Source organism: Temperatibacter marinus, from assembly GCF_031598375.1.
In the GTDB taxonomy this organism is placed as follows: domain Bacteria; phylum Pseudomonadota; class Alphaproteobacteria; order Sphingomonadales; family Kordiimonadaceae; genus Temperatibacter; species Temperatibacter marinus.
Window position 1 is genome coordinate 3022748 of record NZ_CP123872.1, and the last position, 57671, is coordinate 3080418.

56 protein-coding genes (2 of these 56 running past the window's edge) are annotated in these 57671 nt (G+C 44.0%); 13 read left to right on the plus strand and 43 right to left on the minus strand.

Translation table 11 applies throughout. The annotated features are described in order from the left end of the window. From QGN29_RS13715 to QGN29_RS13760, 10 genes are all read right to left on the minus strand, one after another. Nucleotides 1-171 carry the start of an XrtA/PEP-CTERM system-associated ATPase gene (locus QGN29_RS13715; RefSeq protein WP_310798439.1) on the minus strand. The gene continues 864 nt to the left of window position 1, outside the view, so only the first 171 of its 1035 coding nucleotides appear in the window; its start codon is at nucleotides 169-171; its stop codon lies off the left edge, out of view. Between the two features lie 24 nt (nucleotides 172-195). Further along, nucleotides 196-1686, minus strand: coding sequence for a porin family protein (locus QGN29_RS13720; protein WP_310798440.1), 1491 nt, complete (start codon nucleotides 1684-1686; stop codon nucleotides 196-198). 12 nt (nucleotides 1687-1698) lie between these two features. Next, nucleotides 1699-2955 (minus strand): XrtA-associated tyrosine autokinase, encoded by a 1257-nt coding sequence (locus QGN29_RS13725; protein ID WP_310798441.1) that lies wholly within the window; start codon nucleotides 2953-2955, stop codon nucleotides 1699-1701. A 36-nt stretch (nucleotides 2956-2991) separates the two neighbouring features. Then, nucleotides 2992-4590 (minus strand): hypothetical protein, encoded by a 1599-nt coding sequence (locus QGN29_RS13730; protein WP_310798443.1) that lies wholly within the window; start codon nucleotides 4588-4590, stop codon nucleotides 2992-2994. Between the two features lie 218 nt (nucleotides 4591-4808). Then, nucleotides 4809-5438 (minus strand): XrtA/PEP-CTERM system exopolysaccharide export protein, encoded by a 630-nt coding sequence (locus tag QGN29_RS13735; protein WP_310798444.1) that lies wholly within the window; start codon nucleotides 5436-5438, stop codon nucleotides 4809-4811. A 259-nt stretch (nucleotides 5439-5697) separates the two neighbouring features. Beyond that, nucleotides 5698-5841, minus strand: a complete 144-nt coding sequence (locus tag QGN29_RS13740) for a hypothetical protein (RefSeq protein ID WP_310798445.1) — start codon at nucleotides 5839-5841, stop codon at nucleotides 5698-5700. Continuing rightward, the gene (locus QGN29_RS13745; RefSeq protein ID WP_310798446.1) at nucleotides 5835-7058 is read right to left on the minus strand and encodes a glycosyltransferase; all 1224 of its coding nucleotides are present in this window, start codon (nucleotides 7056-7058) and stop codon (nucleotides 5835-5837) included. Before QGN29_RS13745 ends, QGN29_RS13740 begins: the two co-directional genes overlap by 7 nt. Nucleotides 7059-7060: 2 nt before the next feature. Continuing rightward, nucleotides 7061-9937, minus strand: coding sequence for a tetratricopeptide repeat protein (locus QGN29_RS13750; protein ID WP_310798447.1), 2877 nt, complete (start codon nucleotides 9935-9937; stop codon nucleotides 7061-7063). A gap of 32 nt (nucleotides 9938-9969) precedes the next feature. Beyond that, a complete protein-coding gene (locus QGN29_RS13755) occupies nucleotides 9970-11370 on the minus strand; it encodes a TIGR03013 family XrtA/PEP-CTERM system glycosyltransferase (RefSeq protein ID WP_310798448.1) in 1401 nt (466 codons plus the stop codon). A 113-nt stretch (nucleotides 11371-11483) separates the two neighbouring features. Continuing rightward, nucleotides 11484-12428, minus strand: coding sequence for a nicotinate-nucleotide--dimethylbenzimidazole phosphoribosyltransferase (locus QGN29_RS13760; protein WP_310798449.1), 945 nt, complete (start codon nucleotides 12426-12428; stop codon nucleotides 11484-11486). A 201-nt stretch (nucleotides 12429-12629) separates the two neighbouring features. Between QGN29_RS13760 and QGN29_RS13765 the strand changes: the two genes are divergently transcribed. Next, entirely contained in the window at nucleotides 12630-14687 is a 2058-nt protein-coding gene (locus tag QGN29_RS13765) for a PEP-CTERM sorting domain-containing protein (protein WP_310798450.1), read from the plus strand. A 349-nt stretch (nucleotides 14688-15036) separates the two neighbouring features. Here the strand turns inward: QGN29_RS13765 and QGN29_RS13770 are convergent, their stop codons facing one another. The 18 genes from QGN29_RS13770 to QGN29_RS13855 form a co-directional block, all read right to left on the minus strand. Beyond that, the gene (locus QGN29_RS13770; RefSeq protein WP_310798451.1) at nucleotides 15037-15951 is read right to left on the minus strand and encodes a hypothetical protein; all 915 of its coding nucleotides are present in this window, start codon (nucleotides 15949-15951) and stop codon (nucleotides 15037-15039) included. Nucleotides 15952-16179: 228 nt separating this feature from the next. Beyond that, a complete protein-coding gene (locus tag QGN29_RS13775; protein ID WP_310798452.1) occupies nucleotides 16180-16581 on the minus strand; it encodes an Mth938-like domain-containing protein in 402 nt (133 codons plus the stop codon). A gap of 9 nt (nucleotides 16582-16590) precedes the next feature. Beyond that, the gene (gene secF / locus QGN29_RS13780) at nucleotides 16591-17559 is read right to left on the minus strand and encodes a protein translocase subunit SecF (protein WP_310798453.1); all 969 of its coding nucleotides are present in this window, start codon (nucleotides 17557-17559) and stop codon (nucleotides 16591-16593) included. Nucleotides 17560-17575: 16 nt separating this feature from the next. Next, nucleotides 17576-19267 (minus strand): protein translocase subunit SecD, encoded by a 1692-nt coding sequence (gene secD, locus QGN29_RS13785; RefSeq protein WP_310798454.1) that lies wholly within the window; start codon nucleotides 19265-19267, stop codon nucleotides 17576-17578. A 91-nt stretch (nucleotides 19268-19358) separates the two neighbouring features. Beyond that, a complete protein-coding gene (gene yajC / locus QGN29_RS13790; RefSeq protein WP_310798455.1) occupies nucleotides 19359-19694 on the minus strand; it encodes a preprotein translocase subunit YajC in 336 nt (111 codons plus the stop codon). A gap of 156 nt (nucleotides 19695-19850) precedes the next feature. Beyond that, nucleotides 19851-20918, minus strand: coding sequence for a LysM peptidoglycan-binding domain-containing protein (locus QGN29_RS13795; protein ID WP_310798456.1), 1068 nt, complete (start codon nucleotides 20916-20918; stop codon nucleotides 19851-19853). An 86-nt stretch (nucleotides 20919-21004) separates the two neighbouring features. After that, the gene (gene surE / locus QGN29_RS13800) at nucleotides 21005-21781 is read right to left on the minus strand and encodes a 5'/3'-nucleotidase SurE (RefSeq protein WP_310798457.1); all 777 of its coding nucleotides are present in this window, start codon (nucleotides 21779-21781) and stop codon (nucleotides 21005-21007) included. Nucleotides 21782-21864: 83 nt separating this feature from the next. Further along, nucleotides 21865-23139, minus strand: coding sequence for a serine--tRNA ligase (gene serS / locus QGN29_RS13805; RefSeq protein ID WP_310798458.1), 1275 nt, complete (start codon nucleotides 23137-23139; stop codon nucleotides 21865-21867). 1 nt (nucleotide 23140) lies between these two features. Beyond that, nucleotides 23141-23974 carry a twin-arginine translocase subunit TatC gene (tatC, locus tag QGN29_RS13810; protein WP_310798459.1) on the minus strand — a complete coding sequence of 278 codons (834 nt, stop codon included), beginning with the start codon at nucleotides 23972-23974 and terminating at the stop codon, nucleotides 23141-23143. After that, nucleotides 23967-24353 (minus strand): Sec-independent protein translocase protein TatB, encoded by a 387-nt coding sequence (gene tatB / locus QGN29_RS13815; RefSeq protein ID WP_310798460.1) that lies wholly within the window; start codon nucleotides 24351-24353, stop codon nucleotides 23967-23969. The genes tatC and tatB overlap by 8 nt, the downstream gene beginning before the upstream one ends. A gap of 40 nt (nucleotides 24354-24393) precedes the next feature. Beyond that, nucleotides 24394-24621 (minus strand): twin-arginine translocase TatA/TatE family subunit, encoded by a 228-nt coding sequence (locus tag QGN29_RS13820; protein ID WP_310798461.1) that lies wholly within the window; start codon nucleotides 24619-24621, stop codon nucleotides 24394-24396. A 16-nt stretch (nucleotides 24622-24637) separates the two neighbouring features. Next, complete coding sequence (scpB, locus tag QGN29_RS13825; protein WP_375164717.1) at nucleotides 24638-25345, minus strand: SMC-Scp complex subunit ScpB; 708 nt, start codon at nucleotides 25343-25345, stop codon at nucleotides 24638-24640. A gap of 78 nt (nucleotides 25346-25423) precedes the next feature. Further along, nucleotides 25424-26218, minus strand: coding sequence for a segregation and condensation protein A (locus QGN29_RS13830; protein ID WP_310798463.1), 795 nt, complete (start codon nucleotides 26216-26218; stop codon nucleotides 25424-25426). After that, the gene (locus QGN29_RS13835; RefSeq protein ID WP_310798464.1) at nucleotides 26219-26860 is read right to left on the minus strand and encodes a site-2 protease family protein; all 642 of its coding nucleotides are present in this window, start codon (nucleotides 26858-26860) and stop codon (nucleotides 26219-26221) included. Nucleotides 26861-26863: 3 nt separating this feature from the next. Then, nucleotides 26864-27892: a beta-N-acetylhexosaminidase gene (nagZ, locus tag QGN29_RS13840; RefSeq protein WP_310798465.1), complete on the minus strand. Its 1029-nt coding sequence runs from the start codon at nucleotides 27890-27892 to the stop codon at nucleotides 26864-26866. A gap of 29 nt (nucleotides 27893-27921) precedes the next feature. After that, a complete protein-coding gene (locus tag QGN29_RS13845) occupies nucleotides 27922-28746 on the minus strand; it encodes an SPOR domain-containing protein (protein WP_310798466.1) in 825 nt (274 codons plus the stop codon). Beyond that, the gene (argS, locus tag QGN29_RS13850; RefSeq protein WP_310798467.1) at nucleotides 28746-30476 is read right to left on the minus strand and encodes an arginine--tRNA ligase; all 1731 of its coding nucleotides are present in this window, start codon (nucleotides 30474-30476) and stop codon (nucleotides 28746-28748) included. Before argS ends, QGN29_RS13845 begins: the two co-directional genes overlap by 1 nt. A gap of 60 nt (nucleotides 30477-30536) precedes the next feature. After that, complete coding sequence (locus QGN29_RS13855; RefSeq protein WP_310798468.1) at nucleotides 30537-31763, minus strand: deoxyguanosinetriphosphate triphosphohydrolase; 1227 nt, start codon at nucleotides 31761-31763, stop codon at nucleotides 30537-30539. Nucleotides 31764-31998: 235 nt separating this feature from the next. Here QGN29_RS13855 and QGN29_RS13860 point away from each other — a divergent pair, with 235 nt between their 5' ends. The 3 genes from QGN29_RS13860 to QGN29_RS13870 all read left to right on the plus strand — a co-directional run bounded on the left by QGN29_RS13860 (nucleotide 31999) and on the right by QGN29_RS13870 (nucleotide 33812). Then, nucleotides 31999-32484, plus strand: a complete 486-nt coding sequence (locus QGN29_RS13860; RefSeq protein ID WP_310798469.1) for a hypothetical protein — start codon at nucleotides 31999-32001, stop codon at nucleotides 32482-32484. Between the two features lie 122 nt (nucleotides 32485-32606). Next, nucleotides 32607-32963 (plus strand): iron-sulfur cluster insertion protein ErpA, encoded by a 357-nt coding sequence (erpA, locus tag QGN29_RS13865; RefSeq protein WP_310798470.1) that lies wholly within the window; start codon nucleotides 32607-32609, stop codon nucleotides 32961-32963. A gap of 54 nt (nucleotides 32964-33017) precedes the next feature. After that, complete coding sequence (locus tag QGN29_RS13870) at nucleotides 33018-33812, plus strand: exodeoxyribonuclease III (RefSeq protein ID WP_310798471.1); 795 nt, start codon at nucleotides 33018-33020, stop codon at nucleotides 33810-33812. Nucleotides 33813-33828: 16 nt separating this feature from the next. On the opposite strand, the gene QGN29_RS14510 is transcribed toward QGN29_RS13870, so the two are convergent. The 5 genes from QGN29_RS14510 to QGN29_RS13890 all read right to left on the minus strand — a co-directional run bounded on the left by QGN29_RS14510 (nucleotide 33829) and on the right by QGN29_RS13890 (nucleotide 38409). Further along, a complete protein-coding gene (locus tag QGN29_RS14510; RefSeq protein ID WP_375164611.1) occupies nucleotides 33829-34035 on the minus strand; it encodes a hypothetical protein in 207 nt (68 codons plus the stop codon). Between the two features lie 144 nt (nucleotides 34036-34179). Then, the gene (locus tag QGN29_RS13875) at nucleotides 34180-35388 is read right to left on the minus strand and encodes a serine hydrolase domain-containing protein (protein ID WP_310798472.1); all 1209 of its coding nucleotides are present in this window, start codon (nucleotides 35386-35388) and stop codon (nucleotides 34180-34182) included. A 149-nt stretch (nucleotides 35389-35537) separates the two neighbouring features. Continuing rightward, nucleotides 35538-36968: an NAD(P)(+) transhydrogenase (Re/Si-specific) subunit beta gene (locus QGN29_RS13880; protein WP_310798473.1), complete on the minus strand. Its 1431-nt coding sequence runs from the start codon at nucleotides 36966-36968 to the stop codon at nucleotides 35538-35540. A 9-nt stretch (nucleotides 36969-36977) separates the two neighbouring features. After that, nucleotides 36978-37274: an NAD(P) transhydrogenase subunit alpha part 2 gene (locus tag QGN29_RS13885; protein WP_310798474.1), complete on the minus strand. Its 297-nt coding sequence runs from the start codon at nucleotides 37272-37274 to the stop codon at nucleotides 36978-36980. A 1-nt stretch (nucleotide 37275) separates the two neighbouring features. Continuing rightward, nucleotides 37276-38409 (minus strand): Re/Si-specific NAD(P)(+) transhydrogenase subunit alpha, encoded by a 1134-nt coding sequence (locus QGN29_RS13890; protein WP_310798475.1) that lies wholly within the window; start codon nucleotides 38407-38409, stop codon nucleotides 37276-37278. Nucleotides 38410-38588: 179 nt separating this feature from the next. On the opposite strand from QGN29_RS13890, the gene murI reads away from it, so the two are divergent. The 4 genes from murI (at nucleotide 38589) to QGN29_RS13910 (ending at nucleotide 43212) form a co-directional block, all read left to right on the plus strand. Next, nucleotides 38589-39422 (plus strand): glutamate racemase, encoded by an 834-nt coding sequence (gene murI, locus QGN29_RS13895; RefSeq protein WP_310798476.1) that lies wholly within the window; start codon nucleotides 38589-38591, stop codon nucleotides 39420-39422. 109 nt (nucleotides 39423-39531) lie between these two features. Then, nucleotides 39532-40548: a fatty acid desaturase family protein gene (locus QGN29_RS13900; RefSeq protein WP_310798477.1), complete on the plus strand. Its 1017-nt coding sequence runs from the start codon at nucleotides 39532-39534 to the stop codon at nucleotides 40546-40548. Between the two features lie 60 nt (nucleotides 40549-40608). Beyond that, the gene (locus QGN29_RS13905) at nucleotides 40609-41925 is read left to right on the plus strand and encodes a DUF418 domain-containing protein (protein ID WP_310798478.1); all 1317 of its coding nucleotides are present in this window, start codon (nucleotides 40609-40611) and stop codon (nucleotides 41923-41925) included. A gap of 21 nt (nucleotides 41926-41946) precedes the next feature. Next, nucleotides 41947-43212: a serine hydrolase domain-containing protein gene (locus tag QGN29_RS13910; RefSeq protein WP_310798479.1), complete on the plus strand. Its 1266-nt coding sequence runs from the start codon at nucleotides 41947-41949 to the stop codon at nucleotides 43210-43212. A 481-nt stretch (nucleotides 43213-43693) separates the two neighbouring features. Here QGN29_RS13910 and QGN29_RS13915 read toward each other — a convergent pair whose 3' ends face one another. The 9 genes from QGN29_RS13915 to QGN29_RS13955 all read right to left on the minus strand — a co-directional run bounded on the left by QGN29_RS13915 (nucleotide 43694) and on the right by QGN29_RS13955 (nucleotide 52409). Further along, nucleotides 43694-44677: a type II secretion system F family protein gene (locus QGN29_RS13915; protein ID WP_310798480.1), complete on the minus strand. Its 984-nt coding sequence runs from the start codon at nucleotides 44675-44677 to the stop codon at nucleotides 43694-43696. Between the two features lie 5 nt (nucleotides 44678-44682). Then, nucleotides 44683-45669: a type II secretion system F family protein gene (locus QGN29_RS13920; protein ID WP_310798481.1), complete on the minus strand. Its 987-nt coding sequence runs from the start codon at nucleotides 45667-45669 to the stop codon at nucleotides 44683-44685. 9 nt (nucleotides 45670-45678) lie between these two features. After that, nucleotides 45679-46974 (minus strand): TadA family conjugal transfer-associated ATPase, encoded by a 1296-nt coding sequence (locus QGN29_RS13925; RefSeq protein ID WP_375164718.1) that lies wholly within the window; start codon nucleotides 46972-46974, stop codon nucleotides 45679-45681. A gap of 424 nt (nucleotides 46975-47398) precedes the next feature. Then, the gene (locus QGN29_RS13930; RefSeq protein WP_310798483.1) at nucleotides 47399-48619 is read right to left on the minus strand and encodes a CpaE/TadZ family protein; all 1221 of its coding nucleotides are present in this window, start codon (nucleotides 48617-48619) and stop codon (nucleotides 47399-47401) included. 11 nt (nucleotides 48620-48630) lie between these two features. Beyond that, nucleotides 48631-49266: a CpaD family pilus assembly lipoprotein gene (locus QGN29_RS13935; RefSeq protein WP_310798484.1), complete on the minus strand. Its 636-nt coding sequence runs from the start codon at nucleotides 49264-49266 to the stop codon at nucleotides 48631-48633. Nucleotides 49267-49277: 11 nt separating this feature from the next. Next, nucleotides 49278-50729, minus strand: a complete 1452-nt coding sequence (locus tag QGN29_RS13940) for a type II and III secretion system protein family protein (RefSeq protein WP_310798485.1) — start codon at nucleotides 50727-50729, stop codon at nucleotides 49278-49280. 1 nt (nucleotide 50730) lies between these two features. Further along, the gene (gene cpaB, locus QGN29_RS13945; protein WP_310798486.1) at nucleotides 50731-51579 is read right to left on the minus strand and encodes a Flp pilus assembly protein CpaB; all 849 of its coding nucleotides are present in this window, start codon (nucleotides 51577-51579) and stop codon (nucleotides 50731-50733) included. Nucleotides 51580-51623: 44 nt separating this feature from the next. Continuing rightward, nucleotides 51624-52136, minus strand: coding sequence for a prepilin peptidase (locus QGN29_RS13950; RefSeq protein WP_310798487.1), 513 nt, complete (start codon nucleotides 52134-52136; stop codon nucleotides 51624-51626). Nucleotides 52137-52223: 87 nt separating this feature from the next. Beyond that, nucleotides 52224-52409 carry a Flp family type IVb pilin gene (locus QGN29_RS13955; RefSeq protein ID WP_310798488.1) on the minus strand — a complete coding sequence of 62 codons (186 nt, stop codon included), beginning with the start codon at nucleotides 52407-52409 and terminating at the stop codon, nucleotides 52224-52226. Nucleotides 52410-53076: 667 nt separating this feature from the next. Between QGN29_RS13955 and QGN29_RS13960 the strand changes: the two genes are divergently transcribed. Genes QGN29_RS13960 through QGN29_RS13975 form a run of 4 tightly spaced genes read left to right on the plus strand, consistent with a single transcriptional unit; the run spans nucleotide 53077 to nucleotide 56665 of the window. Then, nucleotides 53077-54513: a TadE/TadG family type IV pilus assembly protein gene (locus QGN29_RS13960; protein WP_310798489.1), complete on the plus strand. Its 1437-nt coding sequence runs from the start codon at nucleotides 53077-53079 to the stop codon at nucleotides 54511-54513. 8 nt (nucleotides 54514-54521) lie between these two features. Continuing rightward, nucleotides 54522-55079 carry a TadE/TadG family type IV pilus assembly protein gene (locus QGN29_RS13965; RefSeq protein ID WP_310798490.1) on the plus strand — a complete coding sequence of 186 codons (558 nt, stop codon included), beginning with the start codon at nucleotides 54522-54524 and terminating at the stop codon, nucleotides 55077-55079. Continuing rightward, nucleotides 55066-55644 (plus strand): TadE/TadG family type IV pilus assembly protein, encoded by a 579-nt coding sequence (locus QGN29_RS13970; RefSeq protein WP_310798491.1) that lies wholly within the window; start codon nucleotides 55066-55068, stop codon nucleotides 55642-55644. Before QGN29_RS13965 ends, QGN29_RS13970 begins: the two co-directional genes overlap by 14 nt. 34 nt (nucleotides 55645-55678) lie before the next feature. Further along, entirely contained in the window at nucleotides 55679-56665 is a 987-nt protein-coding gene (locus QGN29_RS13975) for an alpha/beta fold hydrolase (protein ID WP_310798492.1), read from the plus strand. 14 nt (nucleotides 56666-56679) lie between these two features. On the opposite strand, the gene QGN29_RS13980 is transcribed toward QGN29_RS13975, so the two are convergent. After that, nucleotides 56680-57381, minus strand: coding sequence for a hypothetical protein (locus QGN29_RS13980; RefSeq protein ID WP_310798493.1), 702 nt, complete (start codon nucleotides 57379-57381; stop codon nucleotides 56680-56682). 227 nt (nucleotides 57382-57608) lie between these two features. Here QGN29_RS13980 and trxB point away from each other — a divergent pair, with 227 nt between their 5' ends. Continuing rightward, nucleotides 57609-57671: the start of a thioredoxin-disulfide reductase gene (gene trxB / locus QGN29_RS13985; RefSeq protein WP_310798494.1), read on the plus strand. The gene runs 891 nt beyond the window's last position; the window shows 63 of its 954 coding nt (coding positions 1-63); the start codon lies at nucleotides 57609-57611; its stop codon lies off the right edge, out of view.

Below are 57671 nucleotides of genomic sequence, written 5' to 3' on the forward strand. Positions count from 1 at the left end.
GGTTTTTCCTGTACCAATATCACCTGTAACAATTATAAAACCTTCCCCTTGAGAGAGCCCATAGGTCAAATAAGCCATGGCTTTCTTATGTGACCTAGAAGAATAATAAAATCTAGGATCAGGGGTTAGCTGAAAAGGACGGCCGCTTAAATTATAAAAGTCTTCATACATTAGATAAAGTCTCTGCCTTACTGTCTAAAATGTTCCGCGGAGGTAGAAGGTAATCGCATTCTCTGACAAATTCCCTGTAGGATCTGTAGAGGACCGCCTCGTATAAGCATATGATAAAGCTGCCTTAAAATACTTAGACAATGTCTTCTGCCAATCTACCGCCCCTGTTTTATACTCATCAATACGGTTACCACCGTCTATGAAATTCTTCCTATAGCTTACAGTTGCTGAAATCGTGGTCAACCTATTTATCTGCCTCTCCCAACCAGCACTGCCCCCCCAAGACCAAGAGTTCGGAATGTCTGCATCAAACACTCGTCTTTCTCTATTACCTGTAAAGTAGAAAGAATCACGTTTTTTGTTCCAAGTCAATGTTCCATTCCAGATATATTGCTCATAATCGATATCTGAGAGCGAAAAGGAAATATCTGAATCATCAACAGGTAGCCCAGTACCATCATCAATACCAAATTCTTGTTCAAAATTAGTTTGTTGCAATCGATCCGCAAGGCCTAAAGCATTGGACGTAAAATCAACGCTATGGGTCAATCTAAAGTTCACGCGCGATGTAATCTGATAATAAACAGAGAGTGTATCATAGTTACGTGAGCCAAGATCCTCTCTGTTAAAGGATAAATTCAATTTTGGTCCAGGTTTTAGAGAGACACCATAGCTCCAAAACCGATTATCAAGATCAAGCTTATCAGTTTGTGCATTATTCCCTCTTATACCATATCCGAAATCAAAAGAAATGAACCGGTTTGGCTTAAACTCACCTTCAGCCGCATACCGCCATTCCGAAAAATCTTCCTCGATCAGGCTTTTTTCTACACGCTGATAATTGCCAGATACTTTCCATTCAAAATTATGAAACCGCTTTCCCGAAGAAAGTGTCCCTGTCAAATTATGAGAGATTGTGTCAGAAAAATTAACAGTCAGTGTCTCATCATCCAAATCGTCTGCAGGACTATAGACCTGACCAAAACGATAGCCCATTTCTAAGTTAGCAAGATCAAAAACCCGCGATCGCCATTGAGCAGAAGTATTATAATTTTGAATCGTTCTTCTGTTATTTGACCGGTTCGCATCCGAATTTGAATATCCACCCTGACGATCAATAAATTCTTGTTGAATGCCTGCTCTTGCAGAAATATTTAACTTTCGGTCAAAAAGATAGGTATCAAAAGTACCAAAAAGATTATGCCGGATATCCGTTGATTTATCATCTAGGAAATAAAAATAATCCATCCAATAGTCTATAGCGAACTCTGTTTTTGCAAATTTTAGTCTGACGTCAAACCCTGGAGAAGCATTCAAGACAATCCCGCCCTCTTTCGTTTCCCCATCAATTGCAAGATTTAAATTGTCAGAATATGTTGCCTTCCACTCCCCTCTGACATCGATCTCTATGATAGATTGAGCTGCGATTGGACGTGACAAAAGAATAACAAAAGCCAGCAAAAATCCGCTGACTTTGACTAAGATCCCCTTATCTGATTGTGACATAGCTGCCATAAAGCTCACTAACTATCGTCGTCCATATCCATAGTAAGTAGCAAACTTCTTATTGCTGCTTCCCATTCTGGTTTTATTAAGCAAGAGATTGATATCTTTACATTTATTAATCAATGTCAAGCCTTCCTTGATCATGATTTCGCTGGTTTCTTCAGCAGCAATTACATAAACAGTTTGCCCCACATACATGCTCATCACAGACGGTACAGAACTTGCCAAGGACGGCGGTGCATCGAAAATAATCAATCGATCCGGATAGCGCGTCGATAGCTCTTCAACAATATTTTTCATGCGCTCAGACGCCAGAAGCTCTGTGGTTCTGTTATGCTGTCGCCCCGCAGGCATAATCACCAGATTGTCCACATTGGTACGTAGCAAACAATCGCCAACATTAAGGCTTTCATCAGCTACAACATCCATAAAACCTTTACCGCCGCGCATGCCCAAACGATTAAGAATTTCTGGTTTATTAAAGTCTGCATCTATCAACAGGACTGTCGTGTCTTGTTCCGTCGCAATCGACAATGCCAGATTAATGGAACAGAATGTCTTCCCTTCGTTCGGGTTAGAACTGGTCACCATGAGAACATTGCCGTTTTCTATCTTTTGATCTTCTGTACCAAAAGCATTCAACAAAAGAGTTCGTTTGATAATACGGAATTCTTCACTCATTAAATTAGTGGGCATATCTGGTGTAATGAAGCCGCGTTCACGGAGGAGCGTTAGGTCAATTTCCGAGACCTTACCTGCAGATGGCCTGGCTTTTGGCTTGACAGCAGGCGCCTTAGTCTGCGCAACATTCGGCTTGAGCATTGAGGCTGACAAGTCTGTCGGATCCGGCTTTCTAGATCGTGCTTTGGTCTTATGGGCAGATAGCCGCTCAATTACATCATCTGGATCGTCCTTCTTAGTTTTCGGTTTCTTTTTAGAAAGACCCGAAACTTTTGACTTCACACCAACGCTATCGACAGACGTTTCTTTGTTTGATTTTGATTTCTTACCTAGTCCCCGGATCCCCTTCGTCAGAGCAGATTCAACCGGATCGTTAAGAGACCGTTTCACCGTCTCAACGACATCTTCAGAAGTATCAGAGGATGATGACTTCTTGGCCTTTTTTTTGCCAATAGCCTTAAACCGATCGAGACCTTTGTCCTGATCGGTTTCTCCCCCCCCTTTTGCAAGCCTTTCCGCTTCCAACTGGGCTTTTTCTTTTGCTTTTGCTAAGGCCTTTTCTTTAGCCTCTTTAGCAGCCCGTTCAATGAGGTCCATTTATTTGCTCCATACCATAGACCGGTTAGCCATCTATTATCCCAGTAATGAATCCATTGCCAAGAGCAGAACATACATCGCAAAGAGCGCTGATCCTAATCCCGCAAACAACAACATTTCTTTTCGTCTTTTTGACATGGCCTTTTCATCAAGCATCACTGTAACATTACCGATGACCGGCAAATCAAAGTGATCCCTTAATTGTTCAACAGACAAAACAACAGGTCTAATCTGTGACAGAATAAGCGCCACGCCAATTCCTACCATAATACCCCCAACGAGCGTTAACGTCATAAAAATAAGGCGCGGAGGCCCTGACGGCGAGCTCGGTGTAAAACCAGGTGTTACTACGCGGGTATTTATTGATGCACCAGACACTTTCTCTATCGTTTCTGCATCCCTGCGCTTTTCAAGCATTTCTTCAAGCTGGTCTCTGTAATTTCGCGCCACTTGGCGCTTCTCATTAAAGGAAGCTTGGACGCTCGGTTCTACTTTGACATATTCATCATAACGCTCAATATCGGTTTTAGATTCATTATAATTTTCTTCAGCCGTAACGAGCAGCTCTCTAAAATCTGTAATCTTAAGCCCGAGGTCCCCATAGGTCCCATTTGGGTCCACTCTTACATATTCATTTTCTTCGTTTGTTTTCTTTACTTCCGCGATCCGGCTGTTTCGTTGTTCGTTTTCAGTTTTCAATTCAGCCTTCACTAAATCAATTTGTCGCGTGAAAAAGATGATAGAAGGGTGCTTATCCTTTAGCCCTTTTGTTCTGGCCTCATCCATCTTCTTCTGAAGCTCTTCTAGCCGTTCTTCAATCCGCTGAATTTGAGTCTTCCCATCACCTGAAACTTGATCTTTATACACATAGAGAAATTTCGGGGTGATTTTCAATTGGTCTTGAATATTCTTAATCTTACTATTCAACTCACGCACTTCACGCTCTGCACGTTTAAAGTCATTTCGAGCCTTTTCTAATTTGTCAAGATTTTGTCCTGCTAAAATAGAGGCATTCACAGCCTGAAACTTACTTTGCTCATTCTCAGCTAAAGCTACCTTTTTCTTAAGCTGATTAATCTCCCTATCAAGGAAGTCAATGGTATCTTCAACTGTATCTGACTCTGATGCAGATTGCGCGCGTTCAGAGAGATTATTCATCAGCTGATTGACCACAAATGTTGTTAACTCTCGACGCTGCGTTTCTGAAAGGCGCTCATCATCAGTTTCATACTCTATAAGAAACATATTATTTGGTCGCTGAAGAATAGAGATATCACTCTTCATATCATTCACAGCTTCTCGCAATTGATCATCTGTCACTAAATGCTCTGAGAGAACACTACCACGTATAATAAATTGAAGGTTTTTCTCATCCAACATGAGGCTACGGATCATATCAATATTTTTACTGGTGTTATTTTTGTTAAAAACTTTAAAAAAATCTTTCAACAAATTCTGATGAACAAAGAGCGTACCTTTTCCTGTATAATTATAAGGCATGGTCATTGTTAGGCCCCACCCCAGAACACACACGACCCAAGTAGTGATCAGCATGTACCAGCGCTTCCGCCAAATACCATAGGCAATTGACCGTATCTGCTGAAAAAGTTCATGCAGTCCTAATTGTCCCGCCATGATAAGCTCCTGTCTTCATGTAACTTTTCGTTACTCATCATCTTTACTTTGAGATCATGCCCAGTGTAGCAGACATGATCTCTTTTGTCTTTGCCCGTTTCTAAGGCCGCTTTATAGCCACTCTATTCTAAAGGGCACCAAACTCTGACACCATTCTCTGGCGAAATTATGACCATTCAAACCTTGGATCATATGATCCGCTTCAAAAGCTTGCGCCTCTAGAAGATACTTTCAGGGATAATCAACACATCCCCAGGCAAAATCACAACATTTGCATCAACATCGCCGTCCTTCAAAAGAGAGCTGATCTTAATGCGATATTCCTTCATTTCACCGTTTTCATAGCGCACCAATGTGGCGCGATCACCGGCAGCAAACTCTGTCAATCCTCCCACTTCAATCATGAGATCCAAAAGGGTCATATTCGCACGGTATGCAATAGCCTTAGGCTCAGATGCCTCTCCTACAACACGAACCTGCTGAGCAAAGGGGCCCGTGAAATCTGCGACCATGACGCTTACAATTGGTGTCTGAAGAATTTCAGATAGTTTTTCCTCGATATAGACAGCAATTTCTGTGGACGTTTTGCCGGCAGCAGGGATATCAGGCACAAGCGGCATACTAAACCTACCATCCGGCCTAACGATAATTTCCTTACTTAACTCGGGCTGCTGCCAGACATAAATATCTAACCTGTCTAAAGGACCAACACGATATTCTGGCCCAGGGCCTTCATCAACTTTGACAAAAGGTGCCGAAGGAAGCAGAGGGGCTCTCTTAAAATAGCTACACCCGGAGAGGGCTAATACTATGAGAGACATACCAATAATTTTCATCATTTGTTGCATTCAGTTCACTCCTACAAATGCCAATATCCTGCTTCTTTTAGGCACAAGCCCTTGATATGTTAAAATAGTTCATCACTAAAGTAGTGTTTGCAATATCTATACCTATTTGAAATCTACTGATTTTTCTACATAAATCAAAGGAAAGAGCATTTTTTTTCTTGTTGTCAGACCATTCTTTTTCTTGAGCTTTCCATTTTTTTGCAAAATGACACAAATTATGAGGAATAAATTTCATTTTGCTAATTGAAAAGACAAGGCCTCAAGGATCTATCTCATCCTCATCAGAAAGTGGCTCTTTATAATTTTCCCACCATTCCCCCTGCCCTTCATCTTTCATAAGAGCATAAAAAACTGTGTATAAAATCAATAGGCTACAGATAAGAAAGAATAAAGTTTCTAACATTTCCGGTCATCCTTTTCATCATCTCGATTGGGCGTAAGCTCAGAAAATATACGCCACTGCGCTTTCGATGTCTCCTCCCAAGAATAGGACTCAGCATAGCGCCGCACATCTTCTCTTTTTGGGTAGGCCGCCATCAGTTGGCTATAGCGCTGTGCAATATCTTCCATGGTCTTGGTTTGAACAGAAAGGCCTGCTTCTGGTACATTCACGAACTCTTCGACACCACCCACTGCCCGAGCTAGCACAGGTGTCCCGCAGGCCATAGCCTCAAGTAGAACATTTGGCCAGCCTTCCCTTTCAGACATCAGCATGAGTAAATCTACTCCAGAGTGATAGACTTTTAATCTCTCATGATCAACACGTCCGATAAAATGAACTCGGCCCTCCAGTCCTAGGCTTTCAACCAGAAGCTTTAGGGCCGTTTCTTCAGGGCCAACACCAATAATTAGTAGATGTGCTTTATCCACACGGGCCATCAGCTCAATACAAAGGTCATGCCTCTTTCTAGGGATGAGCCACCCGACAGACACGATGAGCTTGCCATTAAATGAGGGGTCAACACCAATTTCCTTAAGGATGGCTTTCCGGGAAGTTTTGTAATCTAAGGGATAAAAAACCGTTAGGTCGACACCGTTTCTGAGCGTTGAGATCTTTTGATTTTCACCGGTCATGTCAACTAAGTCCTGACGTAGACTTTCACTGACGGTCATCACTCTTCCAGCTGCAGCGCAGGCATCCTTTATCCAATCTCTGTAAGGATCCATCAACCCGATCTCAGTCACATCACTGCCACGAGCAGTCATCGTAAAGGGTTTTCCAAGTTCCTTGGCGATTTTCGCTGCTGCTATGCCATCTGGAAAGAGGTAATGCGCGTCAATGACGTCAAAATCAAAGCCTTCTGCAATCATTTTCTTCGCAGCCCTAAGACCTGCATGATAAAGGGTCGTTGGGGTTATGCGCATTCCTACTTTTGGGACCGTAATATAGCGAGGGTGCCAAATTTCTACACCCTTTCTTACTTCATATTTAGGAGCCCTTGCGTACTGGCCGTAGACGCCAAAAACTTTAGACCTAAAAGGAAACCAGGGCACAGGAGCAATGACTTTAACCTTTACGTCGCAGTCTTTGCGCAAATGCTGCATTCGATTTTCAACAAAAACTCCGAGTGACGGATTAGCCGCGTTTGGAAATAATGTGGAAAAAAGGAGAATTTTCATACCTATTCCAAGATCTCAATCTGTCTTTTCGCGTCGTTAAAGTCAGGAAAGTCTTCGGAAAGCTTAACCGCAGCTTTAAAGGCCTCAAGAGCTTTTGCCCGCAAACTTAACCTTTTATAAGCCAGCCCCAAAAAGTAATGATTTTCTGCAATTCCTGGCGCACGGCTAATGGCCTGTTGGAAATAATCTACCGCAAGCTCTGGCTTTCTCTTTGTTTTTAGTTCAAGGAGCCCGGCTGTTGTAATTACATAAGGATCTGTTGGCTTCATCTTATAGGCATAATCCACCATTGCTGTGGCTTCAATATCATTAGTTTCAATCAATAAGCGCCCTAATCGAGCGGAAATATCAGCATCAACGATACCTAGATTGAAAATTGAACGATAGGTGTTAATCGCACGCTTTATCTGTCCTTGCCTTTTGTAAAGAGAGGCAAGTTTAGTTCTAATTGCTAAATCGAGAGGCGCATCCTCAAGCCATTCTTCTAACAGGCGAGCGGCATCTATATCTTTCTTCAAGGCTAATTTTGCCTCTACCAATTGCTCCAAAGCTTCACGACTAGACGATTCAGCTGCATAGATCCGCTCTAGCTCTAACTCTGCATCTCCAAATTTTAACAAGCGTAAATAAATCTCGCCCTTAATGGCACCAGAGACCTCGGCAGGTCTACTATCATCCTTTAAGAGGGGTAGTAACAATTCAGCACGATCCACACGCCCTGCTTTAACTTCTAACTCAGCTTGATACCAAGGCAAACTCTTAACAGTCAGATTCTGCGCTTTTGCCATGGACTGTACACGTGCATAGCTGCTTCTGGCCCCTGCATACAGTTTCGCCCGCATCAGGGCTCTGCCATAGAGTAACTGAGACTGGATATCTGCTGGACGAAATGAAACAACCCGCGCTAAAAGCTGGGTCGCCATATAGGACCCTCCAGTCTCTAGTAGAACATCAGAGAAGACAATTAGCGCATCAGGATCATTATTAAATTTCCGTGCATTTCGACTAGCTACTTGAGCAGCTTCTTCGTTATTCCCAGCTTTCAAAAGACAATATGCATAATCAGCCATCATTGCCCCTGAATTTTTAATGCCGCGCTGTGCACTTCGATAAAATTTAACAGCCTCTTTCCACCTCCCCTGCTCTTTTAAAGCCCGTGCCAACAAAGCCATTGCTCGGTAATCGCTAGGATCAGCAGCTTCGATTTCGCGTAAGATTGTTTCTGCAGAGCCATAGTCTTCCTTTGCACTCAGCGCAATCGCGATATTTCTTTTGGCCGCTGTGTAGCCTTGATTACGTCTAACAGCCTCTTCAAAAGAAGTAATCGCTGCATCATAGGCTTTCTGGGCAAGATAGACCGTTCCTAATATATTGTGCCCAATAGCCCGCGTAGGAAAATCAACAATCAATTTTGAGGCTGTATCTTTTGCTTCGTCAAACCGTTTTTCTTTAACATAGACAGCAGCTAGAAGGGCAAGATCTCTTGCACTGCCGGTTGCAGAACTCTTTTGCAATGCCGTTATCGCTTGATCGACTCTCCCTGCTGCATATTGAGCCAGCGCTAGCTTGCTCTCAATTGCCCCGATAGGATCTTGCCCGCCAGTATTGACTGCGTCCCCTCCAGCTTCCACAGCGCGTTCAAAATATCGTGTCCCAATTGAAAAATTACCTAGACCAGACTGAACGACGCCTGCCAAATTAAGCGCTACAGGGTCTTTTCCGCCAGTGGTTGTCTTAAGATACGGCGCGAGATATCTCTGTGCTAATTTAAACTTTTGCTGTCTAACAAGGGCTGTGATGAGCGTCTTGCGTACTTGATGACGGTTTGGTTTTGCATTCAAAACCAGCCGCAAATAAGTTTCCGCTACTGGATAATTACCCAGTTCAAACGAAACAAGGCCGCGAACATAGCTTGCAGGTACATATCGCTTCACTAAATCATCCGCTTTACTGAGAAGATCATCAGCCTTTTGAAGATCACCAGCTCTTGAAGCAATAACCGCAGAAAGGTAATATGCCATCTGATTGTCTGTGGATAAACTATAGACGATATCCAAGTCACGCTCTGCCTCAAGAGTTTTATTCTGATTGATGAGAATGGAGGCGCGCTCTAATCGCGCGAGTGTATTTGCTGGAAAAAGCTCGATCGCTTTGTCAAAATTTCCTTTCGCATCAATGAATTTGCCACGGAAACGACGCACTAACCCTAAATTATACTGAACCATCGTTTCATCTGGCGCCTTCGTAAGGGCAAGAACAGCATAACTTTCTGCATCTGCCATCTGACGCACTTGTAGAGCCATCGTCGACAAGCCCAAATAGGCCTCATATTCATCAGGCTTCATTCGAACAGCTTGTCGGAACAACAATTCTGCCTGATCTCTGTTGCGCAAATTCAATGACGCGTCAGCTTTCACAAGCGTTGCTTCATAGAGTTCTGCTTCTAACAAATTTGCCTCTTCGATAATCTCCAAGACTTTAGAATATTGCCGTTGGATCAAATATCCTTTTGCAAACAAGAGAGCTGTACGATCATAGTTCGCCCCTTTAAGTCGCGCCTTATTAATGGCGATAATCACTTCGTCGCCGCGGGTCGCCTTTAGAAACACTTCTGCTGAAGAAATATAATATTCAATATTTTCTGAATTGGTCGCTTCTAAACGACGCAGCATGGCAATAGCATCCGCATAGTTGCCTTCATTTGCAAACGCCATTGACGCCTCAATGGTATCGGCCTGTTGAAGCGTTATAGTAGACAAGCTCATAAGTGATAGAGCTGAAAGCTGACTGTTAGAATAAGCGATCTCAGCAGAGACAGGAGTCAATGATGTAGACAGGGTCATCATTCCCGTCAAGGCAATCTGCTTAAATCCAATCATATGCTTTCCTTTTATCTTTATCATACATAAGTTTACCGCACACCACTTGGAAAGAGAATAACTCTGACCGTCTGCAGGATTATCAACACATCCAAAAAAATTGAATAATTTTTGATATAATAGAGGTCATATTCTAATTTGCGCTTAGCATCTTCCTCTGAAGCCCCATAGGGATAGCGCAACTGAGCCCATCCTGTAATGCCAGGCTTCACAAAATGCCTTTCTTGGTAAAAAGGGATCGACTTATTAAATTGATCAACGAAGAAAGGGCGCTCTGGCCTTGGACCAACAAATGACATATCCCCTCTGAGGACATTTAGGATTTGCGGCAGTTCATCAATGCGTGTCCGCCTAAAAAATCCACCGACTGCCGTCACGCGCGGATCATTCTCTTGTGCCCACTGAGGCCCGTCTTGTTCGGCCGTGACTGTCATCGTTCTAAACTTAAACAAATCAAAGCTTTTTCCGCCGTATCCAACACGCTCTTGTACGTAAAAAAGCGGCCCTTTGCTTGTGACTTTTACGAGTATTGCGGCAATAATCATTAGCGGACTTGCCAGTAAAAGCATGAGAGAAGAGACGGTTATATCTGACAAGCGCTTCAGCCAATACTCAAAGAAACTGCTGCCTTTAAACCCATCAGCAAATATGATCCACTCATCTTTTAAACTGTCAATATCCACATAACCAAATGCCTGCTCATAAAAACTTGTAAGATCTTGAATGGTCATCCCATCCATTTTGCATGCGATCAGGTCTGCCAAGATATTTTCTTTCTGACGTGCTGAAGCAAGTGGAATGATCGTCTCTGCCCCCAGCCCTCTGACAAAACCAGAAAAGTCATCAATTTCTGAATAAAGATGAACAGCTTCATTCTCTGATCGTTGATCAAAGGTTGTCTGTGACAAGCAGACAATGCCAACAACCTCAACGCCAATCTCTTTGGCTTCTTTTGCTGCCGATTGAATTTCAAGGGCTTGTGCATCGTCTCCGATAATGACAATCTTTAATTTCAAACTGGCATTGACAATAAGTCCCATGACCATCCAATGTAAAAATGGCACCAGCACAAGACTTGATAAACTCACATAGACTAATTCTTTTCTAACCATTGAAGTATAATCAATGAAGAATAAGAACCCTGCGACCATTAAAGTTGCCACAAGGAGTACAAGAACAAACCTAATTACGAAATTTCGGAAGCTTCGAACACTATCGGAGGCGTAACAGCCAACAGCCAACATACCAGCAACAACCAGTGAAGAAAAAAACAACTCAATAAGAAGGTCAGCGAGAACAAAAGTCGATGCATTTTGCATAAGCGGGAAGTCAAACCGAACCACAAGGAAAGCTATGGCCGCCAAAAATATAAAATCCGCCCCCATGAGAGCCAATTTCACAGGCGAAATATAGTGACGAAATACCCTAATCACGCAATAATCCCTTCATTGCCTAGCCATCTAAAGAGAAGATGGGCATGCCGACCCCATTAACCCCTTGATATTCTAGCAGTTATTTTCAAGGATGCAAGAAAGGAAATCTTTGACTAACGGGAGAGTGGAAGAGACAAGATTGAGACCGCATCATTCAACATATTTATAGCAAAACCAGCCCCAACACCCATGGCACAGTCATGAGGCATATTTACAATCGGGAGAAGACCGATTTTCCCCATAGCATGAGCATGGGCATCATTGAGCGGCGCACCGAGCTGACAATGATCGATTGAAGACGGATCCATTTTCCATAGCAGAAGAGCAGCCACGGACGGTGCCCACCCATCAAGGATGACAGGCAATTGACGGCTACGCGCTGCCAGGATGGCGCCAACAGAGGCGGCCATCTCTCTGCCACCCCATAAGCGTAAGAGCTCAAGCGGGCCCTCTTCAGAAGACCCATTCAACAGCTGCTGTGCTTTTCCAGCAGCCGTCCTCAAACCTTCTTCTTTTGCAAACTGCCCAGACTCGAGCCCTAAGAGACGGCAAATGATGGCAATAGCATAGGGTTCAGATCCAAAGGCTAACTCTCCCAACCCCAAGAGATCTCCGCCTGATGCAGAAGCTTCCATCCCAAACGCCACAGCCGCCATAACCTCAGCTTCTGTCCAGACAGGCTCAGGGGATGCAGCGGCTTTGTGAGGAATTTCCACTGCCATTTCAAGCACGCGAAGCCCCGTCCCATGAGTCTTGCAAAGTTGATTCACAAAAGACTGACCTTTACTCGCAAAGTCGATATAGAACTTTATGCCTTCAGCTTCCATACCGCCCTCGTAACTTGAGGCTAACAGGCAGATATGACTTTCTGCAAGAGAGGGCTTTGCTTTCCCTTGCCATCCTGCCAGCCAAAGCAGCAAATCTCTGATGCGGCCGCCCGCACCTCCAATGGGCAATGCCTGCATATCATCCTGCAGTATTTTTACACTGCTATGATCCTGATCTGGCAGTTGCGACAGCAGGTTTTTAAGATCATCGAACGGACTATTTGAAGGCATAATTTATCATTTCAATACTAGATTTATCATTTCAAGTGTGGGTTCACAATGCGCTGATATCTACCATATAATTTTCATTAAGCAAGGTTGATATCTTAGCAATCTGCTTTTGATGGGAGCAGTGGCATGATTCTTGTAGGAATCTAAGCGTAAATGGCCTATAGTAAGGCAGAATTAGAACTAGTTTGTATGGTGTTTAAGATGTCAATCGCAAAAAAACCAATTTCATTGTTGTTAATCATAGGGTTAGCTATATCTGGCGCTTATCTATCCTTTGGGATGTACAAAAGATCTGGCATGCCAGATCTGGAGCAACTTTCTAAGTTGCCACGCCCCTCAGACATTGTGCCGCCTCCAGCAACCTATGTTATGCAAGTTGAACCAGATCCAGAAATTCCTGGAATCCGCAGATTGCGCATCATTCGTCCATCCTTTCAAGCTGAAGAAGCGGACAAGACTAGCAATAAAGCTTTTTATCTAACCGGGACTAAAAGTGCCGAACTCATTCGCAATCCGACTGAGGATAGCATCAAGCCATATCCAGAAGTTACTTTGCAAGAAGCAGCCCTTGGCGCACTCTCGGCAGATGAATGGGGTTTCCAAGCTGTTCAGGCGTATATTAATAAATCTTTAGGCGACGAAGCTCGCACAAAACGCCGTATTGATGACCTACTTTCTGCGATTGAATCTCGTGCAAGCCAATATGACTCTGCGACAATATCAGACGCTATTAACCTTGTGATTGAGGCAGGCGCCCGCAGTTATTGGTCAGCCTTTATGGCACCGGTTATTCTTGATGAAAACTTCAAACTTAAAGATGGAGCGATTGGTTGGGACTTTGGTCCACAAACCAAAAATGCCTATGATGATTTCATTCGGGTCTCGCCCAATAGTGACATGGTGCAAGGAAATGCAATGCGCAGCCTTGATCGTCGCAACAATGGCGCAACTATTCTGAATGATGGCATTAAGAATATGGATATGTTCGTTGCGACCGGGCTTGATGACGGTCTTTACCGCGTTGTTATTCTGACAGGGCGTATGCCACAGCAAGAAGAAATACAATATCCTTTTGGTGTTTCGATCCAGCAAAATGGAGCAAAACTAAATTTAATTGACACCAGAGCGACAGAACGCCTAGCCCCTGTCATGAGCTTGGCGACAGACGGACCAGCTCGCATTGAAGATCGCGAAAACATCAATCTTGAGATTGACTCTTCTGAGCAAGGCCGACGTGGGGGTGGCTCAGGTCAGATGATTGTAACACGCGCCGAAGTTCAAAATGGGACTCTCCGCATTGACTTCCGGGCAATGGGTGCTGCGGGAACCTATGTTACCTCTGTAATTATTTATCCTGAACAAGCACCTGAATTTGTCGAACAGCTCACAGATACAATTCAGCAAATTCTGGATCGCATTGAAACAGCGGCAGGTCCCTCTGAATCTGACCAAACTGTCCTTGTCATCGACCCAGCAGAATCTTTTGAAGACAATGGCAGCGGTCTTCCTACTGAAGAATCGAATAATGCGGCACAAGGCGGCGGGGATACAGCTGATCTCGGTGCAGCTGAAGAAGACATCGATACGTCTGAAGATGCGACAGATGGGGCAGACACAGAAACGGATACAGAAACCGATACTGGCTCGACCGACGAGGGCGTAACTGATATCGGGTCCCAAGGTGATCAGGAAGAAGAACCTGTTACAGAAGAGCCTGATCCAACGCCAGACCCTGATCCAACACCGGAGCCAGAGCCAGAGCCAGAGCCAACTCCAGATCCAACAATCAATGCTGATGCAGGGGATCCTTATGCCCCAGTTCTCCTCGGTGAAGATTTTACACTTGATGGCTGCGGCTCAACTTTTCAAGGTGTTTCAGTTTGTAGCCTAACGGACACAGATACAATCGAATTGGTATGGCTTCTAGACGGCGAAGAAATTGGCACAGGCGATACACTCGTGGTCTTAACTGGTGAAGGAACACTCTTTCCAACAGATGGCAGTTTCGAGGTAACTCTTGAAGTCGTCTATACGGGTCAATCAGGGGACGGTGTAACCATTACCCTAGATGATGGAACAACAGTTTTCTTGCCAGGAGATATTTCTCTGACAAGTACGGATACAGCGATCATTCAAATTGTCGCCCCAATTCCAGAACCAGGCACCGTCGGACTAATATTGTCTGCCCTTGCTATGATGGGATATATGCATATCAGGCGACGCAAATTTAAATTGTCGCCCCAAGAAATAGCGCATTAATCAGTCTAGATTTCTGACCAACTCTATGAACTTCATTAGCCCTCGCCTTCTTTGTGCGGGGGCTAATTTTATGAGGAAACTAGAAATTCAGAAATGGGAAAGACAGAGACAGAGACAGAAACAGAGACAGAGGATGTGTGTGTACACCTATACTGACTGAAGACCCTTCCCCTAGATTTCTTTTGATATGCCAGTCAGAGGTTTTATTTAGGACAAATCTCACATTTAAATCTTAGCGCCGGCGGTAATGCCTGCGATTGATTAGAGACCGCTTAAACTAGAAACTTAAATAGAAAAAAGGCTCTACCTTTGTTTAGATAGAGCCTGATAAGAATGGGATACGATCTGATTAAATGCTGGTTGTTCCAGTTTTTTTCTTAGACTTTTCAGTCTTCGCATCAGAATTCTTTTTTTCTTGAAGACGTTTCTTAGAGGCAAGCTCTTGCTCTTGCCTTTCAAGCTCTTCCAAGCGTCTTTCAAGGCGTTGCATTTCACGCTGTATATGTTTCTCTGCTCGTTCAAGAGCGCGCATTTTTTGTTTTTCTGCCTGAAGAAGGCTTCGCTGTACTGATTTAGCGATGGTGCCCTTCAAATTCTTTTCTTCGAACTCTTTTTCCATTTCACGGAAGGCTTTTTCCATTTCTTCTAAGCCTTCAGTAAGCTCATCACCCAGATGCTCTTGCATAATGATGATTTCTGCTTTGCGATTTTTTACTTCTTTGAGAGCATGTTCAATACTCTCTTTAATCACTTTGTTAAATTTACCGCTATGATTACTGCTTGTGAAGCTGTTGGTATGCCCATAGAAGAAATGCTTATCCTTTAACGATTCTTTGAGTGCATCTCTAGCCATTTCCAGTGCCTCATATTCGAAACTGCTTTTTTTATCTTTCTTTTCCAGCTTCTCTAAGCGCTGTTCAATCTCACTCAATTTTTCTTTGATCTGCGCTTTAGCTTTAGCGCGTTCTTTAGGATCCATTTTCATTTGACGTTGAATGAAGAAAGCATTTGATCGTTCATTGCCGTCTTCATCAATATAAATTTCACCCTTGTCATCACTCAGAACTTTAATGCGCATCTTTACATGGGGCTTAATGTCTACAACTTTTAATCCATCACGAACCACAATCACTTCTTTGTCACTGTTTTTTTCGTCGTCAAAAGCATTCATTGCTGTCGCAGCACCAATGCCCGCAGTCATCATGCCGAGGACACCAATAATACCAATGGATGACTTCAGTTTAGATTTAAAAATTGTCTTCATCTTCTTTCCCACTTCACTATTTTTATTTCTCGGTCTCGCTACCGACAGTCGGGCCAATATTTCTCGGTTTTTTTTACTTCAGGTTATTATTGTATTCCTGATGTTGAAAAAATAACAAATTTTTTACTTCCATAAAGTAACTCGCGGTCAATTGATGCACCGATGCGATAAAATGAATAAGGCCACGACAAAGCGTGGCCCTCATAAGATGAGTTGAGTAATCTAGGTCTAGAGAGACATTAACAGTGCGGCCACCCGTCGATTTTCTAACGTCAGTACGTTATAGGTGCGACAAGCCGCGCCCGTGTCCATAAATTCTACGCCGATGCCATTCTTTTCAAAGAGAGCTCTTAAAGAACGAGGCAAAGGGATCATCTTCTCACCTGTCCCAATAAGAACCAGATCAGGTTTAATGTCAGCAGAGAGTATTTTCTCGACATGATTTTCAGTGATATCGGCCATCGTTAAGGCTTCTAACGGGAAAAACCCCGATGCCAATATGATCATATGGCCTTCAGCACGATTGCTTCGCATCTTAAAGTAGCCGGTTCCATATCCTTCTACCAAAAGGACATCGTCCTTATGCTGGGCATTCAAGGCAAAACCACTTCCTTTAATTGGATCAACCATAAGACAATTCTATACGTTTTCGAATGGATTATTTGAAGATTTATCCACTGTCGGATCATCCTCATCATCCATAATCATTGCATTCATGTCTAGATTGAACATCATTAACACTGGACTTGCTATAAAGACAGAACTGTATGTACCAATCACAACACCCCATATCATTGCTGCTGTAAACCCTTGAATTGCTGGTCCTCCTAAGAAGAAGAGTGCAAATAATGCAAGAAGCGTTGTAACCGAGGTCATAATGGTCCGGATCAGCGTTTGATTCAGAGAAAGGTCCAAAATTTCTTCGAGTGATTTCTTTCTATAACGTCTGATATTTTCTCTTACCCGGTCATAAACAACCACAGTATCGTTCAAAGAATATCCAACGATCGTTAAGATCGCAGCAATAATAGAAAGGTTGAACTCTAAACCCGTGATCGAAAAGAACCCAATGGTCAAAATCACATCGTGTACAAGCGCTACAACAGCCCCCAGACCAAACTGCCATTCAAATCTAAGCCATATATATAGTAACACCATAAAGACAGCGACTGTGACAGCGATAGCTCCATCCTGTTTCAATTCTCCAGAGACATTGGGCCCAATAACATTTTCCTGTCGAATAGAAATTCCCGGAATTGCTTCTGCAAGCTTCAATTTTACATTTTCAATGGTTCTTGTTTGTGCAGAATCACCGCCTGGCTGGCTTTCAATACGTATGATGGCTTCTGTGCCTTCGCTTCCAAAGCCTTGAACTGAGACATCCCCTAAATTCATTGCCCCGATAGTAGAGCGGATCTGAGCCATAGGGACCTGATCTTCAGTTCCAACCTCAATAGAGATCCCCCCCTTAAAGTCAATGCCGTAGTTTAGGCCGTTCCCTGCAAACAAACCTATTGAAGCGATAATCATCAAAATTGACACCACCATTGCAATTTTACGCTTTGCAAGAAATTTGATGTCTGTATTCATGAGATATTTGAAAAACATTCTCTCTTCTCCTGCCTTAAAGTGGTAATTGAGTTGGCTGGGTCCGTTTGAGCCAGCTTGCTAAGATTAATCTTGTTAGGACAACAGCGGTAAATATCGAGGTTAGGATCCCAATTGATAAAGTGACCGCGAACCCTTGAACAGGCCCTGTGCCAAGAACATAAAGAATAGCTGCAGCAATAAATGTTGTTATGTTTGCATCCATAATTGTTGAGAGTGCTTGACCATAGCCACTTTCCATCGCTGTATACGGTTTTTTGCCAGTTTTCTGCTCTTCTCTTATCCGTTCAAAAATAAGAACATTAGCATCGACTGCCATACCAATGGTTAATACAATTCCTGCAATCCCTGGAAGAGTGAGTGTTGCTTGGAAAAGGCTTAAGGCCCCTGCAATTAATATCAGATTAATTATCAGTCCAACATTTGCGGCCAAGCCAAAACGACCGTAAGAAATCAGCATAAAGACAATCACTCCGACAAATCCTGCTACAGCGGCAAATTTACCAGCCTGAACAGAGTCTTCACCAAGGCTGGCTGAGACAACGTTTGCCATAGCAATGGTGATATCCACTGGCAGAGAGCCTGCGTTTAAGAGTGTTGCTAGGTCCTGACTTTCTTCTACGGTTCCAACACCTGTAATCCTACCAGACCCGCCAAGAATAGCAGTCTGAATACGCGGAGCAGAAATAATTTCATCGTCAAGTTTTATGGCGAATAACTTTCCGATATTTGATTGTGTGTGACTGCCAAATGCGCGAGCGCCTGCTCCATTAAAACTAAATCCAACAGCTGGGCGGCCATATTCATCAAAGTCTGCTTTCGCACTCTCAAGATCAGTTCCAGAGACAATTGTGTCTGTGTAAACGGCTATCGCTCCACCTTCACGCATCGGGACAACCATAACACCCGCTGGAATGCGGCCAGCCTGAATATCAACTTGTGAGACATTTTCAGCCACAGCATGGAACGTGAGTTTTGCAGCTTTTAAGATTACGCGTTTGAGACGCTCAACATCATTTTCCCCTGGCACCTGAAGGACTATTCGGTTGTCGCCTTGAGGAGCGAGTGTAATTTCTTTCGTGCCTGTTGGATCAATTCTTTTCCGCATCACGTTAATTGTGCGACTGACTGCATCTTGTTGTTGAAGCTTGACACCGACTTCAGTGAGGCTATAGCTCAAACGCCTTCCCTCTTCAACAACATCAACTTCTTCAATTTGATTGCCTAAGCCATCAATATTTCCAGATTGCACGAGCGGCCGAAATATACGTTTTGCCTGAGACATATACTGTTCTTGCAATGTCTCGTCTTTCACATCGCGGACTTCTATGACAAGGGTTTCGCGAACCTTACGCACTGATTTGATAAAACGGCTATTGCGAATATCTGTCTCAACACGGCTACTGTTTCTCTCGGCAGCGATGGCTGATGCAAATTCTTCATCGATTGAGCTTCTATCACTTCTTAGGCGTTTTGCATTGCCAAACATGGCCTGCATTCTCATTTCAACCACATCCGTTTTATCAACTTCCATCAAGAGATAAACACCCCCTTGAAGATCAAGCCCCAAAGCCAACGAATCTTTCGGCATGAAATCAGGCAGACTGGCGCGCTGATTTTCACTCAAGAAATTGGGCAGTGCTGTTGCCAGCCCAAACACCACAACAGCCAAAATCATAAATATTTTGAAACGTGAGAACTCTAACATTATCAAATCCTTCGAGAGGGCATATGCAACCCTAAATATTTAACTACCGACCTCTATCACGGAGATCGGTATTTAATCTTTTCAAGCGCGATTATTCGCTTTTCTCTGGTTCGCCTTTAGTACGAACGTCGGCAAGCGTAGATTTCACGACTTTTACAACAACATCTTTAGAGATTTCCACTTCGATCTCTTCGTCGTCTTTGACCTTCTTAACTTTCCCGACGAGACCGCCAGACGTAACAACCGTGTCACCTCTTTTTACATTAGCAACCATCTCGCGGTGTTGCTTCATGCGCTTATTCTGCGGACGGATCAAAAGGAAATACATGATCAAGAACATAAAAGCGAGTGGCAACAACATATCCATGATACTACCGCCTGGCGCTGCAGAACCTGCAACTTGTGCAAAAGCCGGTGAAGAAAACATAAGCATAATCCCTGTGTTTGGTTAATTTTAAAATCGCGATGACTATACTGTGATCCTCTGTAATTGCAACAGAATAGCCATGTCATTCTCTATGATTTGGGTAATTATTTGATTGAAACAAGGGGGCTGAGAAAATATTACCCTAAAAGCCTGTTCTTATGGCCCTGCTGCAGTCTGAGGCCGTTCAAGATACAAGAGGGGATTTAAGGCTTTGCGGCCCCGTCGAATTTCAAAATGGAGCTGTGGTCTTTGAACTCCCCCACTATCTCCAACCCGGGCAATGACTTGCCCTTTTTTCACCACTTGACCCGGCGTTACTTTCATTCCCTCAGTATGGGCATAGGCTGTCACCCAATTTCCACTATGCTTTACTAATATTAAATTGCCATAGCCAGGCAGAGCATCTGATGCATAGGCAACCACGCCTGTTTCAGCCACCCGAATGGCTGTCCCTTTACTGGCGACCATATTAATCCCATCATTATGGATGCCGCCCTTCTTTGGACCAAATCTCGAAATAATCGTCCCTTTTACAGGCCAGGAAAAATACTTCCCTGTTTTTGGAGGCGGCACTAAATTTCCAGTTTTAGCAACTTTCTTTTTCGCGATCGCTGTTTGGCGTTGATAACTTTGCTTGGGAGCTGCTGATGATGGGGCTCTTTGAGTGATTTTCGCTCCCCCTGGCAGCTTTAAAGACTGTCCCACAGCAAGCGAGTAAGGCGGGCGAATTCGATTTAACCTTATAAGATCACTCAAACGAATACCATAGGCTTGTGCGATAGAATAACTTGTATCCCCTCGCTTCACACGATGGGTGGCTGGAGACGGTAATTTTATTTTTTGACCTAATGCCAGTGCATACGGCGGTTGAATTTTATTCACGCGCGCTAAATCACGAATATTGACAGTATGTCGGCGTGATAGGCCATAAAGTGTATCACCTTTCTTGACTGTGACACTTTGCTGAGTGGCCCGCGCAATATATGCTGGCTTTTTTCTTTGAGCCACTTTGGAAGGGTATCGCTGCGGATAGCGTGCTTCCCGCAACTTCTTTGCTTTCCACTCGGGCCGCATTTTAGGTTTAGGTACGGGAAATGGCGTGTTTCGTAGTTCAAACACAGGCTTAATACGTGCTGGATTTTCATAGCTCGACTGTGACGTGCATGCAGAGAGCATCACCCCTAAAAGAAAACAAAATAATAAATTCCCAACAAGTCGATTCACGACACCCACACTCCATGAACTCGAGGAATCATAACCTGAGGAAGATTCGCCGGTCAAGAAAATTGACAAGGAAAGATAGTTTACAGCTAGAAATCTTGATCCACAGAGGCTTTTTGACGTTTCAAAGCTTCATATTCAGTGAGCTCTAAATGAACAGGAGTGATCGCAATATAATTATCTGTGACTGTTCCAAGATCAGAATCTCCATTATATTCAAGATCACGCCCCCCAAGTCCAAGCCAATAATAACTGAAACCGCGTGGATCTTTGGCTTTATGGATTTTTATTTCTGTGGCTTCTCGATGACCATGGGCAACAAGGCGCATGCCTTTGACCTCGGTAGCCCGACAAGGCGGGAAATTCACGTTATAGAAGGTCCCTTTATCCCAGTCTAGGGGAAGCAACCGTTTGATTACCTTAAGGCAATATTCCTTTGTAGGCTCCCAGCGATGATCGCGCTCTGGGCTGAGCTGCTGGGAGAGAGCAATTGAAGGAATGCCCGCTAAAGTGCCTTCCATAGCGACAGAACAGGTCCCAGAATATGTTATGTCTTCTGCCATATTTGCACCGCGATTAACCCCAGACAAAACCAGGGTAGGACGCTGATCTTTCATCACATGATTAAGAGCCATCATTACACAATCAGTGGGCGTACCAGACACACTGAACTTTTTGTCGCCGTGTTTTCTTAAACGGAGGGGGCGTGAAAGTGTAAGGGAGTGTGAGGCCCCAGACTGTTCTCCATCAGGGGCAACAATCCAGACATCATCTGAGAGCTCATGAGCTACTTCCACCAGAAGAGCCATGCCCTCTGCTGAAATACCATCGTCATTTGATACTAAAATTCTCTCACATGAAATCATCACTTTTATCCTTTAACTAATAAGCCGTTCTCAGTGATTTATCATGCCAAGAACAGCTTATCTTACCCTATTCTTTTGGAGCATTACCCTCCAATGATCTCAATTCCACCCATATAAGGTTTTAACGCCTCAGGAACAATTATAGTTCCGTCTTCTTGTTGATAATTCTCCATTACAGCAATCAGCGTTCTGCCTACAGCAAGGCCAGACCCATTTAAAGTATGGACAAAGCGAGTCTGCTTTTCACCAGCATCTCTGGTTCTCATTTTCATACGACGCGCTTGAAAGTCACCACAGGTCGAACAAGAAGAAATCTCACGGAATCTAGCTTGCCCGGGCAACCAAACCTCAATGTCATATGTCCGGCGAGCACCAAACCCAATATCACCTGTACAGAGTTTCACTGTTCGGAAAGGCAGGTCGAGGCGTTTCAGGACTTCCTCTGCACATTCAGTCATCCGCTCAAGTTCAGCGTCAGATTGATCTGCATCCACCACAGAGACCATCTCAACCTTTTCAAACTGGTGTTGACGAATCATACCCGTTGTATCCCGACCTGCAGACCCTGCTTCGCTGCGGAAGCATTGGCTATAACAGGCAAACCGTTTTGGCAGGGCTTCGGCAGGTAGTATTTCACCTGCATAAATATTTGTAACCGTAACCTCTGATGTTGGGATAAGATAGTGATCTCCTGTTTTATACAGGTCTTCTTCAAATTTTGGCAACTGACCTGTACCAAGAAGCGCCGGAGCTTTTACCATGGCCGGTGTAATCACTTCTGTCATGCCATGTTCAGTGGTATGTAAATCAAGCATAAACTGCGCTAAAGCACGTTCTAGGCGGGCGATTTGACCTGAAAGAATAACAAACCGAGCGCCAGAAATCTTTGCTGCTCGTTCAAAATCCATTCCCCCGAGCGCTTCACCTAAGTCATGGTGTTCTTTAGGGGTATATGAAAATTCTTTCGGTGTGCCCCATGTTCGGACTTCCTTGTTATCTTCCTCATCGGCACCATCTGGAACATCATCGTAAACCATATTCGGCAAGCTCATCAGAAATGTATTTAACTGATTTGTCAGAGCAATTTCTTCTTCTCCAATTTCAGCGATACGAGTCTTTAAACTACCTACTTCCGCTTTTAGGGCTTCGGCCTTCTCTTTATCGCCTTGCCCCATTGCCATACCAATTTCTTTGGATGCAGCATTCCTGCGCGCTTGTCCTTCTTGACTCTCTGTCATAAGGGCGCGTTTTTTTTCATCAATTTCAATAAGTTGAGCTGCATGTGCCTCTACGCCACGGCGGGCGAGAGCAGCATCGAAAGCTTCTGGGTTTTCGCGAATAAATTTAATATCAAACATTTTATAACTCTTCATCTAGTGCAGCTGCACGTTTCTTTTCGCTCATGGCTATCAATAAGATGGATAGCTCATATAAAATAAGAAGCGGGATGCCAAGCCCTATTTGGCTGGCAGGATCTGGCGGCGTCAAAAAAGCAGCCATCGCAAAGATACCAACAATTGTATAGCGGCGCTTTTCCCGGAGTCCCTTGGCTGTAACTATCCCTACTCTTCCCATCAACGTCAAGAGAACGGGAAGGAGAAAAGCAAACCCAAACGCAAAAATTAATTTCATTGCAATGGACAAATATTCACTGATCTTGGCTTCAATCTCAATGCTAATTCCGTCAATGGACCCACCAGTGTCGTAACTGAGCAAAAATTCCCAGGCGAATGGCATCACATAATAATAAGCGAGCGCTGCACCGCCAAAAAATAAAAGCGGTGTCACCAACAAGAAAGGAAGAAAAGCACGCTTTTCATGACTGTATAAGCCAGGCGCAATAAACTTCCATACCTGGATTAGCATGAAAGGAAAGGAAAGAATAAACGCAGCATACATGCCAAGCTTTACTTGGGTCAGGAAAGCTTCCTGAGGGGCTGTAAAGATCATCCGCGCATTATCTTTGCCAAGTTCTCTCATTTTTGAAAAATAAGGGTCGGCTAGGAAAGCAAAAATATGCTCATAGAAATAAACACCGACGATGAACATTAAAACGAAACCAACAATCACCCAGAGCAGGCGTTTTCTAAGTTCAACGAGATGGTCTAGAATAGGCGCTTTACTCTCTGCAAGTTCATCATCAAACTGATCTGAGTTATCAATCAGGTCTGGCTGTTTGTCAGAATCAGTCATTGCCCGATCCTTTTGTATCTTCCTTACTTACAGTCTCATCAATTTCAGAGGACAAGTCAGGCTGACTCTCACCAGCAGCAAACTGATCTGCCGCTTCATCAGCTGTCTCTTTATTCCCCATGATGTGGGCCGTAATATCTTCTGGACTCATATTAGGCGTAATACCCTCAGCATCCCGCTCTTCGCGAAACGGATCAGTTTCACGATCAACTTCATCTGCTAATTCATTCATTGTTGACTTAAACTCGCCTGCCAGACCACGAATTTTCCCAATAAACTGAGAGACTGAACGCATCAACTTAGGCAAATCTTTTGGACCGACGACCAAGAGGGCCACGATTGCAAGAATTACCATTTCAATTGTACCGATATCAAACATCAAGAAGCCTTACCCAAAAAGGGTAGAAGGGCAAAAGTCTTTACTCAGACTTTTCCTTCTCTTTCGCAGTTGTTTCTACAACAGGAGCGTCAGATTGATCATCAACTTGCTTTGGAGTTTCATTCACAGTCTCAGACCCTTCTTTCATCCCCTTGCGAAAGCTAGTGATCCCTCGGGCTACTTCACCCATAAGTCCTGCAATTTTACCGCGGCCAAATAATAAAATGACTAATACTGCAATAATAACGATTTGCCATGTCCCAAGCATAGTCGTGTCCTTTTCTTTATTCTTCTTCAATCAGCAATTCAGGCTGATGCTCATCTTCTAGTTCACTCTCAGTCACATTGCTCTGAGAAACTTTATCCACTTGGGCGATAGCATCTTCCAAATCAATCTGAAGATCATCATCTTCAATTGTGTTCTGTGCTCTACCACCAATTTTGTCAAGCGCTTCGTCTACACTATCCAATAGGCCTGCGGCTTTCAATTCTTGTAGTCCAGGTAAGTCTTTAATATTTTCAAGTCCAAAATGGACCAAAAAATCTTCACTCGTACCATAAGTCACAGGTCTACCTGGTGTTCTTTTGCGCCCCATTGGACGGATCCAGGTGGCTTCCATTAAGACATCAAGTGTCCCTTTAGATATAGAGACGCCGCGAATTTCTTCAATCTCTGAACGAGTAACAGGTTGATGATATGCGATAATCGCTAAAGTCTCTACCGCAGCACGAGAGAGTTTTCGAGGTTCATCAACTTCCCTTCTCAAGAGAAATGATAAATCACTTGAGGTCCTAAACATATATTTATTCGCTACACAGACTAAGGTTACTCCCCGTGTGTCATACTCTTCCATCAAAGCCTCAAGATGAACAGCCACTTCAGCCCCGAAGGGCAAGCGCTCTGCAATGTCATCAATGGACAATGCTTTTTCACTGGCAAATAGAACGGCCTCGACCATTCGCTTATGTGCAATATGCGTTTCGGTTGCCATCTCTTCATCGCTTTTAAGCGGTAAGCTTTCAATTATTTCTGGCTCTTCTGTCATTCTTACTTAATCTTCTTATTCACATCAGTCTGTAGTTTCAGCAGATTTTTGCCTTAAATACAAGGGACCAAAAGTTTCAGCCTGTTGAATTTCTGCCTTGCCTAATTTTGCAAGCTCTAAGGTTGCAGCAAACATACTGGCCAAAGCCGACCGACGCACACGTTTATCACTGAGACCTGCAGGCAAGAAATGAGCGAGTTGAGTCCAGCTAAATGTTTCACCAACCAATTCACTGAGCCGTTCTAGCGCTTCTTCAAGTGGATAGACTGGCCTTTGTTCTATCTTGATCTCAGAGATAGACGTGCGTTGACGGGTTTCTCCGTAATGTTTCAATAACTCATAGAGTGTGAGATCAAATTGCCCCCGCTTTGTCGTCTTCAAGCCTTCTGGCATGCCCCGCACAAAAGTGTCCCGTCCTTGAAGGTCTCGCCCCATCAACCGGGCGCCACTCTCGCGCATGGCTTCTAAACGCTGCAGTCGAAGCTGAAGTCTTAAAGCCATTTCTTCTGCACTAGGTTCGTCCCCAATTTCTTCCTTAGGGAGAAGCAGTCGAGACTTAAGATAGGCAAGCCATGCTGCCATCACTAAATAATCTGCCGCCAGTTCCAGTTTAATTCGTTTCGCTGCTTGAACAAAGGCTAAATATTGCTCAACAAGCTCCAGAATAGAAATTTCGAGAAGGTCCACTTTCTGTGCACGGGCTAGAGTAAGTAAAACATCAAGAGGTCCTTCAAAGGCTTCCATTTGAAGGACCAATTTGTCTGCGTCAAGGTCTGAAGTCTTGGTCTCAATAGGGATATGAAGCTCTGTTTCGGTCATTTATGCCCCTAGCAGTGTCAAGAGTGCAATATAGATACTAATGGCAGGCACAAAGATGATTTCCTTAAAAAATAAAATGACTGCAAGGAAAATAAAGAACCCATAGGGTGCCACAGAAAAATAACTTTCTGCGTGTTTCGGAGGTAAAAATTGTGCAATGAATAAAGCCCCATCATTTGGCGGAATTGGCAACATTTTTAAAACCGCAAAAACACAACAAATCAACATACCATTTTTTAGATTTTCAAAGAGCCATCCCTGCCCTCCAGTCATAGGCAATGTCCATTTCAAAAGGATTCCCATAATAAGAGCCAGCATGAGAAGTGCTAAAAATCCACATAACGCATAGATTTTCATAGCTTGAGGGTGTCGGAAATTCCCTGGGTTAACGTTCAACGCTTTAGGCCAGCCTAAAAGAATAGGAAATTGCATCACAACTGAAAGCAATGGCATGAGGACAGTTCCAAAAGGATCAACGTGCCTCAGGGGGTCAGCGCTCAAGCGCCCCTCTAATCGCGGGGTTACATCACCCATACGATCTGCGACATAGGCCTGAACGATCACGGGCACTGTAATGGCGAATAAAAACGGTAAAGCCATTGTCGTGATCATATTGATCATGGTTGCGACTGAAGCATCCATCGATTAATCATCCTTCAATTGAAAAGAATTGAGCAGCAGATCATATTCATCTTCCAATGCAGCTCTATCATAGGTTTGCGGTTCAAGAACCGCTTTCAAAATATGAGTTACCTTTGCTTCGAGTTGATCGCTGCGATGATCATCAATGACAGGACTGATTTCTGCCATTTCTTTGAAATCTCCACCGCAGTGAAGCACAAGGTCACACCCAGCCTTCAAGCTTTTCTCTGCGCGAGACTTCATGCTGCCACTTAGGGCATGCATCCCAATATCATCACTCATAAGAAGTCCTGAATAGCCAATCAGCATTCGAATGACACGGCCCACAACAATACTAGAAAAGGTTGCTGGATTTTCAGAATCAACATCGCTGTATGTAATATGTGCTGTCATAGCAAGCGGTGCATCAGACAAGAGTTTAAACGGCTTAAAGTCGGTTTCCTTGAGCTTTTTCAATTTTGTATCAACTACAGGTAACCCTTTATGACTATCCACTGTAGCCCTGCCGTGTCCTGGGATATGCTTGATGACAGGTAAAACCCCTGTTTCCATATGACTATCGATAACAATCCGTCCCAGAGCCCCGACAAGATCTGGGTCGGTCGCAAGAGCCCTATCCCCAATTATTGCATCGCCCCCTTTAACAGGAACATCCAAGAGGGGTAAACAATTCACATTGATGCCCAAAGCTCTCAAATCACTGGCAAGCATTCTTGAATGCAGTCGCAACAGTCGACTGGCCTTTCCTGCGTTTTGATCCAAGAGTTTATCAAAACTATCCATAGGGATATATTGACGCCAATGAGGTGGTCTGAGGCGCTGAACACGCCCGCCTTCCTGATCAATCAAGATAAGAGGTTCATACCCTACACACTCACGTAAACTGTCCGTTAGGGCTTGAACTTGGGTTGGCGTCTCTACATTCCGGGCAAATAGAATGAACCCTGCTGGACGAAGGTCAGCAAAAAGAGCGCGCTCTTCAGCGGTCAAGACAAGTCCTTCAAATCCAAAAATCACCGGCGAAAGCGCCATATTAATCCCTATCCCTCTTGTAATCGCTTTTATTTTTTAGATGGTGACACCACAAAGCATGGCTGTCCGCGTGTTTTGAAATATAAACATAAATTATCTGCGGCCATCCGGTTATCAAGTGGTCCAACCGTTAATCGATAGTAAGTTGTTCCCCCGACTACAGCCGTTGTAATATAATCTTTCATATCACCTGTCTGCTGACTATGATCTCGTCGTACGGATCGCCATGCAGATTTTGCTGTATTTTCCGTTAAAAAAGACCCTAATTGGACCCGATAAAAATCATAGCCTGCGACCGCCTTACCTGGGGTAGCCTTTGGTTGAGAGGCCTTACTTACTGTCGGTTTCGCTGGTTTTTGACTAACAGGCTTTGGAGCTGGGGTTTCTGTCTTAGCTCTTTCTTTGGAATTATCTTCAGGTTTCTTTTCTACGCTAGAACGATTATCAACAGGAGTTTCCTCAACTTGATTTTTCGGCATTTCTTTAACCGGCTCTTCAGGCTGTTTACTAATATCCACCACGGCTGATTGCTCATCGCGGCCCTGCATTTTATCAAAAACCTTTTTGTCCTGATCCGGTATATTTTTACCGCCGGCATCCAAAGGGCGCTCTTTTACAGGCCCAGGGTCTGCTTTAACATGCTTCACAGGGCCATCACTGCCCACATAACTATTATAGAGATATACGAGACCAAAAACTGATAGAACAACAAATGCTGTAGCACCCAGAGCAATCCACTTTGTATAAGATGCAATACCTTGATTTCCTGCCCCTGCGTCTTCTTCAGAGACAGGCATCAGCCAGGGCGGTGTATCACGTGGATCTAAGTCAGCTTTATTGTCTTCTTCAGTCATCACATTTCCTCTACAGGTGTCACCCCTAATACATAAAGGCCACTCGCTATAACAGTCGCAACAGACCGCGCTAAAGCCATTCTAGACAGCGTTTTCTCTTTATCTGCCTCCAGGACCAACCGCAGTTCAGGGTTACTATTCCCAAGATTATAGTAACTATGAAAGCTAGATGCTAGATCATAGAGATAAAAAGCAATTCTATGGGGCTCATGAGCCGTAGCGGCGCTTTCAACCATTCTCGGCCAGGCAGCCATTTGTTTCATCAAGCCGATTTCAGCCTCATGCGTCAGAGAGCCCACATCAGCACCCGCCAAATCAAGATCACCATGCGACGCAACGGCTTTCTTCTGCAACGAATTCACTCTTGCGTGAGCATATTGAACATAAAAAACAGGATTGTCTTTTGATTGCTCTAGGACTTTAGCATAATCAAAATCTAGCGGCGCATCATTTTTACGCGTCAGCATAATGAAGCGCGTTACATCTTTTCCAACTTCATCAACAACTTCACGCAGGGTTATGAATGTTCCAGCACGTTTGGACATTTTAACTGGCTCACCGTCCCGAAACAATTTCACCAATTGGCAAAGGCGGACATCAAGAGAGCCATCATCGGCCATGGCATTGATCGCTGCTTCCATTCGCTTAATGTACCCGCCGTGATCCGCGCCCCAGACATTGATCATCTTCTTAAAGCCACGAATATATTTATCGTAGTGATAAGCGATATCCGCTGCGAAATAGGTATAGTCTCCATTTGACTTTTGGATAGGGCGGTCAACATCATCCCCAAACTGCTCAGCTTTAAAAAGTGTTTGCTCTCTTGCTTCCCAGTCTTCCGGTTTTTTCCCTTTTGGGGGCTCAAGAACCCCTTCATAAATATAACCACGCTCACGCAGAACAGCAATTGCATCTGCTATCCGACCACTCGAATGCAAAGTTTTTTCACTAAAAAAAACATCATGCTCAACACCGAGGGCCGCTAGGTCTGATCGAATTAAATCCATCATCAGCTCTGTGCCCTCAAGCCGCATCACAGGCAGCCATTCTTCTTTTGAAGCCTTCATGAACCGATCGCCGTGGCGTTCCATTAATGTTTGAGCAGCTTCTTTTAGGTAAGCGCCAGGATATAACCCCTCTGGTATTTCAATGACTTCCCCGTGGGCTTCTCGGTATCTCAAATAGACAGATTCAGCAAGAATATCAATCTGATTACCAGCATCGTTAATATAGTATTCTTTACTAACGTCAAATCCAGCCTTAGTGAGCAAATTGGCAAGTGCATCACCAAAAACAGCGCCTCTTACATGACCCACATGCATGGGCCCTGTTGGGTTGGCCGACACATATTCGACATTAACTTTTTCACCTGCTCCAGTTTCGCTATCTCCAAAGGATGTGCCATCTGCAATCACGTGACGAACAATTGCCTGCCAATATGAAGGCGACAAAGTCATATTAATGAACCCAGGGCCGGCGACATCAACAGCAGAAACAAAGGCCAAAGCTTCTAGTTTCTCAGCGAGCAACCCTGCAATATCACGTGGCTTCATGCGTGCCTGTTTTGACAAAACTAAAGCCGCATTGAGTGCAATATCACCGTGACTACTGTCACGAGGGGGCTCAATGGCTACATTTTTTGTATCCAGATCAGCGGGCAGCGCTCCCTCGGCGCCAAGATCAGCAAGCACAGCATTCAACTGTTCGCGAATGTTGGTATAAATATTCATTTTTTCTTCTTCTGTTAACTCTGTACATCAAGGCTCATAGTCAAGCCATTAAACAGCCGACTATAAGGTTACCCTTGATAAATCAAACAACTTAGCATGCTCACGGAAAGCATAACGATCCGTCATCCCCGCAATGAAATCAGCAACAACACGGGCAGTTTCCGCTGTATTAGGACGGGTTGCGCGATCTGACCATTCCGTAGGCAAACACTCTGGCTCGCTGATATACAGCTCAAATAGGTCACTCACAACCCTTTTTGCCTTACTGGCCATCCTATTGACTAAGTAATGGTTATACATTCTATTTTTTAAGAATTTTTTCAGGGAGACAACGGCTTTCTGCATTTCCGGTGAAAAGGCAACGATTGGCTTCCCAGCAAAACGGATATCATCAGGTCTTTGTGGATTCAATTCACCAAGGCGACGACGCGTTTCAATCATCAAGTCATTCACCAATCGATTAATTAATCGGCGTACAAGCTCGTGAATAAAGACGGTTTTTGAGGCCTCTTTATAGGTCCAGCGCACTTCATCGATAAGTTGAGCAACAATAGGAATAGATTTAAGCTCGTCCACGTCAAATAGATCCGCCCGTAAACCATCATCCAAATCATGACTTGAATAGGCAATATCATCAGCAAGGGCAGCGATTTGCGCTTCTGCTGCCGGATAGGTATGCAACAACAAATCATGCTCTTGTACGTAATCGCTTACCCCGAAAGGCAAATCAGAAATTTCCTTCGTCCCCTTCATAGGGCCGTCGATCAGAGGGCCGTTATGCTTGGCCATCCCCTCTAAAGTTTCCCATGTCAGGTTTAACCCTTCAAATGCCGCATAGCGTTGCTCAAGACGTGTCACCAGACGAATCGCCTGTGCATTATGATCAAATCCACCATAATTCTTCATGCAGTCATTAATAACAGCTTCGCCTGCATGACCAAAAGGAGGATGCCCCAAGTCATGGGCCAATGCTAACGCCTCTCCTAAATCTTCATTCAAGTGTAATGAGCGACAGATAGACCGGCTAATTTGAGCGACCTCTAACGAATGAGTCAGGCGTGTTCTAAAATGATCCCCTTCATGGTAAACAAAGACTTGAGTTTTATGTTTCAAGCGGCGAAAGGCACTGGAATGAATGATCCGATCACGATCTCTCTGGTAGCAACTCCGCGATGCAACTTCAGGCTCTGCCTTAAGTCTACCGCGACTATGCGCGCCTGTGCAGGCATATGGCGCTAATATATCTTCGTAAGAAATCTCATTAAAATCGACCTTCTCATCAGTCATAGATTACTCCGCATTCAGCTTACGCTGTAAAATCAAATTTTTATTTCTCTGGAATCCCCAGCCCGAAAAATTAGCTTATCTCTCAGCGCTTGCAGACGCAACCCCTTTCAAACGCATTCATAAACTTTCCAAAATGCAGTTTCCTGAACTTTATTAATAAAAGGTTAATTTCTTATTTTGAAGTTAACACTTTTTTAAGTATTATAAAATCATGCTTATGAAAAAAGACACTGACATGAATAAAAATATAGATATCGGAGATTCCTTTCTGATGGATGTCTATAAGCATTGGACTGACATTAAAGGCGACTCCCGCTACCCTAATTCCAGACATTTCAGGCCTCAAAAATTTGCCCGAAACATGACCAGACTCGCAGTCTTTGAGCGCTCAGCTCATAAAAATTCCGTCAATTGCAAATTGATGGGCAGTAGTGTCTCTGATCTCTTTCATCTCCCCGATGGAGAGAAAGATATAGGTTCCATAAGGGATGACGCTATTAAACATCATCTGCAAGGATTGATCGATCGTACATCCGTTTTGCATGTACCAGAATTTCTGGAAGAAACAATTCAACCTGATTCCTTCTTAGAAATCTCTTATTCTGTCTTATGTTTGCCTTTTAGTACCGACACTAATCATGAGCCTACAGATCTTCCAACTACCTATATCTATGCTTTTAGCTTACAGACCTCTCAGGATGTTGAGACAGATTATTCTTGATTTTAAGCCTCTATGGATTGACCTTTCCCCTCGGGACGACTATTTAATAGCTAATATATGACAGAAGAGTTCTCGAAAGCTCGTTAGAACTCAATTTTTTGTCTCTAGAGAGAGAGTAACAAATGAAGACGCAAGAAAATTCAGCTGCCCCTGTCCCGGTAACGTTAAGTGAAACAGCAGCATCTCGCGTGGGTCAGCTCATAGAGATGCAAGGCAATCCAAACCTGAAACTTAGACTGACAGTCTCAGGCGGTGGATGTAGTGGATTCCAATATGGATTTGACCTCACTGAAAAGGGCGAGGACGACGATATTATTGTAGAACGAAACGGTGTCACGATGCTGGTTGACAGTATGAGCCTGCTATACGTAACAGGTTCAGAGGTTGATTATGTCACTGACCTGGTCGGCAGCAGCTTTCAAGTCACCAACCCGAATGCCCAAAGCAATTGTGGATGCGGCTCGTCTTTTGCCATTTAAGGCTAAAACCTATCACTTTCCACTTTATAGCTACGATCAACAATGGGGGCTCTTATGAAGATTGCGACATTTAATATCAATGGAATCAAAGCTCGCCTACCCCGCCTCTTAGAATGGTTGGAAGAATTTTCCCCAGATGTTGTCTGCCTTCAAGAAATCAAGAGTATTTGTGAGAATTTTCCGCGTTCGGAAATTGAAGCCTTAGGCTATATCGTGGAAACAAACGGTATGAAAGCCTTTAACGGGGTTGCTCTTCTATCAAAGTATCCTATGGAAAACATTCTTAAAGGCTTGCCCGGCATGACTTGGGGGCCTGAAAAAGACGGCGAGCCCACTATTGAACAAGCACGCTACCTTGAAGCCACAATACAGGGTGTCCGCATTTCAACGATATACTTACCAAACGGAAATCCTCAGCCCGGGCCAAAGTTCACCTACAAGCTGGAATGGATGGATAAATTGATCGACCATGCGCGTGGTTTATTAAGAACAGAGATGCCTGTTGTATTGGCAGGGGATTACAACATCATTCCACATGATATTGATTGCTATAATCCCGCTGGCTGGGTCGATGATGCCCTTACCCAACCTGAAAGCAGGGCTCGCTTTCGCTCACTACTCAATCTGGGATATATGGACGCCTTGCGCCAGATAAAAGCTGAAGGGCCGGCCTATACATATTGGGATTACCAACGAGGTGCATGGCCAAAGGATAATGGCATCAGAATTGACCATCTTCTTCTTTCCGCACAAGCAGCAGATCGATTAAAAGACTGTCAGGTTGATCGCATACCGCGGGGCAAAGAAAAGGCCTCAGACCATACACCAATTTGGATCGAATTATCATAGCTTCTTCTACAGCTCTTTAACTCGTATGACAGGCATTACTGCAAAAATAGCAACCATTTGACCTACTGTATGTCTTTTTCGCTTCTCTAACGGCTGGCGAACAGGAAGAATAATCACCTAAATAAATCCTATTTTCTGCCATAGGCATAAAATTGCAGCCTGTTTTGTGGACTTCGTGGTCCCCGTTTGCTTGACTGTTTTTGTTCACATAGTATCGAGCCATCTTCATATCCTTTTAGTTAATAAAAATTAACCATACTACTATGACGATATATTTTAAAGCTTAATGGGTGTATTTTAACCAAAATAACAAAAAGCCACACTTAAGGGTGTGACTTCGTTATTTAAGATTGCTTTACAAGGATAGCTAATCAGAAGATTCCTTATGAGACTCAGCGTCGATCAAATCAACAACCGACTGATGGAAGGCATCACGGCGAGCATTTTGACCTTTGGAACTGCCTCTGGCATCATCCCAGTTACTATTTGTGGCAATGACCAAATTACGCTTCGGATCTATATAGATACTTTGACCAAATATTCCCCGCGCACCAAAAGCACCATTCTCATAGATCCACCACTGATAGCCATAGCCATAGGATCTCCCATTGAGATCAAAATGTCTCTGTGTCGCAAGACTCATCCAATCCTCTGGTACAATAGACTGCCCCTCAACCTTGGCACCGTCCATAATAAACTGCCCTAGGCGTGCAAAATCCCTTGTCGAGGCCTGAATACAGCATCCGCTTATTTCCTCGCCTTCGCCGTCCAACAGCCATGTGGCGTCCGCTTCCATACCGTAAACAGCCCATATTTTTTCGGAGGCATAGTCAGATAGAATTTTACCTGTTGCTTCTGTCACAAGAATACCAATCATATTGGTTTCGCCCGAGGAATAATTCCACACGTCTCCAGCAGGGTGAGCGCGGGGTAATTTCCGCATATAGCTCACAATGGGGTTAAATCCATCGTCGGGCACGTGCAAGCCGTACTGAGCCACATCCGATTTTGGATCGCTGTAATCTTCATTCCAAGCGACCCCTGATGACATGGTTAGAAGCTGTTCTATAGTCACCCCGTCATAGGCAGAGCCCTTCAAACCTTCAATATAGTCTGCAACATTGGCATCAAGACTTTTGATATATCCATCCTTGATTGCGGCTCCAACTAGAGTTGACGTCAATGACTTTGCCACAGAAAAGCTTGTCCAGCGCCCGTCGCTTGAAAAATCTAGACCATATTTTTCAAGCCTCAGTTGACCGTCCTGCAGTACAACGAGGCCTGAGACTGAATTGGCCTTCATATAGGCCTCTACATCTAACCCACTAGGAAGAGGCTTCCCTGCATTCAATGCCATCGTCTTCGTACCAGCTTTGATCACTCTCGATTTAACAATAAAGTCAATACGGTCGATCATTCGAAACCCAATATCGCGCTGCTTCTCAGTCCAAAATAAAACGTCTTTATTCAATGGAGGATTAGCAACAAAGGCGCGCCAGTCGGGCCCTATCGCGACCCAGATCACCCCAAGAATGATAATTAAACCCAGTGAAAGCTTGCCAATTTTACCAGCCATAGAGCATTCCCTCCTCCTCGAAAGATCTTCATAGCAAAACGCTACAGAACGATTCTGTAGCGTTTTGCTTTTGTCTCATTATCAGAAGGATAAGCGGCAGTTCACCAAGGAACAAGCTTTTTCTCCTGCCGGTCATCATGAAATGCTCTTTAAAGAGTCTTCACGATATCCTCGACCATTTTCTTCGCATCTCCAAAGAGCATCATTGTGTTATCTCGGAAGAAAAGTTCGTTTTGAATGCCCGCATATCCCGCAGCCATTCCCCGCTTAATGAAAAGAACAGTAGATGCTTTTTCAACATCCAAAACCGGCATGCCGTATATGGGACTTGCGGTATCCGTTTTAGCGGCAGGATTGGTCACATCATTTGCACCAATGACAAAAGCAACATCTGCCTGCGCAAACTCACTATTGATATCCTCAAGCTCAGCCACTTCATCGTAAGGAACATTAGCTTCAGCTAAGAGAACATTCATATGACCAGGCATACGCCCTGCAACTGGGTGAATAGCATATTTCACTTCGACCCCTTCTGCCTTGAGCATATCACCCATTTCCTTTAAGACATGCTGGGCTTGTGCCACGGCCATACCATACCCCGGGACAATGATCACTTTTGATGCATTCTTCATAATAAAACTGGCATCATCAGCAGAACCTTGTTTGACAGGGCGAGTCTCAACTTCCCCTGAAGCTGCAGCGGCATCTTCGCCGCCGAACCCTCCTAGGATCACACTGATAAATCCACGATTCATAGCCTTACACATGATATAAGAGAGAATAGCGCCTGAAGACCCCACAAGGGCTCCGGTAACAATCAGAGCAGAGTTTGAAAGGGTAAAGCCAATCCCTGCCGCGGCCCAACCAGAATATGAATTCAGCATGGATACAACAACAGGCATATCTGCACCACCAATAGGAATGATCAGCAGGAAGCCGATTAAAAAAGACAACCCCGTGGCAATCCACAAGAAGTCATTGGGCGCGAGCATGACACCGAATAGATCAACTGAACTATTCATCATGTAAAGTACGACAGAAACGACGATCAAGACCGCAATAAGTAAATTAATCAAATGACGTGCCGGCAGCATAATAGGGGCGCCAGACATATTGCCATTCAATTTTAGAAAAGCTATCACGGACCCACTAAAGGTGATCGCACCAATGGCGATTCCCAAACTCATCTCAAGTTTACTAGCTGTATAAATCGCCCCTGAAGCATCCACAATACCAAAGGCTGTTGGATTGATTGCAGCAGCTGCAGCAACAAATACAGCTGCCAACCCCACAAGGGAGTGAAAAGCAGCGACTAATTGGGGCATATCCGTCATTGGAATGCGTCGCGCGATGACAAGACCAACTCCGCCCCCGACAACAAGGCCGCCGAGGATCCAGGGCCATTGAATATTTTCCAAATTCATCAAAGTCACAAGTACAGCAATCGTCATACCGATCATGCCGTATAAGTTACCCTTACGAGATGTCTCTGGCGATGAAAGGCCACGCAGGGACATAATAAACAAAACACCCGCAACAAGATATAAAAGGGCTGTTTGATCTGCATTAAAACTCATCATTCTTTCCTCCTATTTCTTATCTTTTTTCTTATACATAGCGAGCATGCGACTGGTGACAGCAAAGCCACCGAAAATATTGACACAAGCTAGCCCCACAGCAACGCCGCCAAGCGCCTGTGCGATCGGGCTGCCTTCAGCGCCTGCCGCAATAAGTGCCCCGACGATAATCACAGATGAAATTGCGTTCGTTACCGACATCAAAGGCGTATGAAGCGCTGGGGTCACAGACCAGACAACATAGTAGCCGACGAAAATCGCCATAACAAAAATGCTGAACTGTTGGATAAATGGGCTTACGACTTCCATCTTAGTTACCCTCCTCTCTTAAACGCTCGTGAACAATGGCACCATCTTTTGTTACACAGGTGCCGCTCACGAGCTCATCTTCAAAGTCAAAAGTTAAGGTCCCTTCTCCATCGGCGAAAGGAGACAAAAAGTTATATAAATTTTTTGCGTATAAGGAAGAGGCATCGGCCGCCAACCGAGACGGCAAATTCTTTAAGCCGACAACAGTAACACCGTAGAGGTCGACCACCTCACCATATTGAGCGCCTTCTACATTACCGCCTGTCTCAACTGCCATATCAACAATAACAGATCCAGGTTTCATCGATTGGAGCATCTTATCGCTCACGAGCTTTGGAGCAGGCCGCCCTGGAATAAGGGCCGTGGTAATCACAATGTCTTGTTTAGCAATATGATCCGCCACAAGAGCCGCTTGCTTAACCTTATAGTCCTCGCTCATTTCTTTTGCATAACCCGCAGCTGTTTCGCCGTCTTCTTCATCACTTTCAACCATGACAAAGGTACCGCCTAAACTTTCAACCTGTTCTTTGGTTGCTGCTCGGACATCTGTTGCACTCACAATAGCCCCGAGGCGTTTTGCGGTCGCAATCGCCTGCAAGCCAGCCACGCCTGCACCCATCACAAAAACACGAGCTGGGGCTACTGTCCCTGCTGCGGTCATCATCATTGGCATGGCGCGGCCAAAATAATGTGTCGCTTCCAGAACTGCTTTATACCCTGCCAGGTTTGATTGACTGGATAAGACGTCCATTGACTGCGCCCTAGAGATACGCGGCATAAATTCCATTGCAAAGCCCATTATACCGGCTTCGGCATAGGCCTTAATACCCTCAGGATCCCCAAAAGGATTTAAGATGGAAAGAGCTGCAGCACCCCTTTTAACATGACCTAAGTCTTCTTTAGGCAGCGACTGAACAGACAGAATAAGGTCACCGTTGCTGAGCAAACTTTCTCTAGTATCGCTGATGGAAGCGCCAGCCTCTTTAAAGACCTCATCTGAAAAAGTAGATCCCGCACCCGCACCGGCTTGGACGGCGACCGAAAATCCCATCCCTACATATTTTTTAATCATATCAGGTGAGATGGCGACACGACCTTCTCCGTCCTGAACCTCTGAAACAACAGAAATTTGCATTAGTTAATCCTCCTGCTTTTTGTGCATTGCATCAAGAATGATAGGATTTAATATTAAGTCAAGACTATTCCCTCGATTTTTGTAATATAATTTCTCGATTTCGATCACATTTTTGCTATAATTTACATTTTGTATATGCAATATGACATATCGTTAAAAATCATAGGATTCTTAAACAGATGATTGGTGTATTTGATAGTGGCTCAGGTGGATTGACAATTCTGAATGCGCTTCGAAAAAACTTCCCAAGTCAAGATTTTATCTATCTTGGTGATCACGCGCGCGCACCCTATGGACATAGGAGCAATGAACGCATTGTCAACTATACGGCTCAAGCGTGTGATTTTCTCATGGGTAAAGGCTGCGATCTTGTGATTTTGGCCTGCAACACTGCCGCAGCAATTGGGGGGCGCACGCTCCAGCAAAATTGGTTACCACTGAACTATCCTGATAATCGCGTTTTGGGTGTCTTAGTGCCAATGGTAGAGGCTGTCACAGGCGTTCCTTGGCATCATGAAACACCGCAAGAGGATGGCCCAAAAAAACACATTGGCCTTTTTGCCACAAAAAAAACCGTTGAAAGTGGTAGCTATCACCGCGAAGTGATGAAGCGGGCCCCAGACATCACCCTTACTCAACATGCCTGCCCAGGCCTTGTCGATGCTATTGAAGGCGGTGCGGGTCTCAAACCTTTAACAGGGTTAATAGGAGGCTATGTTGAAGAAATGCGCGAAATGGCTGGCTGTACGCCTGACGCCGTGGTTCTTGGCTGCACACATTTTCCTTTAGTTGAAGATTGTTTTCGACTTTTTCTTGGAGAAGATATTCCAATCTATAGCCAACCGACAATTGTGTCGGAAAGCTTAGCGAACTATTTAGAAAGACATTCAAAGTTTAGACAGCCTGGAAGTGGGAAAGTAGACTTATTCACCACAGGACTTGAAGGGAAAAGAGAAACGCTAGCAAAGTTTTTGCCAGACGACCTCACCACATTCAAAAGTATTAAGCTTTAATGCATTTTGATCATTGTCATTTTATCTATAAGTGAAATCGAGTATGTCCTCTTGCAAATCTTTCACGGAGCAAGTACATAAACCGCGAACAGCGCAAGGGCCTTAAAGCATGACAACTGTCGGAAAATTGAACAAGAGACTATACAGAGATCAAGTCAAAGACTTGTTTAAGCCAAATCTGAAATATTACTTCACTGATTTTTTTATCAGCTACTCTTTGATGCTTGTCGGGGCCATCATTTGGATGATTGAACCCTCTATACTACAATGGGGCGGTTATATCCTCGCTGTGTACTGCGCCTATCGCTGCTTCTTATTTATACACGAAAATGTGCATCTTCCCAGGAAGGAGTTTGCACCCTTTGTTAGTGTGTGGGATCTTTTGTTGGGCAGTCTCTTTTTAATGCCCACTTTTATGTACGAAAGTCATATGGACCATCATATTCCTAAAAAATATGGCACGATTAAAGATCCGGAATACCTCCCTCTGGGCGGTAAAAACTATGGACGCCTTTGTTGGTTTATGGCTGAGCATATGGTAATCACACCGCTTGTTATTTTCATGCGCTTTCTTATTGGTTTGCCTGTACGTTTTTTGGTACCGCCTCTTTCTCGGTTTTTAGATGAACGTCTTACAGCCCTCATTATCAACTTCACGTATAGCCGCGTTAAAAAAGCAGATGCGAAAGTTGTGATGCGTATGGAAGCGTCGGCCCTCTTCTTTGCTATACTATTCACCTATTTAATATCCCAAGACATCCTAGACATTGCCTATCTATTAAAAGGAATCGCTATCATTCTAGGAGCCCTTTTCATTAACGCGCTCAGAACCCTAGCTGCACACCGGTATGCAAATAAAGACCTGGGAGAATTGAATGAAGAAGAACAGCTGATCGACAGCTTAAACTATACAGGAAACCCTCTTATTGGTCTGTTTATGGCGCCGATTGGACTACGCTATCATGCTCTTCATCATTTATTTCCAACCATCCCTTATCATAATCTTGATATAGCCCATGAGCGAATTATGAACAGCATTGAAGACGATGATCCTTATCATAAGACGAATATCAACAGCTATACCCAAGCCATTCTTAGAATGCCAAAGGACGATCAAGGCGTTTAAAGCGTTATTGCTTCTGCGATTATTACCTGTTAGCGTCTCCTAACTTGGGAGGGTGAATACATGTCAGAGTCTGAAGCAATCGATAACAGTGTTATTCCAACGCAGAAAAAAGACCGCATCGCATCACTAGATGTCGCACGGGGTGTCGCAGTATTAGGCATTCTAGCCTGTAATATATGGGCCTTCGGATGGCCAATATACGCGTGGCGTGATATGGGCATGATGGGCCTTGAAAATTATCACCGTGAGAGTTTTATTGCGATGATGCAATTCCTTGATGGGACGCAGCGCGGTATCTTCTCCATGCTTTTTGGTGTTGGAACAGTTCTCTTTATGGAGCGTATGGCCAAACGAGGAATAGGTATTGAAGGGGCTGATATTTTTTTTCGCAGAACAGTCATTCTCTTTGTCTTCGGCTTAATGAATGCTTTTGTTTTCATGTGGTTTGGAGATATTCTTTTTCATTATGCTGCCGTCACTTTTATTATTTACGGACTTAGGAATGCGAAACTTAAAACACTCGTCAGTATCATCCTTTTTATCATGGTGTTCAATATGGGCATCAAATCCCTCTCTTATCTAGGAAGAACTGAAGCTAAGGCGGGCTGGGAAGAAGCGAGAGCCTTACAAAAAGAAGGCAAAGAACTGACATCTGAACAAACAAGCAAACTAAAGGAATGGTATCGTCGTACCGATACTGAACGCACGGCAAAAAGAGCGCAAGATCAAATTGATACGATCAGAAGCGGTTTTGGGGGCACTTGGACAACCCATGCGTCTTGGTCTGTAAAATTCGAAACAACATATTTTTATTACGGCTTTTTCTTCGATGTCCTCATCATGATGTTCCTGGGTATTATTCTCTATAGAATAGGTTTATTCAGCAGGAGCTTTTCTAAGAAAAAACTTGCGGCATTAGCGGTTATTCTTATCGGGCTTGGCTCTGCTTGGCGGTTCGTCAAGGTGTCAGCCATCTGGGGAACTGGTTTTGGTGAGTATGACGCCCTAGCTTCTGCTGGATTCGCCGTCTTTGAACAACCGACCCGGCTCATCCTCTCTGTAGGGTATCTTTCCGCAATTCTTTTTCTATGCCGTCTTGGTCGTGATGGCATCATAAAAAAGGCCTTTGCAGCAACAGGCCAAATGGCCCTCACAAATTATCTCAGTCAGTCGATTATTTGCGCCTTTCTCTTTTATGGCTTCGGATATGGACTTTATGGTCAACTCTACGGTTTGGATTTAATGACTGTTGTGGGAGTCATCTGGGCGATCCAACTCATCTGGTCCCCTCTCTGGCTCAAAAGATATAGATATGGTCCCTTTGAGTGGGTATGGCGCAGTCTTACTTATGGCCAAAAACAACCTATGAAACGTTAAGTGCAGGAGCAAAAAAACAATATGAAGTCTTTGTGTAAATTACTAGTCTTGACCCTCACATCTTTGTGGGTCTTTCCATCTGCACTTCAGGCGAATGATAAGCCTATAGAGAAAATTCATTCACCCACGCTGACAACAACTGATAAAAAACTAGACAGAATCACTGAACATTTTAATGCCTATATCAACCAAGGTAAAATGGCCGGTGCGATTTCACTTGTGACCCGCAAAGGGAAGATCATTCACTATGAAAAAATGGGCCAGCAGAATATGGCTCAAAACCGCCCCATGCAGGACGATACAATTTTCCGCATTTATTCAATGACGAAACCAATCATTGGCGCTGGCTTGATGATGCTGTGGGAAGATGGCAAGTTTAAACTGGATGATCCCGTCTCAAAATATATTCCCGAGTTTAAAAACCTAAAAGTCTATGCTGGCCAAAATGACGACGGCAGCATGAAGACTGTTGATATGGAACGAGAGATGACCGTCAGAGACCTTTTGACCCATACAGCGGGGCTTTCTTATGGCTGGTTCTCAGAAACCCCTGTGGATATGCTCTATCGCAGCTCCGAATTGCTTGCTCCCCATCTCTCCACAAAAGAATTCATCAGTAGACTGAGTAAAATACCGCTTCTTGTCCAGCCCGGATCTAGATGGATTTATTCAGTGTCTGTTGACGTACAAGGCTACCTGATAGAAGTCCTCTCCGGCATGCCGCTTGATCAATACCTTCGGGAAAAAATATTTAATCCTTTGGGCATGAAAGACACAGGATTTCATGTTCCAGAAGCCAACCTAGATCGTTTTGTTGAGGTCTATACCCTCGACAAAGACAAGGGTCTTATTCCCCTGCCTGCTGGCACGATACAGGATTTCACAAAGAAACCCGCTTTTCATTCTGGCGGTGGCGGGCTTGTCTCGACTACCTTTGATTACCTTGCTTTTGCTAAAATGATCCTCAACAAAGGATCACATAAAGGCAAAAAGCTTCTCAGTCCTGAAACTGTCGATCTAATGGGTCAAAACCACTTGCCAAAAGGGGTTTACGCAAACCCTGAGAAAACAATGGGCTTTGGGCTTGGTCTCGCCGTTCTAGAAGGCTTACCCGCTGATGGTTCAAAAGGCAGCAACGGTGAACTTAATTGGGGTGGCATGGCAAACACTGTCTTTTGGATCGATCCTCAAGAAGACTTAATCGCCATTTTCATGACAAATATGCTCCCCTTTGGCCTTCTTCCCTTCAGAGAAGAGTTCAAGGCAAGAATTTATCCTTTGAACTAGATTTTTTCTAGAGCGATCGATTGAAGACGCCTCCTCAAATGGGGGCGTTTTTTTTCGAAGGCGCTAAATTTATATAAGGTGGTCACATTATGACCACAGAGTGCTTATAGAAGTCATTTCTGTAAGAAGCTAGAGTCAGATGAAACACAGGATCAGTGCATTCGAGACAAAGTGTCTATAGTCCAGAATTTAGACAAAAAAGTGGCCGGGAAAAACCCGGCCCGAGTCACGACAGCGAGGATAGATCAATTGTGACAAGCACAATTGTCTAACGAACTGCGCAATGTTTGAATCGCGCGCGTTCAAGAACTAAGTAACCATTTATTGGACTTCGGGTCAACTTTTTCTGACACATTTTTATAGTTTTTCTTAAGTTTTTACCTAATACGCTGTAATTGCGTGACTATTATCCAATTTGAATATGTAAACTTACGTTTAAATTCCTCTCCCGCATAAGGCTTTGAGCCAATAACTGAGCAACTTAAGCCCTGTTGATAAAGTTATCCACCATCTGACAGGTCGCAGGGCCCATCAAAACAATGAACAAAACAGGTAGGATAAAAAGAATCAGGGGGACTGTAAGTGTTGCTGGCAATTTTGCAGCCTTTTCTTCAGCCAGCATCAATCGTTCGTTTCTAAATTCTGCCGACAAAACACGCAAAGATGTAGCAAGAGGTGTTCCGTATTTTTCAGATTGAACTAAAGTCGTCACAACCCCTCTCAGCGCTGGAACATCGACCCGCTCTGATAAATTGATGAGCGCTTGTCGGCGATCAGGTAAAAATCCAAGTTCAATAGCCGCAATTTGAAATTCTTCCGCAAGTTCAGGGGATGCCTTTGCAAGTTCTGTCGCCACGCGTTTCATAGCGGCGTCTAGCGTTAGACCTGCTTCAGCACAGACCACTAATAGATCAAGTGCATCTGGCAAGGCCATCCGTATAGCAGAAACGCGCTTTGACTTAACATTAGAGACGTAAATATCAGGGGCCTTAAGACCAAGAAAGACAAAGGCGACCGATAGGAGAGGATAGAATTTTGCCCACCCATCCATTACGCCAACACCGTAAAACAAGATCACGGCGATTAAGCCAAATAAAATGGGCATAACTAAACGAGAGAATTGGTAGATAACAAGACTATCTTTACTTCTAAACCCTGCTTGAGCAAGAGTTTGGGTGATTTTTTGAGTTTGCTCATTCTGCAGAAGTTTTAACTTTTCGGCGATCGATCTAAGCGAGGAAACACCATCCGTTCTTTTAATATTTGATTGTCTCTTTTTACTGGTGACCAAGCCTGATTTAAGCGCGTCTTTGCGCTCTTCTAAACCTTTTAGGCGGCCTCGCATAGGGTCCGAGACAAGGCCACTGGCGTAAATAGAGAACAGAACAACGGCTGCGGCCAAGCCTGCCACGTAAGAGAGCAATTCTGCAAGAGGGATTCCTAGGCTTGTTGATAGGGCTTCCATTTTCCTTACACCTCAAAATTAATCATTTGTTTCATCACAAATATGCCAAGCGCCATCCACAACAGGCCACCAATTCCTGCCATAATGGCCTTCGGATGCGTAAAGAGGATAATACCGTAGTCATAGTTTAATGTCATGATCAGGCCGAGCATTAAGAAAGGCAGCACTCCAACAATCCACGCACTGGCTTTTGCCTCACTAGACATGGCCCTGATTTTCAATTTCATACCTTGACGCGATCGTAATATTTTAGAGAGATTTTCAAGTGTCTCCCCCAAATTCCCGCCGGTTTCTCGCTGGACAGACAAGGAGATCACAAAGAATTTGAAATCATTAATTTCAAGGCGATCTGAAGCCTCCCAAAGAGCGTCCTCTAACGTTTTCCCCAGCTTCATTTCATCGGAAACTCTTGTAAATTCTGTCCCCGTGGGAGCTGTCACCTCTTTTGAGACGTTTATTATACACTCATTCACTGGCAAGCCAGATTTCAGGCCTCGGACCATTAGATCTAAGGCCTCAGGAAATTGCTTAATGAATTTCTCGCGGCGTTTATTTATGGCACGCCCCACCCACATATGAGGCAGACCAGCTCCTAAGGCGATGGCAGTGAGGATGGCTAAGCCAAATTTCGCCCCTGCAAGTAGACCCAGCATTAAAATAAGAAGTGAAAGCCCCCCAATCACCAGAGCATAGCGATTAATATCCGTTGCATACCCTGCTCTTGACAAACGTTTTTCTATGGCTTCTTTTCTCGGCAATAAAGACAGGAGTGCATTTTCAGCTGCGCCTGATCCCTTTAAGCTGCGGATTGCACGGGCATGGTCATTTTCTTTTTTAGACCCGCTGAAGCGGCCCTTCATTTTGGTTAGGCGATCTTTTGTAATTTTACGGGGCCCACCAAAGGTTTCCATCACAAGATATATGCCAAAGATAAGGATTAAAAGAGCAAGACCTCCAGCAATTAAAATCACATTAATATTCACGGCTTCCATATTCTACTCCTATAGTCCACTCATTGCTTCCATGAGCGCACGATCGAGGCCAAAATATTGGGCTCGCTGTAAGAAATGAGGCCGTACACCGCTAGATTTGAATTCGCCGATTAACTTTCCACTTTCATCTTCGCCGGTAAATTCATATTTAAAGAGATCTTGGGTCGTAATTACATCCCCTTCCATACCGACAACCTCTGTCACATGCGTTGTTCGTCTTCCGCCATCACGCATACGTTGAACTTGAACGATCATATCCACACTTGAGGAGATTTGCTCTCTAATGGCTTTACTCGGCAGATTTAAACCGGCCATATTCACCATATTCTCTAACCGCGTCAGGCCTTCACGGGGACGATTTGCGTGAATTGTTCCCATAGACCCATCATGACCTGTATTCATCGCCTGAAGCATATCAATCGCTTCCCCGCCACGAATTTCACCAAGGATAATTCTGTCAGGGCGCATTCTCAGAGCGTTTTTGACCAAATCTCGCATGGTCACTTCCCCTTTACCCTCTAGGTTTGGGGGCCGGGTTTCAAGGCGGACTACATGAGGCTGCTGCAGCTGGAGTTCAGCAGCATCTTCGATTGTAACCACGCGTTCAGATTTATCGATCATTCTCGATAAAGCGTTCAACATGGTCGTTTTTCCTGACCCGGTCCCCCCGGAAATCATAATATTGAGGCGGCATGCTCCTGCAATTTTAAGTAATTTGGCAAGATTTGGTGAAATGGAACCAAAATCTAACATGCGGTCTAATGTGATTTTATCTTCACTAAATTTACGAATGGAAATTGAGGCCCCATCAATAGCTAGTGGAGGTATGATGACATTCACACGGCTTCCATCTGCAAGACGGGCGTCACAAATAGGGCTTGTTTCATCAACACGCCGGCCAACGGCTGTTACAATCCGCTGGGCAATATTCATCAAATGCTGATTATCGCGAAATTTGACATCTGTGATAACCATTTTACCCTGCCGCTCTACGTAAACTTGTGTGGGACCATTCACCATTATGTCCGATACAGCATCATCTGCGAGCAAGGGTTCTAACGGACCAAGGCCGAGCATGTCATCCAGAAGGATCGTTACTAAATCACGTTGTTCCTTTAGGTTAAGATTAATCTTTTCTTGAACCAAGAGTTCGCCAACAACTTCACCTACTTGCTCAGCTAGCTCATGACGAGGCAATTCTGCGGCAGCTGCAGGATCGATATGTTCCATTAATAGGGGCTGAATATGCTCTTTGGCGGCTAACAGAGCTTGGAAACGTGCATCTTCTTCCGCCTCTTCTTCCATGTCAAAGGGGCCATGCCTACTTACAAGTTCTGCCATCAAGTCTGTAAAGAGTTGGTCTTTTTCTTCCTCATCAACAGGATTTAATTGGCCGGCCAGATACCCTTCCAATGCAAGAAGTAAGATTCCTTCCACGTCGCTGCGACTGGACACCCGAATGATATCTTTTCTGACCCACTCATCAAGCTGATCAAAACATTGCTCTAGGATGCTCACAGGCTCTGCAAGAGGTGTAGAAATGACGGTTAAATGTTCAGGGTGAGCTGTGCTAATAGTCTCATCAACAGGCGATAGCTCAATTGGATCGCCTACAGCCCGGCCAAAGCCTGAACTTGTGGTTCTCTTGAGAGTTTTTTTTCTGCCAAATCCACCGGTTTTCATCTATTTACAACTCTATTCTTTCTCTATTTCACACAGGTCACTTATTCTATTTACCCAGAAATTTTTGCAGCCAACCTTTATTCTGCTCGCTGTCCGCTTCTTCCTCATGAATCAAAGAAAATAATGTTTTAACCGCTTGTGCAAATTTTGACGAAGGTGCTGTTTCCACAAGAACTTTCCCCTTTTGAGTTGCCGCAATCATGGCTTTCCTATCTTCTGGGAGAAGGACATCTAAATTGGATTCTATTGAATTCTCAAAATCCCTTTGAGTCACTTCATTGACTGCCCCCACTCTATTCGCGACAATGTGAACATCTGCGGCTGGGGCAAAAGACTTTATCTGAGACAGTAACCGGATACAATCACGGGCACTTGCAAGGGACAAATCTGTAACAAGAACAATGTCAGTGGACGCCGTCAATAAGTCCGTGTGTGTGGCTAAAAAAGTCCGAGGTACATCAACGATGACACAACCGTAATTTTCACCAAGAGTATTCACCAATTTTTCTACAGCCTCACTGGTGGGATCTGGGATCATGCCAATCGGCGCTTCAGCTGCCATAATCGCTAAATTAGGATGAGCCTTCACCACAGCACGCTCAAGAAAAAGACCGTCTACTCGAGCAGGATTTTCTAAAGCATCAGGCAGACCTCTCCCAGGTTCAAGGTCAAAGGTCATGGCACCGATGCCAAAAAAAGGATCTAAATCTAAAAGCGATGTGTCAATTTTTTGAGAAGCCGACATCCATGCAAGATTAGCCGCTAATTGACTTGTCCCTAATCCCCCCCGAACTCCGACACACAAAATGTGACGCGAGTGCACTTCACGGACTTCAACATCAGCCTCTTCCACCTGATTCATCATTTCAAGGCTCTGAGAAATTGCCTCAGATATCATGTCTTTCGAGACTGGCTTTACCAAATATTCTTGGACACCAACTGTCAGCAGATCTCGGTAAAAGCTCACGTCATTTATAGCGCCAAGTGCGACCACAATGGTATCCGGTTCACAAACATCTGCTAAAGCCTGCATATCTTCAAGCGGGCTTGTTGTCTCACTTAAGTCTATGAAGAGTATATGGGGGCAAGGCATTGCGCCGAGAGCTCTTACCGATGAAGCGATACCACCCTTAAAGACAAGATCAGGCGATAAGGATTCTGCCTCTGCACATTCTTCAATGATAAGCTTGGTTTGATCATCGCAAACATAGGCAGCAAATGCCTCACGTTCGCCTGTTACATCAACAGTGGTTTTTGCCTTTGACATGTCCGCACTCCTTACAGATTCAATCCAGGTACCGAGCTAGACGAAGCGGAAGACTGGTTGCCTTCTCCTTTGACCGCATCAACAGCGCCCTTTGTATTAGATCTCTTGGATTTTTCGCCGCGCAGGAGGTCTTGTGGGTTCGCGACCATTAACCCCAGATTTCTTGCCGTTGCACAGCCAAGATTAGGTGTCGCTTGATTGTGAGTTCTTGATGTATGAGAGCTTTCAGCCCAATTTCCGCATTCTGGTACTTGCACGATGTGGCGCTCAATATACAATTTGATCCCGCCATATGCTGGCTGTTTTCCAAAAATGCCTGTTCCGGCAACTTTCACGCCTTTAGACTTAAGAAAATTCATCAGGTCTTGTTGCCGCTGAGCATCCACATCTTGTCCAATGTCTAGCAAAGCAACATCTGAGTATCGTACTTTTGTCTCTCTCAGGAATTTTACAAGTTCCTTTTTACTTTTTTCTGAAAGTGTAGATGTTTGATCTTCTTCTGCAAGCACATCATGAGACACTCGGACCATAGAGACTGTGCTCCGCTTAACCAAATCTCCTTCACGGGTATAGGGGGAAGTTTCCTGACATGCAGTTGTTCCATAGACTGCGGCAACTATAGCGATCAATTTAATGCTCTTTATCATGTCTATCTCCTTTACTTAAGCTGAAAACCAGCGCGTTTTCTTAGGGTTGCGCTCTCTTGTGTATCCCGACGTTTTGCTTTCTTACTCGGCTTTGTTTTCCAGCGCTTCCCATTCAAGAAGTGGTCTATATCACTGGGAGCAAGATACCCGTCTGTTGGCAGCGCAAGCTTGCGATCACTTACAGGGCGCACCACATACGGCGTCACAACAATTAATAATTCTGTTTCATTCCTCTCAAATTTCTTAGATTTGAATAGAGCACCCAATATTGGAATATTTCCGAGGCCTGGAAGATTTGAGGCACTTTGGACTGTTTCATTCTCAAGCAGACCCGCTATTGCAAAGGACTGTCCGCTTCCCAGTTCAACGGTGGTTTTTGCACGGCGAGTGGTGATTGATGGAATGGAGATTCCATTCACTCTGATCGCCCCTGCGTTTGATAAGTCACTCACTTCTGGTTCAACTTCAAGGTTAATGCGACCACTATTCATTACAATTGGTTTAAACTTAAGAGAAACACCAAATCTGCGATATTCAATACCTATGCCGTCTTCGTTAGGAATAGGCACTGGGAATTCACCCCCTGCTAAGAAATCTGCAGATGCCCCTGTCACAGCTGTCAGGTTTGGTTCTGCAAGGACTGTGAGAAAGCCTTCGTCATCAAGAGCATCGATCACTGTGTTCAAATCTAAGTTACCCGTTGTCAGACTGCCCACATAGTTTGATGCCCCTTCAGCAGAGCGCAGAAAATTCCTAAGGGGCAACCCTGTTATGGGATCAGCAAGAGTGGCAAAAGCATCACTGCCTGTGGCAACCCCTATCAGTCCATTAGCACCAGAAATAAATGACTGCCACCGAACACCCAACTGTTTGAGTGTTGACCGAGATACTTCAGCAATTCTAACCCGTAAATTAACCTGTGTTGGTTGTTGAATATTGAGCTTATTCAACACACTTGTCACCCCAGCCATGCCTTTAACGATAGTTTCAATAGACGCGGCTTCCTCTGGACTATCTACTTCTCCTTGAAGCAAAATCATCCCACCAACGGTTGTTATTTCCACATCTGCATGAGGTACCAGCGAGGCGATAGCATGGCGTACCTTGCCTAAATTACGATTAACTTGGACTTCTGCGCTATAAATGGTTTGGTCATCTTTATCCAAAGCGAAGAAACTGGTTTCGCCGTCAGCCTTCCCGAGAAGATAGATGATACGAGCTGATTTAACCTGCACATCTGCAACTTCAGGATTTGCGACAAATACTGAGTCTGCTGGACGGCTGAGGCGAATGAGTTGACCTTTTCCCATTTCAATAGAAATGGTTTTTCCTGTTGTCTGTACAACATTGGCACCAGAAGGGCTGACTGTCGTGTCACCGATATCCTTGTCGGCAGCATTCAGAGAGACTGATGCAGTTCCAAGCATCATTGAAAGGAGAACATTTCGATAAACACACCGCATCTTACTTACCTCCATTCAGGTCTTTGACATCAGTTTTACTGCCACGTGTAACAGAGACAGCGTTGGTTTTTTTCTTTTCATCCGGTTTTTGCAAAACGCGGGAGACGTCATGTCCCCAAGAACCAGACAAAGTTTCTCCTACTGGGGTTAAGGAAGGGGTACCTGACACGTCTTCTAGGGATCTAAGCGAGAGAGAGAGTGTACCAAGACGCGCTGCAAGCGTTAGCTTTTCTGCCATTTTTGGCGATACTTCTAGGGTTGCTGTTTTTGCAGCCTTCACCTTTGTTCCAGCCCCAAGTCCCCGTTCATCAATGCCGAGTAAGCGCACATTTTGCATGACGGTTTCACTAATTGAAAACCTTTTTCTCTCTTCATTCTCAATCACGTGTGTTAGAATAACGTCTACTCTATCGCCAGCAAAAGCAAACCCTGCAACGCCTGTTTGAGCATTGACCATCACAGACATAGCCCTCATTCCAGGAGTAAGAATAGCAGCAGTTGTGCTACGATCGGTGCTATCAATCAAACTCGCTTTAGAAACTGGTGCACCTTTTACAATGGCGTGTCGAACAACCTTGCCGACTACTGTCTTAGACTTAAAACCCTGCTCGGTTATATGATCAGGGCGAACAGCTTTGTCAGGCCAACTCACCCAAATAAAATCTTTTAATTTAGTGACAGCGCCGATATTAAGAGTTTGCTTTGCTACAAGAATTCGAGGAAGTTGAACCTCAGCGACCTTTTGTTGAGCTTTTTGCTCTACGCCTTTAAAGAAGCTTTGACTCATATAAATAACAAAGATGATAGTCATCAATGCTAATATCAATAGTAAGACAGCGCGCTTATTCATCATCGCCTCCTTGGGTTAGAACATGAAGATAAAAAGTGAGGCCATTAGGCATAGCTACCTCCCGTCACGATATTCAAAATGAGACGAATAATGATCATGATCCCTCCAACAGCGATAGCGACTGCATAAGGGACTTTATTCATCATTAGATTGGTGGATTGCTGGCCAACAAGACGGGTAAAGGTCATCATCATTAAAGCCAATAAGCCGCCAGCGATCGCTGTAAAGATTAGAAATAAGGGAACAAGGTGGCCTCCTGCAAGCATGGCGACAGAAGGAATAAGTTTCGCATCTCCGCCCCCCATTAAACCCAATCCAAAGCCAGCAAAACAAATAATTAATAAAATCAAGCCCGTGGTTACATGGCTGAACAAATCAGAAGCACTTAATAAATTTGATAGATAAGAAATGACTAAAATTATAACTGACAGCCCTAAAAAAAAGACATTGAACTGATTACTAATCACACGGCTTTTGACATCTTGATGCGCTGCAAATAAGAGTGCAGTCGCTGCGATGGTCAGTAACATAATGACAAGGACAATTTCAAAAGGCATAGGACTATTCTCACAATAAAGGCCGCCGATAAAAAGCTCACCGGCAGCCTTTTCAGTTAATCATTTCGCAGTTATTAATCCTGCGGCTTACGAACCATCCGTCGGTGTAGCTTCTAGGGTTGTTTCAACACCACCAAAGAAAGTACTGAGTGCATCACCCATATTTGTCAGGGCAGTAATAAGAGCAATGGCGATTAGAGCGGCAATTAGGCCATATTCAATTGCAGTTGCGCCTTCTTCACTTTTACGAAATTTTCTTAGTAACTTAATCATTTGTCTTCTCCAGCTTGGTTTGAGCTTTCACTCTGTTTAAAGCCACGTTGGCCTCAGATACGAACCGTTGGGTTCAGGTTATATACTCGAACCTTATCGGTTCACTCATGAGCCCTTTGCAGCTTTATAAAAGCATTGCTGCGGCGTGCTCGATGACTGAAACCTGACTGAAATCTTTGACGCTTTCAACAAAAATAAACCGACAAATTATTGAAATTAAAGGGTTATTTTAAATAAAACTTTAACTAAAATATCATGAAATTTTCATCGACCTCTTTTCATTGGATTTTTCCCTGTGTCTAAAATTTTAAGAAAATATGGAGCCCCTAACTTACCCCACAAAAAAAATTCTTCTTATTGCCCTTGGAGAGGCAAAATGAGTGAATGTCAGGATGAATGCATCAAAAGAATCGCTAAATTTTCATAGAATCAACTAAATTTTTCATATGATTTTTCAAAATTTTCCGAATCAAACCCCCTTTGACTCTCTAAAATACCCGAAATTTCATTCTATTTTTGATATTGAAGCGGCATAATTTCGAATCAACCTGTAATATTCTCAATTATTAATTCCTAAAATTTTACCAAAAATGAAGCCATCCATTGCGCCTCTCTTTATAATAGGCATAGGGTCTAGCCCAGATTGAAACTGATTCAGGAGCACCAGATGCCATTCAAATGCCCTAAATTGCTAGATTTTATAAAGAATGAAGAAGGCGGCCTTAGCCCTCTTATCGCAGGCTCTATGGTTATGCTTATCGGCGTGTCGGGTATAGTTGTAGACAGTGCTCGCATGTTTTACGCGAAAAATATCATGCAAAAATCATTGGATGCGGCAGGCTTGGCCGCAGGGCATTCCATGCATAGCGAAAATATGGAACCGAGTGCTCAAGAGTTTTTCAATTCCAATTTCAATGAAAACCTTACCTACGCCTCTAGCGCTCAGATTTCCGTAACCATTTCAGATGATAACAAGCTGATCAATTTAACTGCCACGGCCTCAATCGATGCGACATTCATGAAGCTATTTGGTTTTAATACTCTTGATATAAGTGCCGCAACGGAAATTACACGAGATACAAGAGGGATGGAACTTGTTCTCGTCATGGATAATACTGGCTCTATGCGCTCCAGTAGCAAAATGACTGCCATGAAGGATGCGGCCGAAGATCTGATTGAGATTGTATACGGAGATAATGACACAAATTCTAATTTATGGGCAGGTCTAATTCCTTATAGTTCGATGGTGAATGTAGGACAAAGCCATGTGAACTGGCTCAATCTTACTCACCAAGACGATGTCAATCTCCATGATAAATTCGGCCCTACAGAATGGAAAGGCTGTGTCATGGCTCGGTCAGATGATGAAGATCAAACCGATACAAACCCTACCACTGAGCCATTTGATTATTTCTTTTGGGATGATGACGTTGACAATAATTGGATTAAAGATGATGGCAGCTTTCAGCTCAGTGAAGCTAATAGTGCTCAGAATAATGGACGAGGCCCCAATCTGGGCTGCGGTCCAGCAATCACACCGCTTGTAGCTTCCAAAACAACTCTAATTGAGGCCATCGATGAAATGGAACCCTGGCACAGAGGAGGCACAACAAGCAATTTGGGCCTAGTATGGGGATGGCGCGCTTTATCACCGAACTGGGCAGGCTTATGGGGCGGCGATAGCCCCGCCTTTTTACCCTTGCCTTATGATACGCCTTTTATGGATAAAGTTGTTGTTCTTCTCACTGATGGCAATAATCAATTCTATGACTGGAAAAGCCATAGTCCAGATGGAGGTGTGGGCCCTTTTGGATCAGATAAAACAGGGTATGGCCGTCTACATGATCTGGGGGTAACTTCCTTGTCAGATGGTCAAGACCTGTTAGATGATGGCCTTGCAGCAACCTGTGAGATAATGAAAAATGAAGGTATCATTATCTATACGATTACTTTCGGAAACTCGCCCAATAGCCAGACGCAAGACCTCTATAGAAATTGCGCTTCAAACAGCAGTTTTTATTTTCATGCCCCTGGCAATGGAGATTTAGCTACCGTTTTTGAGAGCATTGGAAAACAATTGTCCAATCTCAGACTATCAAATTAGGAGGCATTATGTTTCATCTCTTTCGTCACTATAGAAAAAACAGAGAAGGCGGCATGACCGTTGAATTGGCGATTATCTTACCAACCTTTCTAATGATGGTTGTCGGGATTATGGAAACTGGAATGCTCTTCTTCACCAGCAGTTCTCTCGAGAATGCTGTACTTCATACTTCTCGTTTTGGTATTCTTGGCAATGACGGCGATGATGGCACTACGCGAGAAGATCAAATCTTAAGTATCATTGAAGAACAAACATTTGGCCGTGTAAATATGGGCGACTTAAAACTTGATACATTGGTTTATAACAATTTTTCAGACATCAATACAGAAGAACCCTATGACGATGCCAATGACGATGGAGAATATACAGATGGAGAAAGCTATTCTGATGTGAATGGCAATGGTCAGTGGGACGCCGATATGGGAATCCAAGGTTTGGGGGGCGCTGGGGACATTGTACTCTATAAAATAACCTATACCTATAAAAGTCTAACGGGCTTTATGGATCCAATTTTTGAGAATATCGATATGACAGCTACAGTGGCGGTGCGAAATGAGCCTTTCTAAGCCCCTCTTTGCCTCCTTCAGAACACTCTTAAAACGGTTCTATATAAATAGCAAAGCTTCGGTCACAGTCGAACTCGCTGTGTCCTTGCCTTTCTTTTTCTTGATTGCGATCAGCATTGTTGAAACTGGCAATTACCTTCAAATGCACCTTAAATTATATCACACTTCTGTAACCATCGCGGATTTGGTAACCCGAGATGAAGAAATAACAGAAAGTGATATAACTGATATCTTGAATGCAGCGGGGCATGTACTTGCCCCTTATCCTATTGGAGATAAAAGCAAGATTTATATCTCTGCTGTCTATAAGGACCCAGACGATGATGCAAAAGTATTATGGCAACGAAGCGGTGCTGGCACCATAGCCATAACAAGCAAATTTGGGAGTGAAGGAGATGTGGTCACCTCCATAAATGGTATTTCAATGCTGGATAATGAAAGTGTCATCATCTCTGAAGTCTATTATGACTATGAACCTTTAATTGTCCCCAAAATCGCATCCCATAGAATTTATAAGTCCACATATTATCGGCCGCGTATCGGCGCCTTGACTTCCGTCGATTAATAGTATTTGCTGGCAAAAAATAACGAGGACGTGCATGCCAGAAACATCTCAAGCTAAAACCGCCTACTCTTACCCCAGTAGTCAGGAAAACTCTTTACGAAGAACAGAGCCTTCAGGCGGGCGCTATGATTATTTTGATAGTTTTGACGGGGCAAAAATCCGTTACGGCCTTTGGCCAATCCCAAATGCACAGGGAACAGTAATTCTACTCGGGGGGCGCACAGAATTTATTGAGAAATTTTACGAGGACATGCATAATTGGCATGCACGCGGCTATTCTGTCGCAGCAATGGATTGGCGCGGACAAGGCTTATCAGAAAGGCTTTTATCACATTGGGGTGAGGATCACAGAGAACGACATTATCTCAAAAATTTTGACGACCTCATTGCTGATCTAAAATTTTTCTTCGACACCATTCTTGTTAACGAAATGCCTAAGCCCTTCATTCTCATGGGGCATAGCCAGGCTGGCCATTCAATTCTTCGTTTTATTCATGACCACGGCGCTCTTGTTGAAAAAGCCATATGCATTGCGCCCATGGTCGATATTTTCATGCCTCTTCCAGACAGAGTCACCAATTCCCTGCTCTCTATCGCTGAGTGGTTGGGCCAAGACTATCGATATGTCCCTGGCCACAAGGCTTTTAAAGATGGACGTTGGGGATGGAGAAAAAAGCTTACAAATGATGAGGAACGGTTTGAAGATGAAGATTGGTTCATTCACAATAAAGACAGAAAACTGGCCGTTGGCGGAGTCACATTCGGCTGGTTAAAAGCAGCGAAACAGTCTATTCATCGTCTAAACAGCCCAGGATTTCCTGAAAGTATCACAACTCCGACCCTTATCTTTCAAGCAGGGGATGATGAAATTGTTGATAATAAAGCACAAACAACATTTGCTAAGCGCATGCCTCATGTTGGTTTAGTCCGCATTGAAGGGGCCAAACACGAACTTCTTAAAGAAACTGATTCTGTTCGAGAGAAAGTTTGGAAGGCCATAGATCATTTCATTGCACCATAATGAAGTCCTTTCTTCTATGCGCTGAAGAGACTTCCCATCAAATCTGCCCAAAACTGTGTGGGGCCCAAAATGAAGAAGACGGCATATCTAAGAACAAGCGCTGAAATCCCTAACTTTGTTACCCAATGGATCTTTTCATCTTGCCTTCTATCATAGAGACAAACAAGGGCTAGCAAGCCAAAATGTAGCAACAGGCCCAGAGGTGGGAAATCTAATAGATTGCCTATTCTCCCTACGGCAGGGTCAAGTAAGACAATGCACGTCATCAGCATAAAATGCTTATGGACGTCAGCTTGTTTTCGAGTGAGATAAGCCATAAAAAAGAATAACGGCATTAAAGTCGCATCTAAAATGGGCAGCATGATGAAATGGTGAGCCGTGAAGGGTATAAAGTCTGGAACGCCCCGCGCATAACTCTCGGGAATCACAAGCAGCATAGAAATGGCCATCAGCCCTACGAGCAATAAACTCAAGATGCCTATTTTTTTATGCATCACATAGTTTTTACTCCCAATGAAGCCGGCCTGAATGACAAATAATATGTACCACAGTGTCCAACAGACTGAGTGAACGATCAGGGCTGAAGAAAATTCAAAATCCGTCGAATATTTTTCAAAGACGGTTGGGACAAATCCTATTAAAATCAATAAGATAAATAAAAATCCCATACGCACATAAAATGATGACAATGGATGATTAGCTGTTCCCTTAGTCATCTTGACCTCCCCTTCAAAGAATACCTTGGAAGCAGACTACCACAATTTATCTAATTCATCGGATATAAATTATTTTCTATTCAATAAAACCGATTACAAAAATTGATATTCCCTGATTGCATTTCTGAGCTGATGGCTTATCTATATTCTCAAGAAAGCACGGGCGAGTCTCTCTCGTCAGGCTAATAGATAAAACCCCACAATGGGATGCGTATTGGAGAATGAGAATGAGCGAGACAAATCACACCAAAATGTTGGTTATTGGATCAGGGCCTGCCGGCTATACCGCA

Coding starts and splice junctions, on each gene's coding strand:
- murI (WP_310798476.1), top strand. CDS start 38,589: ATGATTGGTGTATTTGATAGTGGCTCAGGTGGATTGACAATTCTGAAT.
- QGN29_RS13890 (WP_310798475.1), bottom strand. CDS start 38,409: ATGCAAATTTCTGTTGTTTCAGAGGTTCAGGACGGAGAAGGTCGTGTC.
- QGN29_RS13745 (WP_310798446.1), bottom strand. CDS start 7,058: ATGAAAATTCTCCTTTTTTCCACATTATTTCCAAACGCGGCTAATCCG.
- QGN29_RS13935 (WP_310798484.1), bottom strand. CDS start 49,266: ATGATAAAGAGCATTAAATTGATCGCTATAGTTGCCGCAGTCTATGGA.
- QGN29_RS13960 (WP_310798489.1), top strand. CDS start 53,077: ATGCCATTCAAATGCCCTAAATTGCTAGATTTTATAAAGAATGAAGAA.
- surE (WP_310798457.1), bottom strand. CDS start 21,781: ATGATTTCATGTGAGAGAATTTTAGTATCAAATGACGATGGTATTTCA.
- QGN29_RS13740 (WP_310798445.1), bottom strand. CDS start 5,841: ATGTTAGAAACTTTATTCTTTCTTATCTGTAGCCTATTGATTTTATAC.
- QGN29_RS13955 (WP_310798488.1), bottom strand. CDS start 52,409: ATGATTAAGTTACTAAGAAAATTTCGTAAAAGTGAAGAAGGCGCAACT.
- QGN29_RS13750 (WP_310798447.1), bottom strand. CDS start 9,937: ATGATTGGATTTAAGCAGATTGCCTTGACGGGAATGATGACCCTGTCT.
- QGN29_RS13725 (WP_310798441.1), bottom strand. CDS start 2,955: ATGGACCTCATTGAACGGGCTGCTAAAGAGGCTAAAGAAAAGGCCTTA.
- scpB (WP_375164717.1), bottom strand. CDS start 25,345: ATGGCAACCGAAACGCATATTGCACATAAGCGAATGGTCGAGGCCGTT.
- QGN29_RS13730 (WP_310798443.1), bottom strand. CDS start 4,590: ATGGCGGGACAATTAGGACTGCATGAACTTTTTCAGCAGATACGGTCA.
- QGN29_RS13965 (WP_310798490.1), top strand. CDS start 54,522: ATGTTTCATCTCTTTCGTCACTATAGAAAAAACAGAGAAGGCGGCATG.
- QGN29_RS13875 (WP_310798472.1), bottom strand. CDS start 35,388: ATGGCTGGTAAAATTGGCAAGCTTTCACTGGGTTTAATTATCATTCTT.
- QGN29_RS13820 (WP_310798461.1), bottom strand. CDS start 24,621: ATGCTTGGGACATGGCAAATCGTTATTATTGCAGTATTAGTCATTTTA.
- QGN29_RS13870 (WP_310798471.1), top strand. CDS start 33,018: ATGAAGATTGCGACATTTAATATCAATGGAATCAAAGCTCGCCTACCC.
- QGN29_RS13765 (WP_310798450.1), top strand. CDS start 12,630: ATGTCAATCGCAAAAAAACCAATTTCATTGTTGTTAATCATAGGGTTA.
- QGN29_RS13835 (WP_310798464.1), bottom strand. CDS start 26,860: ATGGATGCTTCAGTCGCAACCATGATCAATATGATCACGACAATGGCT.
- QGN29_RS13860 (WP_310798469.1), top strand. CDS start 31,999: ATGAATAAAAATATAGATATCGGAGATTCCTTTCTGATGGATGTCTAT.
- secF (WP_310798453.1), bottom strand. CDS start 17,559: ATGTTTTTCAAATATCTCATGAATACAGACATCAAATTTCTTGCAAAG.
- QGN29_RS13980 (WP_310798493.1), bottom strand. CDS start 57,381: ATGACTAAGGGAACAGCTAATCATCCATTGTCATCATTTTATGTGCGT.
- cpaB (WP_310798486.1), bottom strand. CDS start 51,579: ATGAATAAGCGCGCTGTCTTACTATTGATATTAGCATTGATGACTATC.
- serS (WP_310798458.1), bottom strand. CDS start 23,139: ATGTTTGATATTAAATTTATTCGCGAAAACCCAGAAGCTTTCGATGCT.
- QGN29_RS13925 (WP_375164718.1), bottom strand. CDS start 46,974: ATGGAAGAAGAGGCGGAAGAAGATGCACGTTTCCAAGCTCTGTTAGCC.
- QGN29_RS13905 (WP_310798478.1), top strand. CDS start 40,609: ATGTCAGAGTCTGAAGCAATCGATAACAGTGTTATTCCAACGCAGAAA.
- nagZ (WP_310798465.1), bottom strand. CDS start 27,892: ATGGCGCTTTCGCCGGTGATTTTTGGATTTGAAGGACTTGTCTTGACC.
- QGN29_RS13770 (WP_310798451.1), bottom strand. CDS start 15,951: ATGAAGACAATTTTTAAATCTAAACTGAAGTCATCCATTGGTATTATT.
- QGN29_RS13880 (WP_310798473.1), bottom strand. CDS start 36,968: ATGATGAGTTTTAATGCAGATCAAACAGCCCTTTTATATCTTGTTGCG.
- QGN29_RS13915 (WP_310798480.1), bottom strand. CDS start 44,677: ATGGAAGCCCTATCAACAAGCCTAGGAATCCCTCTTGCAGAATTGCTC.
- QGN29_RS13930 (WP_310798483.1), bottom strand. CDS start 48,619: ATGTCAAAGGCAAAAACCACTGTTGATGTAACAGGCGAACGTGAGGCA.
- yajC (WP_310798455.1), bottom strand. CDS start 19,694: ATGTTTTCTTCACCGGCTTTTGCACAAGTTGCAGGTTCTGCAGCGCCA.
- QGN29_RS13760 (WP_310798449.1), bottom strand. CDS start 12,428: ATGCCTTCAAATAGTCCGTTCGATGATCTTAAAAACCTGCTGTCGCAA.
- QGN29_RS13970 (WP_310798491.1), top strand. CDS start 55,066: ATGAGCCTTTCTAAGCCCCTCTTTGCCTCCTTCAGAACACTCTTAAAA.
- QGN29_RS13845 (WP_310798466.1), bottom strand. CDS start 28,746: ATGACTGAAGAAGACAATAAAGCTGACTTAGATCCACGTGATACACCG.
- QGN29_RS13910 (WP_310798479.1), top strand. CDS start 41,947: ATGAAGTCTTTGTGTAAATTACTAGTCTTGACCCTCACATCTTTGTGG.
- QGN29_RS13885 (WP_310798474.1), bottom strand. CDS start 37,274: ATGGAAGTCGTAAGCCCATTTATCCAACAGTTCAGCATTTTTGTTATG.
- QGN29_RS13950 (WP_310798487.1), bottom strand. CDS start 52,136: ATGCCTTTTGAAATTGTCCTTGTCATTATGTTACTGACCATCGCAGCG.
- QGN29_RS13720 (WP_310798440.1), bottom strand. CDS start 1,686: ATGGCAGCTATGTCACAATCAGATAAGGGGATCTTAGTCAAAGTCAGC.
- tatC (WP_310798459.1), bottom strand. CDS start 23,974: ATGACTGATTCTGACAAACAGCCAGACCTGATTGATAACTCAGATCAG.
- argS (WP_310798467.1), bottom strand. CDS start 30,476: ATGAATATTTATACCAACATTCGCGAACAGTTGAATGCTGTGCTTGCT.
- QGN29_RS13775 (WP_310798452.1), bottom strand. CDS start 16,581: ATGGTTGATCCAATTAAAGGAAGTGGTTTTGCCTTGAATGCCCAGCAT.
- QGN29_RS14510 (WP_375164611.1), bottom strand. CDS start 34,035: ATGGCTCGATACTATGTGAACAAAAACAGTCAAGCAAACGGGGACCAC.
- secD (WP_310798454.1), bottom strand. CDS start 19,267: ATGTTAGAGTTCTCACGTTTCAAAATATTTATGATTTTGGCTGTTGTG.
- QGN29_RS13855 (WP_310798468.1), bottom strand. CDS start 31,763: ATGACTGATGAGAAGGTCGATTTTAATGAGATTTCTTACGAAGATATA.
- QGN29_RS13920 (WP_310798481.1), bottom strand. CDS start 45,669: ATGGAAGCCGTGAATATTAATGTGATTTTAATTGCTGGAGGTCTTGCT.
- QGN29_RS13975 (WP_310798492.1), top strand. CDS start 55,679: ATGCCAGAAACATCTCAAGCTAAAACCGCCTACTCTTACCCCAGTAGT.
- QGN29_RS13900 (WP_310798477.1), top strand. CDS start 39,532: ATGACAACTGTCGGAAAATTGAACAAGAGACTATACAGAGATCAAGTC.
- QGN29_RS13735 (WP_310798444.1), bottom strand. CDS start 5,438: ATGCAACAAATGATGAAAATTATTGGTATGTCTCTCATAGTATTAGCC.
- QGN29_RS13940 (WP_310798485.1), bottom strand. CDS start 50,729: ATGCGGTGTGTTTATCGAAATGTTCTCCTTTCAATGATGCTTGGAACT.
- QGN29_RS13830 (WP_310798463.1), bottom strand. CDS start 26,218: ATGACCGAAACAGAGCTTCATATCCCTATTGAGACCAAGACTTCAGAC.
- tatB (WP_310798460.1), bottom strand. CDS start 24,353: ATGTTTGATATCGGTACAATTGAAATGGTAATTCTTGCAATCGTGGCC.
- erpA (WP_310798470.1), top strand. CDS start 32,607: ATGAAGACGCAAGAAAATTCAGCTGCCCCTGTCCCGGTAACGTTAAGT.